This window comes from Fructobacillus sp. ESL1129 (genome assembly GCF_058507945.1).
Window position 1 is genome coordinate 867,672 of record NZ_CP196668.1, and the last position, 57,671, is coordinate 925,342.

General features: G+C 46.4%; 59 protein-coding genes (2 of these 59 cut by a window edge). 2 read left to right on the plus strand and 57 right to left on the minus strand.

Annotated elements, in window-relative coordinates:
* The 7 genes from ACSYSL_RS04225 to rplM all read right to left on the minus strand — a co-directional run.
* Positions 1–485, minus strand: partial view of a hypothetical protein gene (locus ACSYSL_RS04225; RefSeq protein WP_491708441.1) — the 5' end (the start) only. It extends 970 nt beyond the left edge of the window; 485 of the gene's 1,455 nt are visible here — the first part of the coding sequence; it begins with the start codon at positions 483–485; its stop codon lies off the left edge, out of view.
* Between the two features lie 605 nt (positions 486–1,090).
* Positions 1,091–1,246, minus strand: a complete 156-nt coding sequence (locus ACSYSL_RS04230; RefSeq protein ID WP_491708442.1) for a hypothetical protein — start codon at positions 1,244–1,246, stop codon at positions 1,091–1,093.
* Positions 1,239–1,916, minus strand: coding sequence for a zeta toxin family protein (locus tag ACSYSL_RS04235; protein ID WP_491708443.1), 678 nt, complete (start codon positions 1,914–1,916; stop codon positions 1,239–1,241). Before ACSYSL_RS04235 ends, ACSYSL_RS04230 begins: the two co-directional genes overlap by 8 nt.
* A 274-nt stretch (positions 1,917–2,190) precedes the next feature.
* The gene (locus ACSYSL_RS04240; RefSeq protein ID WP_491708444.1) at positions 2,191–3,552 is read right to left on the minus strand and encodes a zinc ribbon domain-containing protein; all 1,362 of its coding nucleotides are present in this window, start codon (positions 3,550–3,552) and stop codon (positions 2,191–2,193) included.
* A gap of 18 nt (positions 3,553–3,570) precedes the next feature.
* Complete coding sequence (locus ACSYSL_RS04245; RefSeq protein WP_010017474.1) at positions 3,571–4,524, minus strand: hypothetical protein; 954 nt, start codon at positions 4,522–4,524, stop codon at positions 3,571–3,573.
* A gap of 396 nt (positions 4,525–4,920) precedes the next feature.
* Positions 4,921–5,316 carry a 30S ribosomal protein S9 gene (gene rpsI / locus ACSYSL_RS04250; protein ID WP_010017477.1) on the minus strand — a complete coding sequence of 132 codons (396 nt, stop codon included), beginning with the start codon at positions 5,314–5,316 and terminating at the stop codon, positions 4,921–4,923.
* A gap of 17 nt (positions 5,317–5,333) precedes the next feature.
* Positions 5,334–5,777: a 50S ribosomal protein L13 gene (gene rplM / locus ACSYSL_RS04255; protein WP_010017478.1), complete on the minus strand. Its 444-nt coding sequence runs from the start codon at positions 5,775–5,777 to the stop codon at positions 5,334–5,336.
* Between the two features lie 313 nt (positions 5,778–6,090).
* Here rplM and ACSYSL_RS04260 point away from each other — a divergent pair, with 313 nt between their 5' ends.
* On the plus strand, positions 6,091–7,419 hold the full coding sequence (locus ACSYSL_RS04260) for a collagen binding domain-containing protein (protein WP_491708445.1): 1,329 nt from the start codon (positions 6,091–6,093) through the stop codon (positions 7,417–7,419).
* A 705-nt stretch (positions 7,420–8,124) separates the two neighbouring features.
* Here the strand turns inward: ACSYSL_RS04260 and ACSYSL_RS04265 are convergent.
* The 49 genes from ACSYSL_RS04265 to rpsL form a co-directional block, all read right to left on the minus strand.
* Positions 8,125–8,277: a hypothetical protein gene (locus ACSYSL_RS04265; RefSeq protein WP_491708446.1), complete on the minus strand. Its 153-nt coding sequence runs from the start codon at positions 8,275–8,277 to the stop codon at positions 8,125–8,127.
* 27 nt (positions 8,278–8,304) lie between these two features.
* A complete protein-coding gene (locus tag ACSYSL_RS04270; RefSeq protein ID WP_010017484.1) occupies positions 8,305–8,433 on the minus strand; it encodes a hypothetical protein in 129 nt (42 codons plus the stop codon).
* Between the two features lie 346 nt (positions 8,434–8,779).
* The gene (locus tag ACSYSL_RS04275; RefSeq protein ID WP_491708447.1) at positions 8,780–9,190 is read right to left on the minus strand and encodes a pyridoxamine 5'-phosphate oxidase family protein; all 411 of its coding nucleotides are present in this window, start codon (positions 9,188–9,190) and stop codon (positions 8,780–8,782) included.
* Positions 9,191–9,202: 12 nt separating this feature from the next.
* On the minus strand, positions 9,203–9,985 hold the full coding sequence (truA, locus tag ACSYSL_RS04280) for a tRNA pseudouridine(38-40) synthase TruA (RefSeq protein ID WP_491708448.1): 783 nt from the start codon (positions 9,983–9,985) through the stop codon (positions 9,203–9,205).
* A 23-nt stretch (positions 9,986–10,008) separates the two neighbouring features.
* The gene (locus tag ACSYSL_RS04285; RefSeq protein ID WP_491708449.1) at positions 10,009–10,809 is read right to left on the minus strand and encodes an energy-coupling factor transporter transmembrane component T family protein; all 801 of its coding nucleotides are present in this window, start codon (positions 10,807–10,809) and stop codon (positions 10,009–10,011) included.
* A complete protein-coding gene (locus ACSYSL_RS04290; RefSeq protein WP_491708450.1) occupies positions 10,802–11,710 on the minus strand; it encodes an energy-coupling factor transporter ATPase in 909 nt (302 codons plus the stop codon). Before ACSYSL_RS04290 ends, ACSYSL_RS04285 begins: the two co-directional genes overlap by 8 nt.
* On the minus strand, positions 11,686–12,507 hold the full coding sequence (locus ACSYSL_RS04295) for an energy-coupling factor transporter ATPase (RefSeq protein WP_491708451.1): 822 nt from the start codon (positions 12,505–12,507) through the stop codon (positions 11,686–11,688). The genes ACSYSL_RS04290 and ACSYSL_RS04295 overlap by 25 nt, the downstream gene beginning before the upstream one ends.
* A gap of 112 nt (positions 12,508–12,619) precedes the next feature.
* The gene (locus tag ACSYSL_RS04300; protein WP_491708452.1) at positions 12,620–27,847 is read right to left on the minus strand and encodes a DUF1542 domain-containing protein; all 15,228 of its coding nucleotides are present in this window, start codon (positions 27,845–27,847) and stop codon (positions 12,620–12,622) included.
* 455 nt (positions 27,848–28,302) lie between these two features.
* Positions 28,303–28,719 carry a DUF3021 domain-containing protein gene (locus tag ACSYSL_RS04305; protein WP_248657267.1) on the minus strand — a complete coding sequence of 139 codons (417 nt, stop codon included), beginning with the start codon at positions 28,717–28,719 and terminating at the stop codon, positions 28,303–28,305.
* Between the two features lie 9 nt (positions 28,720–28,728).
* Positions 28,729–29,187 carry a LytTR family DNA-binding domain-containing protein gene (locus ACSYSL_RS04310; protein WP_248657266.1) on the minus strand — a complete coding sequence of 153 codons (459 nt, stop codon included), beginning with the start codon at positions 29,185–29,187 and terminating at the stop codon, positions 28,729–28,731.
* A 10-nt stretch (positions 29,188–29,197) separates the two neighbouring features.
* The gene (locus ACSYSL_RS04315) at positions 29,198–30,058 is read right to left on the minus strand and encodes an ABC transporter permease (RefSeq protein ID WP_248657265.1); all 861 of its coding nucleotides are present in this window, start codon (positions 30,056–30,058) and stop codon (positions 29,198–29,200) included.
* The gene (locus tag ACSYSL_RS04320; RefSeq protein WP_491708453.1) at positions 30,058–30,933 is read right to left on the minus strand and encodes an ABC transporter ATP-binding protein; all 876 of its coding nucleotides are present in this window, start codon (positions 30,931–30,933) and stop codon (positions 30,058–30,060) included. The genes ACSYSL_RS04315 and ACSYSL_RS04320 overlap by 1 nt, the downstream gene beginning before the upstream one ends.
* Before the next feature lie 150 nt (positions 30,934–31,083).
* Entirely contained in the window at positions 31,084–31,467 is a 384-nt protein-coding gene (gene rplQ / locus ACSYSL_RS04325) for a 50S ribosomal protein L17 (protein WP_010691214.1), read from the minus strand.
* Between the two features lie 35 nt (positions 31,468–31,502).
* Positions 31,503–32,447, minus strand: a complete 945-nt coding sequence (locus ACSYSL_RS04330) for a DNA-directed RNA polymerase subunit alpha (protein ID WP_010691213.1) — start codon at positions 32,445–32,447, stop codon at positions 31,503–31,505.
* Positions 32,448–32,497: 50 nt separating this feature from the next.
* The gene (gene rpsK / locus ACSYSL_RS04335; protein ID WP_010691211.1) at positions 32,498–32,884 is read right to left on the minus strand and encodes a 30S ribosomal protein S11; all 387 of its coding nucleotides are present in this window, start codon (positions 32,882–32,884) and stop codon (positions 32,498–32,500) included.
* A 152-nt stretch (positions 32,885–33,036) separates the two neighbouring features.
* Positions 33,037–33,408: a 30S ribosomal protein S13 gene (rpsM, locus tag ACSYSL_RS04340; protein ID WP_010691210.1), complete on the minus strand. Its 372-nt coding sequence runs from the start codon at positions 33,406–33,408 to the stop codon at positions 33,037–33,039.
* A gap of 72 nt (positions 33,409–33,480) precedes the next feature.
* Positions 33,481–33,600, minus strand: coding sequence for a 50S ribosomal protein L36 (gene rpmJ, locus ACSYSL_RS04345; protein WP_010691209.1), 120 nt, complete (start codon positions 33,598–33,600; stop codon positions 33,481–33,483).
* A 42-nt stretch (positions 33,601–33,642) separates the two neighbouring features.
* Positions 33,643–33,858, minus strand: coding sequence for a translation initiation factor IF-1 (infA, locus tag ACSYSL_RS04350; RefSeq protein WP_010691205.1), 216 nt, complete (start codon positions 33,856–33,858; stop codon positions 33,643–33,645).
* A 96-nt stretch (positions 33,859–33,954) separates the two neighbouring features.
* On the minus strand, positions 33,955–34,521 hold the full coding sequence (locus tag ACSYSL_RS04355) for an adenylate kinase (protein WP_010691203.1): 567 nt from the start codon (positions 34,519–34,521) through the stop codon (positions 33,955–33,957).
* A gap of 19 nt (positions 34,522–34,540) precedes the next feature.
* Entirely contained in the window at positions 34,541–35,839 is a 1,299-nt protein-coding gene (secY, locus tag ACSYSL_RS04360; RefSeq protein WP_010691202.1) for a preprotein translocase subunit SecY, read from the minus strand.
* The gene (gene rplO, locus ACSYSL_RS04365; protein ID WP_010691201.1) at positions 35,839–36,273 is read right to left on the minus strand and encodes a 50S ribosomal protein L15; all 435 of its coding nucleotides are present in this window, start codon (positions 36,271–36,273) and stop codon (positions 35,839–35,841) included. Before rplO ends, secY begins: the two co-directional genes overlap by 1 nt.
* Positions 36,274–36,302: 29 nt before the next feature.
* Positions 36,303–36,485: a 50S ribosomal protein L30 gene (rpmD, locus tag ACSYSL_RS04370; protein ID WP_010691200.1), complete on the minus strand. Its 183-nt coding sequence runs from the start codon at positions 36,483–36,485 to the stop codon at positions 36,303–36,305.
* An 11-nt stretch (positions 36,486–36,496) separates the two neighbouring features.
* Positions 36,497–37,003, minus strand: coding sequence for a 30S ribosomal protein S5 (rpsE, locus tag ACSYSL_RS04375; protein WP_010691199.1), 507 nt, complete (start codon positions 37,001–37,003; stop codon positions 36,497–36,499).
* Between the two features lie 19 nt (positions 37,004–37,022).
* Complete coding sequence (rplR, locus tag ACSYSL_RS04380) at positions 37,023–37,376, minus strand: 50S ribosomal protein L18 (RefSeq protein WP_010691198.1); 354 nt, start codon at positions 37,374–37,376, stop codon at positions 37,023–37,025.
* Positions 37,377–37,463: 87 nt separating this feature from the next.
* Positions 37,464–38,000, minus strand: a complete 537-nt coding sequence (gene rplF / locus ACSYSL_RS04385; protein ID WP_187753998.1) for a 50S ribosomal protein L6 — start codon at positions 37,998–38,000, stop codon at positions 37,464–37,466.
* A 24-nt stretch (positions 38,001–38,024) separates the two neighbouring features.
* Complete coding sequence (gene rpsH / locus ACSYSL_RS04390) at positions 38,025–38,423, minus strand: 30S ribosomal protein S8 (protein WP_010691196.1); 399 nt, start codon at positions 38,421–38,423, stop codon at positions 38,025–38,027.
* A 125-nt stretch (positions 38,424–38,548) separates the two neighbouring features.
* Positions 38,549–39,091, minus strand: a complete 543-nt coding sequence (rplE, locus tag ACSYSL_RS04395; protein WP_010691195.1) for a 50S ribosomal protein L5 — start codon at positions 39,089–39,091, stop codon at positions 38,549–38,551.
* Between the two features lie 35 nt (positions 39,092–39,126).
* Positions 39,127–39,435, minus strand: a complete 309-nt coding sequence (gene rplX / locus ACSYSL_RS04400; RefSeq protein WP_010691193.1) for a 50S ribosomal protein L24 — start codon at positions 39,433–39,435, stop codon at positions 39,127–39,129.
* 22 nt (positions 39,436–39,457) lie between these two features.
* The gene (gene rplN, locus ACSYSL_RS04405; RefSeq protein WP_010691192.1) at positions 39,458–39,826 is read right to left on the minus strand and encodes a 50S ribosomal protein L14; all 369 of its coding nucleotides are present in this window, start codon (positions 39,824–39,826) and stop codon (positions 39,458–39,460) included.
* A gap of 49 nt (positions 39,827–39,875) precedes the next feature.
* Entirely contained in the window at positions 39,876–40,142 is a 267-nt protein-coding gene (gene rpsQ, locus ACSYSL_RS04410) for a 30S ribosomal protein S17 (RefSeq protein WP_010691191.1), read from the minus strand.
* A 22-nt stretch (positions 40,143–40,164) separates the two neighbouring features.
* On the minus strand, positions 40,165–40,371 hold the full coding sequence (rpmC, locus tag ACSYSL_RS04415) for a 50S ribosomal protein L29 (protein WP_010691189.1): 207 nt from the start codon (positions 40,369–40,371) through the stop codon (positions 40,165–40,167).
* Positions 40,371–40,784, minus strand: coding sequence for a 50S ribosomal protein L16 (gene rplP / locus ACSYSL_RS04420; protein WP_010691188.1), 414 nt, complete (start codon positions 40,782–40,784; stop codon positions 40,371–40,373). Before rplP ends, rpmC begins: the two co-directional genes overlap by 1 nt.
* Positions 40,785–40,798: 14 nt before the next feature.
* Complete coding sequence (rpsC, locus tag ACSYSL_RS04425) at positions 40,799–41,467, minus strand: 30S ribosomal protein S3 (RefSeq protein WP_010691187.1); 669 nt, start codon at positions 41,465–41,467, stop codon at positions 40,799–40,801.
* Positions 41,467–41,823, minus strand: a complete 357-nt coding sequence (rplV, locus tag ACSYSL_RS04430; RefSeq protein ID WP_010691186.1) for a 50S ribosomal protein L22 — start codon at positions 41,821–41,823, stop codon at positions 41,467–41,469. Before rplV ends, rpsC begins: the two co-directional genes overlap by 1 nt.
* A 14-nt stretch (positions 41,824–41,837) precedes the next feature.
* A complete protein-coding gene (gene rpsS, locus ACSYSL_RS04435; protein WP_010691185.1) occupies positions 41,838–42,113 on the minus strand; it encodes a 30S ribosomal protein S19 in 276 nt (91 codons plus the stop codon).
* Between the two features lie 17 nt (positions 42,114–42,130).
* Positions 42,131–42,967 (minus strand): 50S ribosomal protein L2, encoded by an 837-nt coding sequence (gene rplB / locus ACSYSL_RS04440; RefSeq protein ID WP_010691184.1) that lies wholly within the window; start codon positions 42,965–42,967, stop codon positions 42,131–42,133.
* A gap of 22 nt (positions 42,968–42,989) precedes the next feature.
* Positions 42,990–43,277 (minus strand): 50S ribosomal protein L23, encoded by a 288-nt coding sequence (gene rplW / locus ACSYSL_RS04445; protein WP_010691182.1) that lies wholly within the window; start codon positions 43,275–43,277, stop codon positions 42,990–42,992.
* On the minus strand, positions 43,277–43,900 hold the full coding sequence (gene rplD / locus ACSYSL_RS04450) for a 50S ribosomal protein L4 (RefSeq protein WP_010691180.1): 624 nt from the start codon (positions 43,898–43,900) through the stop codon (positions 43,277–43,279). The genes rplW and rplD overlap by 1 nt, the downstream gene beginning before the upstream one ends.
* Positions 43,901–43,926: 26 nt before the next feature.
* On the minus strand, positions 43,927–44,610 hold the full coding sequence (gene rplC, locus ACSYSL_RS04455; RefSeq protein ID WP_010691178.1) for a 50S ribosomal protein L3: 684 nt from the start codon (positions 44,608–44,610) through the stop codon (positions 43,927–43,929).
* Positions 44,611–44,666: 56 nt separating this feature from the next.
* Complete coding sequence (gene rpsJ / locus ACSYSL_RS04460; RefSeq protein ID WP_010691177.1) at positions 44,667–44,975, minus strand: 30S ribosomal protein S10; 309 nt, start codon at positions 44,973–44,975, stop codon at positions 44,667–44,669.
* 302 nt (positions 44,976–45,277) lie between these two features.
* Positions 45,278–46,753: an MFS transporter gene (locus ACSYSL_RS04465; RefSeq protein ID WP_491708454.1), complete on the minus strand. Its 1,476-nt coding sequence runs from the start codon at positions 46,751–46,753 to the stop codon at positions 45,278–45,280.
* 70 nt (positions 46,754–46,823) lie between these two features.
* Positions 46,824–47,108, minus strand: coding sequence for an ArsR/SmtB family transcription factor (locus ACSYSL_RS04470; RefSeq protein ID WP_010691173.1), 285 nt, complete (start codon positions 47,106–47,108; stop codon positions 46,824–46,826).
* A 95-nt stretch (positions 47,109–47,203) separates the two neighbouring features.
* Positions 47,204–48,283, minus strand: a complete 1,080-nt coding sequence (locus ACSYSL_RS04475; RefSeq protein WP_491708455.1) for an ABC transporter substrate-binding protein — start codon at positions 48,281–48,283, stop codon at positions 47,204–47,206.
* A complete protein-coding gene (locus tag ACSYSL_RS04480) occupies positions 48,280–49,083 on the minus strand; it encodes an ABC transporter permease (protein WP_491708456.1) in 804 nt (267 codons plus the stop codon). The genes ACSYSL_RS04475 and ACSYSL_RS04480 overlap by 4 nt, the downstream gene beginning before the upstream one ends.
* Entirely contained in the window at positions 49,080–49,907 is an 828-nt protein-coding gene (locus ACSYSL_RS04485) for an ABC transporter permease (RefSeq protein ID WP_187753993.1), read from the minus strand. Before ACSYSL_RS04485 ends, ACSYSL_RS04480 begins: the two co-directional genes overlap by 4 nt.
* Positions 49,900–51,054, minus strand: a complete 1,155-nt coding sequence (locus tag ACSYSL_RS04490) for an ABC transporter ATP-binding protein (RefSeq protein WP_491708457.1) — start codon at positions 51,052–51,054, stop codon at positions 49,900–49,902. The genes ACSYSL_RS04485 and ACSYSL_RS04490 overlap by 8 nt, the downstream gene beginning before the upstream one ends.
* A 161-nt stretch (positions 51,055–51,215) precedes the next feature.
* Positions 51,216–53,327, minus strand: coding sequence for an elongation factor G (gene fusA / locus ACSYSL_RS04495; RefSeq protein WP_010691166.1), 2,112 nt, complete (start codon positions 53,325–53,327; stop codon positions 51,216–51,218).
* Between the two features lie 117 nt (positions 53,328–53,444).
* Positions 53,445–53,915, minus strand: a complete 471-nt coding sequence (rpsG, locus tag ACSYSL_RS04500; protein WP_010691165.1) for a 30S ribosomal protein S7 — start codon at positions 53,913–53,915, stop codon at positions 53,445–53,447.
* A gap of 17 nt (positions 53,916–53,932) precedes the next feature.
* On the minus strand, positions 53,933–54,346 hold the full coding sequence (gene rpsL, locus ACSYSL_RS04505) for a 30S ribosomal protein S12 (protein WP_010691164.1): 414 nt from the start codon (positions 54,344–54,346) through the stop codon (positions 53,933–53,935).
* 262 nt (positions 54,347–54,608) lie between these two features.
* Between rpsL and ACSYSL_RS04510 the strand changes: the two genes are divergently transcribed.
* The gene (locus ACSYSL_RS04510; RefSeq protein WP_491708458.1) at positions 54,609–55,286 is read left to right on the plus strand and encodes a prepilin peptidase; all 678 of its coding nucleotides are present in this window, start codon (positions 54,609–54,611) and stop codon (positions 55,284–55,286) included.
* A gap of 91 nt (positions 55,287–55,377) precedes the next feature.
* On the opposite strand, the gene ACSYSL_RS04515 is transcribed toward ACSYSL_RS04510, so the two are convergent.
* Positions 55,378–57,671, minus strand: the 3' portion of a protein-coding gene (locus ACSYSL_RS04515) for an ATP-dependent Clp protease ATP-binding subunit (protein WP_491708459.1). It continues 190 nt past the right edge of the window; only the last 2,294 of its 2,484 coding nucleotides appear in the window; the start codon falls outside the window, past its right edge; its stop codon occupies positions 55,378–55,380.

Sequence of the window (57,671 nt, forward strand, 5' to 3'; positions counted from 1 at the left end):
TGCTTCTTTAAGTACCAAACATCAAATAGCGCAATGTAGACCGGTAAGATTGTTAATAATTGCGGCATCATTGACGTGTTTTTCAATCCTTCAGCCGTTGTATTGGTTACGAAGTTACCAGAAGTAATTCCTGAAACACTCGAAATGACCAGTAGGACAACCTCTAGAAGAACCATCCACAGCAAAAGTCGGCGACCGACTTTTTTAGATTCTGAATCGTCAACCGTTGCCGTGTAGCCCGTTGTGTCCAAGGCAATTTGCTTCTTGCTGATATTGCCGAATTGGCCACGGTCAATCTTAGCCACAACATCATTGATTTGCCCTTTTAAAATCTCCTTATCAAGCGACAGTTGGTCGGCCTGACGTTCAAGCATTGCATTTTCTTTTGACAGTTTTCTGCATTGCTTCACAGCCTTTTGATAGGCATCAACGTACTGCATCTCCTCCTTCACCTGATTAATTAGCTTGTTTTGATTCTCGTCCATCACATTCCCTCCAAAAACACAAAATCACTTTATTTTATCACTATTGTGATGAGTCTTGCGAATTGAAGAAAAAGGGAAGAAAATCCTCATTTTAATCTGTGATTTACAAATTGTCAGCAACTTTTTTATTAAAATCTTGTTGATTTTTCGATAATTCGGCAGACACATCGTCTGTTTATTGAAATTTCGCCGTTTTTTCAATAAATAAGCGATATGAGGATCTGTTTATTGAAATTTCGCCGTTTTTTCGATAAATAAGCGATATGAGGGACTGTTTATCGAAATTTCGTCGTTTTTTCAATAAATAAGCGATATGAGGGTCTGTTTATTGAAATTTCACCGCTTTTTCAATAAATAAACGATATGATAGCCTGTTTATTGAAATTTCGCCGTTTTTTCAATAAATAACTTACTATCTCCTATTCTTGTAAGACATCACAAATTCTAAAATCTGAAAGAAAATGTCCAACCATACACTGAGCATATTAAAAAGCACAACCCACCATGATTGTGCTTCTTTGTCTAGATAATAAGACATTATTCCATAAATATACCATTCTCAGTATTTTAGTTATTAAAAACAGCACTGCCTGATACGTACCTGATCAATGTAAACCAACATTTTGGCGCATTTTTTTATTGGCTAGTTCAGCTAAATAATTATGCACAATATGAATTTCATTTTTCGAGGCTTTTCGCTGTAATTCCCCGTAGTTATGATGGTATTTTTCAATAATTGTATTTGCTTTTTCCTTATTCATCACTTAACATTTCCTCTAATTCTTGCTCAAAATACCTGCTTGGTAAAATTTTATTAATATCATCTACGTTAGATATCGTCCGATAAACCTGATTATTAAAATTCTGAAAAGTAACGTGTACTTTAACTAAGTCTCCGAATTCTTTTTGAATTTTAGAGACATTTTCCCGAGAACGAATAATCGTCTGAATAAATACTCTTTTTGGTACTACACGTCCGCAACGCTTCTCTCGTTTTTGAACATATTGCCATGCAATTTTGGGGTGTTGATAAACTAAATGTATGGTTACATCATATTCTCTCTTTAGCACTCGTTCAATATTTTGTTGTGCTCTCACATGCGAAAAAGTCCCATCCAAAATAAAAGAGTAACCATGATGTATGACATAAGTGAATACAGTATCTACCAAAAATGAAGCACCCCGTTGAAACTCACTTGAATTACGTCCATTATAACCAGGAAACCGTTCCCGAAAATAATCAGCGTCAATCATGACCAAGTTCTGGTTAAATAGTTCATTTAAAACAACGGAAAACTCCGTCTTACCTGCTCCCGGAGTACCAGCCATAAATATCGCAACTTTATCTTGATAGACTAACTTAGCTTGTAAAACAAGCTGTAAGAACTCCTTCTTCTTTTCCTTTGCATAACTTAATGAATCGAATGGCATCGTTTATCCTTTCAAGAAACGATGCTTTGATTTCCTATCATTATTAAAACGAATTCCACCAAAAATAGCGAGGAATTTGTCCAAATTGAACCAGTTATGCCAATATGGCAATACTTGAAAAGATTCTCAAAAGAAATCAAACTCCAGCGAGTACACGTTGCTTATCCTGCCCGGCTACGCATTGGAGTTGTTCGTAAATAAAGTCGCTGGTCGAAGCCAACTCGATACCAACAAAAAAAGAACGCCCATGTAGGCGTTCCCTTTAAAAATTCAATTACTTGACGTTGTCTGAGTCAGACAGCTTCTTTTGGTCGGAATCGATGCTATCAACCAACCACTTTGACTCGTCCTTGTCGTACTTGACGTGGGCCTTCAAGAGGAAGGTCTGCGTCAACGTACCGGACGTGTGCTTGTCAGGATCAGTATCAGAAGAGTAGTTAAAGTCTTCCTTGATCTTGAACGTCACATCAGCGGTCTTCTTACCCGTTGACTTGACGTCTTGGACGTCAATTGGGCCAAAGTTGATGGATTCGGCCGTTCGCTTTGACTTGGTCTTGTTGTTGCTAATCATTTCCGTAAAGTCGGTGTAGGCCTTGTTGCTGCTACCGTCGACGAAGACGTCGGAAGCCGTCACATCGCTACTGTATGAACTGCTGTCCTTGGCCCCGACTTTCGAAAGCAAGGAAGACATGTTGGTCAACAAAGCATCAGCATCTGACTTGGTCAACTTGGACTTGGAACTTGAAGAAGATGATGAGCTCGTCTTGTAAGCGTACAGGTTAATTTCGGCGTTGCTCTTGTTGGCAACCACTTCCGTATCCGTTCCCTTATAGGTGTCGCCATCGACATCGCCCTTGGCCTCAAATTCGTAGTAACCAGGTGCTTGGTGCTTCACAATTGCCGCTTCATCATCGTCTGAGTCCTTGATGATGGTCTCATCGTTGGCCGTCACCTTCAGACCTGAATGGTTCGTGTAAACCTTCAAGTTAATTGGCGTGACCACGATTTGGTACTTTGGGAAGACAAGGAAACGATTACCCGTCTTCTTAACCTGAACGTTGTAAGCAGAAGACTTCAACATTCGTTCGATATCGCTCTTAGTGGCACCCGTCTTGATGTACTTCACCAAAGGGGTCACTTCAGACTTAGTCAACTTCTTATCCGTGTCAGACCAAGTCAGGTTTTGACTGTACTTATCGGCGCTACGACTATCCAAAACCTTAATGGCCCGATCCATTGATGAATCGTATGAATAGTAGTTTTGTCCGTACAAGTAACCAGCGACCAAGGCCACAACGATGACAATCAACGTTGGCAACTTCCAGCCACGCTTCTTCTTATTCGTTTGACTTTGACGATGTGGGGCAACCGTGGTATCGTCGTCAGCCTCTGTCGGCGTTTCAACAGCGGCTGCCGGTGCGATGTACTGGCGCTGCTTCACTTCATCGATGGATGGCTTGCGTCCGTACTTCTTTTCAAAGTCGGCAACCCAAGCCTGCAGAATTTCCTTCTCGGATGGTTCCGCTGCTTGTTGCTTCATTGCAAAGCCGTTGGCCTTGGCAGCCTTGAATTCATCAAGGGAAGGTTCGCGACCGTTTTCTTTCTTAAAGGCATCACGCCATTCTTGCTGTGTCATGAATTGACTCCCTTTAGATTAGTAGTTAAAGCTTGAAATCGTGTCGATCAATGACTTAAACATTGGGGTGACGATGACCGCGTAACCAATGTAAATCACAACGGACGTGATGATGGTTTGGGCAATTTGCCACCAGATCAAGTCAATCTTCTGATCGTTTTCGCGGTACTTTTGAACAAAGTAGATGGAAGCGAGGTTCGTCACGGCCACAGCTAACATTGGGAGAGCAATCAAGATTCCAATGTTAATCATGATGCCTTGAATCGTGCTGTTCAAATTACTGATGCTGTTTTCCGTTGGCACTTGAGCGATGAATGAGTAAATAAAGCCCACAGCGGCAAAGATGGCAGCGGCTGGTTGGAAGACCAAGAACTTGTTAACCAAGTTCTTGAACTTTTCCTTCCCCTTTGACACCAATGCCAAACCTGGCAAAGCAGCTAAGAACAAGATGACAAAGACGACAACGAAGTTAAAGAAGACCGATGGCAAAACGCGCCCAGCGAGGTCAGCAATCCCACGAGTATAAGAACTTGAATAGCTGCTACCATAACTGCTTCGAACGGCATCCCCCATAACCGCAAAGATACGACGAATCACGTTCCAGAAGATTCCAGCAGACAAAACCGTCGTCAAAGCGAAAGTCAGCCAAAGGTACAATTGGTTTGGCTTGTCTTCGTTGACATACTTCATTGGGTGCAAGGCCCGGTTCTTCAACCAACCAAAGTAGTTACCAGCATGTTGCTTGGCCTTGTTAAAGGCTTCGCCGGCTTGTTCCTTGGTTTCTTCCATCCCCTTGCTGATTTCCTTGCCGTCCTTCTTCAGTTCGGCCTCAACCTTTGCTTCAGCCTTAGCAGCTTCGGCGTGGGCATCCGTGAACTCACCCTTTTCCAATGCGGCAGCGATTTCATCTGCGTTTGGCTTACGGTTGTTGATGAGTTCGAAATACTCTTCCCATTCTTTGCGACTTGTCATACTTTCTCCTTTATTATGTCTAGATTAAATGAACATATAAAAGTGTACCACAAAATGGGTACACTTATTGTAAAAAGGTGCATTTATGAGGGTATTTAGACTTTTTTTAAATAAAAAAGACCTTCTAAAATCAGAAGGTCGACAACCTAACCAAGCATCATGATCCAATCGCATACGGCGCAAGCGCCACAATCAAAATCAACAGAACGGCAACAATAATCCAAGTACGCAACCGGATTTGCTTAAAGGCTGCAATACATCTAGCAATCAAATTCATAAATTGACTCTTTCTTTTCAAATTTTTCCTGCTTTTATTTTAGCACAGCAACCACCTGAATTTTGCCAAACAAAAAAAGCCCGCGATTGCGGACTTTTTGTAAAACGGTAATCCAACGATTAACGCTTTGAGAACTGTGATGCCTTACGGGCCTTCTTAAGACCTGGCTTCTTACGTTCCTTCATACGAGCGTCACGAGTCAAAAGACCAGCTTGCTTCAATGCAGTACGGAAGTCAGGGTCAACCGTCAACAAGGCACGGGCGATACCGTGACGAGTTGCACCAGCTTGACCTGAGAATCCACCACCGTTAACGTTAACAAGTACGTCGTAGTTACCCAACGTATCAGTTGCGTTAAATGGTTGCAAAACAACTTCACGCAAGTTAGGGAAAGGAATGTAGTCTTCAATGGACTTACCATTCATCGTAATTGCACCAGTACCTGGTACCAAACGGACACGGGCAACTGAGTTCTTACGACGACCGGTTCCGGCATATTGTGCTGCTTCAGTCATATTCTTGGTCTCCTTTCTTAAACTAACTTGTTGATGTCAAGCACTTCAGGCTTTTGTGCAGCGTGGTTGTGATCGGCTCCAGCGTATACGTGGAGGTTCAAACCTTGCTTGCGACCCAAAGAAGTCTTAGGCAACATACCCTTGATTGACAATTCCAACAACTTTTCTGGATCGTATTGGCGGTAGTTACCAGCCGTACGTTCCTTCAAGCCACCTGGGTGGTTTGAATGGTGGTAGTAAATCTTGTCAGTTGCTTTCTTACCAGTCAACTTTACTTCACCGGCGTTGATGATGATGACGTTGTCACCCATGTCAACGTTAGGCGTGAAAGTTGGCTTGTTCTTACCACGCAAAATGGCGGCAACAACCGTTGACAAACGACCCATTACGACGTCCTTTGCATCAATGATGTACCACTTCTTTTCGATTTCGCCTGGCTTTGCTAAAAATGTTGTACGCATGGCGCGCTCCTTTAATTAGTTGTTTACAATGTCTGAGCGTTCCTTCTCAGACGGTTACAATAAGTTTCCGGGGCTTATCGTGAGGTAAACAATACCGATTTACAGTATATAAAATATCGGGCAGAGTGTCAACGATAAATGGCGGATTCGCGGGCTTTTTTACAAGATTCCCACCGACTTTTAAAAAAGGCATTTTGAAAACACCCCTAAAAAATCTTTTCGCAAGTCATCCCCGCTAATTTTCTAAATTAAAGAACAAAATTCAAGGAAATATCCTATTAATAGGTTACAATGTTTGAGAAAGGAGAGAAGTATGAGAAGAAGACACAGTATTCAACAGCTTTGTTTGTTGATTCTTGCGGCGTTAACCCTTGGGTTATGGACAGTTAGTCACGCCAGCAAAGTTTCAGCAACTGAAGCGAATCAATACGTTACTAGCGCCTCCCTGAAGGATCTAACGAACCCGACGGCTGACCCATACGGTCCCATCGACAATATGCAGGTTAACTATGGTTATAAGATTCCCAGTGGGGCGCTGAGCGACCAAAGTCGTGATAGCTCGATTACCGTGCCCGAACAGTTCACCATCCTATCGATCATTAACTTTGACATCAAGGATGCCTTAGGCCAAGTTGTGGGGGTTGGGACAACCGATCCAGCAACTAATCGGATTAACATTCACTACACCGACCTGGCGTTAAAGGAAAACAAGACGGACGCCATTAGCGGCTCCCTGTCCATTACCATGCACTGGAACCTGGACAAAGTCAACACTGGCAAGGCCACGGTGATCAATTGGAATCTGCCCGATCGTGATGGCACCACGCCAAACGCGAACACGGTCAACATCAATCCCGCTACTGGTCCAGCCAGTGACGAAAAGTTGGCCAAGTGGTCATGGTACGATCCCGACGACCCCTCCATATTGCACTGGTGCATTCGCGTGAACTACGCCCGTGACCACGTGGAAAACGCCGTGATTCATGACCAATTGACTGGTAACCAAGTGTTAACGGGTGACTTTAACATCCGCCAGGTTCGCTACAATGCCGATGGCACGACTTTTACCACCATTAGTCTGGCGGATAATCCCGCTGGCTTTGTCAAAGATAGCGCGACGAGCTTTCACGGTGACCTCGGAACCATTGACGACACCTATCTGATTTACTACGAAAGTAAAATCACCGATGGTGGTGTTCAAAAGAAATACGGGAACTCGGTTGACTTAACAGGTAAGAATACAACGCCCGAAACGCAGGACGTTTATTCCCCAACGTACGCCGGTTCCGGATCCGCTACTTTCCATGGCGATAACACGCCAAAGAAGCCGGATACTCCAAAAGTGCCGGATACACCTAAGCAACCGGACACACCAAAAGTACCGGATTCGCCGAAGGTCCCTGATACGCCAAAAGTACCGGACACCCCTAAGGTTCCTGTTGAGCCAGCACAAGCAGCTGTCGCAACAAAGAATGAAACACCCACAAAGCAACAACCCGCTTCAACAAGCACCAACAGTGTTCCTACTCCGCTAATGCCAAAAACAAATAAGGAAGCAAACCCTCAATTCATTAAGGGCTTGTTGACTGCCTTAAGTGCTTCAGTTACACTTTTTCTTATCGTAAACACAAAGAAAAAATAAGTAACTTATCATAGTATTGATAAAAGGACCAGCCGATTTCAAGTGAAATTGGCTGGTCCTTTTTTTAATAATCGGTCGTCATGAAAAGACCGGCGGTTACCAAGGCAACCACCGATCAATTCAGACAGAGGGAATTACTCACTGTCAACATCCCGCAGCATTGTGAGCAAACATGAGAGAAGAAACAAGCTGATTAAAAGAGGATAGCAGCGCAAATTTCTATCGTAACCAAAACACCCAGGCAAAGAAACGAAATCAGTGAAGGTCAGCAGCGCGCGAACGGTAAACGCCGGAGAAGCGCTTACCATGGATCATCACGCCAATCTTATGACACCAGACTAGTATAGGAAGAGAAAGTGTCAGTCGACAGCTCGAACACTGCTTCCATTGATTCGCTGACAAAAGTGGGTTCGTATTTTGGTCCCTCTGTCTGCTTTATTTATACCACGATTCGTGGTAACTGGCAATCATTTTATTTATATTTTTAAATTATGTTGCTTTATTATACAATAATTTGAAATATGTATTGCTGAATCTCGCGACTTTTTTAACAGTGTCTAATGGAAACGTATGGGAAGAACTGAAAAAGTTCAGGCGATAAACCGAAAGGGAAAAAGCAGTCCAAGTGTTCCTCCACGGGGTTGCTGGCAATTAAAAACGACTGCTCGTACAGCAGCCGTTTTTAATCAAATCATTAATCAGTCATTATTTGCCTAAGATCCCATCACAAAATCCATGGGCAAATTGGCTCACCGCCCGTCCTAGGACAAGCCCACGGTTGCCCATGCCACCATGCACTTTGGCTAACTGATTAACAGCTAAATCAACATAACGTTCACTCACCATAATATCCTGCATTCTTTTCTCCCTTCTCTTTCTTCAAAATCAGCGGCCCATCACAATGGAACGAACTAACCGACCACACGTATATCCCACTTGATAGGCGATGGAACGTCCGCCCAAAACTTCGTTTAGCTGTTCGTCATCAAGTGTTTGCATCGTTGTTTCGTACATATCGTGTCCTTTCTTACAAAAAACAAATTCTCCAAACAAGCAATAAGAACTGGCCAGCTCTCACCTGAAATATAGCACGGCCAAATGGGGCGAACAAGAAGAATGATTGCAAAAAATAAATAATGAACCTTTTGATTTAGGATGTATAAAATACTTGAAAAGAGTGATTATCTGATTTTTAATTACTGGGTTTAAAATACTGATTTTTACATATCGTTGAGAACGGCCACTCGTCAATTAACTAAATCAGCCCCCTCCTTTCGCTCTTTTCAAAAAAACAAAAATCACCGCCCTAACTAAACTAACCAAGAAAAAACAGCCGGACTTTCGTCTGACTGTTTTCTTTTTAATCTTCAAATGTAAAGACTTCGTTACCAGCATAGGCTGCCAGACGGGCCGAGTGAATGATTAGCTCTAGGAGCACTTCTTCCTCTGGGTGGGGATGATTCCGGTGAAAGACGGGATTTGTGAAGTAATCCTTGACGTCCGCCCAGTTTTTTGTCGAGGGACGCAACGTCGCTTGATTGGATTCAATCCGAGCGCCGTTTTCGTTCATGACCGTCATCACGGCCACCCGGTCATTGACTTTTAAGTCCGCCATCTTGCCAGTATCTGGTTGGCTAACCAAATACCAGTGATTGTGCTGATTGGGGTCCATTGCAAAGCCCATGATGCGTAGGCTGGGCTGCCCATCTTTTTCGGTGGCAACGTAGAGCAATCCCTTTGCTGCCAGTGCGTATTCTTCAAATAGCGTCATGTTGCCTCTCCTTTACTTATCCAACTGACCATCGTAATCAATATGGTCCAAATACAATCCTGCTGCAGGTGCCGTATAGCGCGCCTGTTCGCGATCTTTTGCCGCAATCAACTTTGGAATGGCATCGACGGGGCGACGCCCCGTTCCAATTTCGAGTAGAACACCGACCATAATTCGAATTTGATTATACAAGAAAGCATTGCCTTCGAAAGTAAAGACCAATTCCTGTTCGTTTTCTTTCACCTGCACCTCGGCGCGCGTAATCGTCCGGATGGTTGTCGCTGTCTGATTGCCAGAAGCAGCGAAGGTAGCAAAGTCTTGTTCACCAATCAAATCCGGCAAGGCTTTTTCAATCCGCTTTGGATCAAGTTTCCAGTGAAAATGGCCCGTATACCGCCGCTTGAAGGGGTCCACGTAATCCTGAGTGGACACCCGGTAATAATAGCGCTTGTTGTGGGATGAAAACCGGGCGTGAAAGTCGTCTTGTACCTGGCGGACTTCCTTAATCAGGATATCGCGGGGCAAAATGGTGTTCAATCCCTTTCGCACGCCTTCGCCGGGGATGTCAAAGGGCAAGTCAAAGTGGATGACCTGCCCGTTGGCATGAACGCCGGTGTCGGTGCGGGAAGCACCGACGACTTTAATGCGCTCGGCCGGATTCTTTCCCATTTGATTAACTGCTTTAATGAGCTCCCCTTGTACGGTTCGATGCCGTTCGACACCGTTTTTAGACTGCACTTGAAAGCCTAAAAAGTCTGACCCGTCGTAGGCAACCACTGCTCGATAGCGTGGCATAAGAAGCTCCTTTCCATTCTTATTTATGAAACAAAATTTAAGGCAATGAACCCAAAGGCAAAAACCAGTATGGCCCCGAATGCCCAGGCATCTGCTTTACTGTAAGACAATTCGCGATAACGAGTCCGTCCCTCGGCTGACTCGAAGCCACGGACTTCCATGGCGTTGGCGAGGTCCAGTGCGCGTTGCAAGGCCCCGACAAAGAGGGGAACCAGTAGTGGCACGACCGCCTTTGCGCGCTTAATCAGCGAGCCGGTTGATAGCGACATTCCTCGCGACTTTTGCGCCTTCATGATCTTATCGGTTTCGCCCATTAACAACGGAACAAAGCGCAGCGCAATGGATAGCATTAGCGCCAATTCGGCCACGGGCACCTTCACGACTTTGAGCGTTTTCAGGAGCGATTCAATGGCCGATGCAATGGCCGTCGGTGGTGTGGTAATCGTCAAGATGGTTGACATCAACACGATTAACACGAAGCGCACGACCACGTAAAAGGCATTAATCAAGCCCGGCAGTGTGACTTTAACGGGTCCGAAAGCGAAGAGAACCGGTGTTCCACCTGAAAACAGCAATTGGAGCACCACGGTGAAGAGAATCAACCAAAGAATTGGTTTAATCCCACGCCAATAAAGACCAAGTCCCTGCTTTGTCAGTACGAGGGCCATTAACAAAAAGGCCGCTGACCAGAGATAGGTAGGCCAACTGTTGGCAAAAACCAGTAAGAACACGTAGGCAATCGTCATCAAGATTTTGGTACGGGGATCGAGTTTATAGAGAATCCCAGAACCCGGAACGAATTGACCAATCACTAAGTTATTCATGATTTGCCTCCCCGTTTTCGCTAATGGTCGAGCCAATCGAGCGGATTTTTGTCGGGTCAAGTTGTTTCTTAATCGCCTTGGCTAGATCCGGAACCGTCTTGCAGAGACCATCAAAAACAAAGCCCTTCTCTTCCAATTGCTTTTGGAAGGCAATGGTTTCCGGCAGATCTAAGTGCTGCTCAGCAAACCAGGATTGAGGCCGTGAAAAAAGTTGGTCAACGGGTTCATCCGCCGCAATTTCACCATCTTTTAAAACCAGTACCCGATCTGCTAGGGCCAGCACCTGATCCATTTGGTGAGAAATTAAGACCACGGTCTTCCCCTCGTCACGCAATGATTTAAGCAGATTCAAGAGTTCCTCTTGTCCCTGTGGGTCTAATCCCGCCGCTGGTTCATCGAAAACCATGGTCTGTGGATTCATCGCCAATACACCGGCAAGTGCGACTCGTCGCATCTGACCACCAGATAAATTAAAAGGCGATTGCTCATAGAGCGTTGCATCAAAGCCGACTCGCTGTAAGGCTGTTTTTGCGGCTTTCTTCGCCTCTTCATCCGTTGCCCCAAAGTTTTTGGGGCCGTACATGACATCTTCTAACACCGTTGGTGCGAAGAGTTGTGATTCAGGAAACTGAAAGACCATTCCCACTTCCGCGCGGATGGGCGCCAGTTCCTTTTCCTTGGTCTTGTTCGTGACAACGTGGTCACCAATTTGTACCGTTCCCTTTGTTGGTTTGAGTAACGCGTTCAGTTGCTGGACCAGCGTGGACTTTCCAGAACCCGTTTGGCCGATAATAGCCGTAATCATGCCTTTTTGTATTGTAACGTTAATATTTTTGAGGACTGGTACGCTTTGCTTACCAGCACCATACGCAAAGTCTAAGCCTTCAATTTTGATAACCATGTGGCCAACTCCTGCTTCGTTCGGTAAACCGGCTGATCAATCGCGAGGTCTTTTTGTAAGGCCATCGCAAATGGCAGTGCCAGTCCTAGCGCTGCTAGTTCTTGCCCCTTCAAGAAAAGAGCCCGTGGCGCCTCGTTTTCAACCAAGCGACCATCATCAATTACGGCCACACGGTCAGCTAGGGCTGCTTCTTCCATATCATGGGTAATCATAATCAGCGTAAGCTTACTTTGATAACGCTCCTTGAGTTGCTTCAGCGTCTGCAACACCGCCTGTTTTCCCTCGGGATCGAGCATCGCCGTCGCTTCGTCCAAAATAATTACCTTTGGTTGAAGGGCCAGAATTGACGCCAGCGCTACCCGTTGTTTTTGTCCTCCCGAAAGAGTGTGGGGTTCCCGATCAGCATAAGCCGCCATCCCCACTTGTTTAAGGGCAGCCTCAATCATGGCCGGCATCTCTTCGGAGGGTACCCGCCGATTCTCTAAACCAAAGGCCACATCGTCGGCCACCGTGGCGCCAACGAACTGATTGTCTGGATTTTGAAAAACCATGCCAACTTGCGAACGAATAGCGGCTAAAGTCTCTAGCTGTAACTTTTGACCAAAGACCCTAATTTCACCTTCATCAAAGTCAAGCAAACCCAAGATGAGCTTAGCAAGCGTTGATTTACCGGAACCATTGTGCCCAACAATTGACAGCCATTCCCCCTCTTGAATTGAGAGCGCAAAGTTGTCGAAAAGATGCCCTTGTTCGGGGTAAGAATAGGTTAGATTTTTGATTGTGATTGCATCTGTCATTATCTGCTATTTTACCATATCAGAAGCCCCCCGGAAGACTTTCAAAAAGTGAATCAAAAAAGCAGCTGAAAGTTTTCTTTCAACTGCTTTTTCCGGATGTTCATCCGATTTTTTACTTGTCATGGCGCTTCTTCGCTAAGAAGAAGGTCGTGAGACTAGCTGCAAGGGCTAGGCCAACGGTTTGCTGTGTGGCATTCCGTTTTACCCGGCTAGCGGTCTTTGGCAGACCACCGTCCTTCACAACCGGACGTTCCTCCACCTTTGGAGCAACAGCTGTTGCCCTTGGCTTCTGAACACCCTTTTGGTAACAAGCCTCAATGGCTTCTTTACCAGTAGTCAACGCCTTTTCAAGTGAATCAGAATCGCTAGCGTTTTCGATTGCCTGCTTCATTTGTTGAAGCACGGCGTTCAAATGAGCGAGCTGTTCCTGCTTTTCAGCGTTCGTCAGGTTTGAATCTTGTTCAATTTCAGCCTTAACACGGTCAGCATCTTGATTCAATGCGTTTTCAGCATCATGTTTCTGCTGACTCAGTGGTGTTGCTGATTGATGAACCTGCTCGATGGCCTTAACACCAGCTTGTGTTGCCTGGTTCAAGTCATCCAAATCAGTCGCACCATCGATTGCACTCTTGGCAGCAGCCGCCGCTTCATCGACCTGCGCATCCTGAGCATTCTTCTGCTTCGTCGACAAGGAAGCATCGTTTTTAATATCAGACTTTTCCTGATCAGATGCATGGTTAATCGTTGCATCTGCAGCATTCTTAGCATCATTTAGTCCGGCAATTAATTGTTCACCAGCCTTGGCGCTTTTGTCTGAATCATCAGCATTCTGACCATTATCAACCGCAGCCTTCGCCTTGGCCGCTGCTTGATCGATGGCCGCCTTCCGCTTGTTCTTATCATCTGGCGTTAATGAACCATCGTCATCAACGACCTGCTTAGCCTTGGCCGCCGCATTGTCAATGTTTTTCTTGTTTTGATTCTTAACATCGTCAAGCGAGCCCGGCTGGTAGTCAGTGTCAATCTTTTGGATACCAGCCGCCGTGGCCGCATTGATAGCGTCCGAATCGGCAGCCTTGTCAATGTTGTCATTGGCTGCCTGGCGGTCAGCCTCAACCTTAGCCAATTGGGCGTTCTTTTCGTCCGTCGTTAAGGTCGTATCGGCCTTGATGGCATCCGATACCTTCTTGGCTTCGGCATCCACGTTGCCCTTTTGGGTTGTCTTTTGACCATTGGTCGAAATACCAGGCTTGTGGTCAGCATCAATCTTAGCAACGCCGGTTGAAGTAGCAGAATTAATATCATCGGCATCAGCTGCCTTATCAATATTGTCATCGGCTGCCTTTCGGTCAGCCTCAACCTTAGCCAGCTGAGCATTCTTTTCGTCCGTCGTCAAAGTCGTATCGGCCTTGATAGCAGCAGATACCTTCTTGGCTTCGGCATCGACATTACCCTTTTGAGTTGTCTTCTGATTGTCAGTCGGCGTTCCGGCAACGTGATCAGCGTCAATCTTTTTGATACCAGCCGCCGTGGCCGCATTAATAGCATCCGAATCGGTGGCCTTGTCGATGTTGTCATTGGCTGCCTGGCGATCAGTTTCAACCTTAGCCAACTGGGCGTTCTTTTCGTCCGTTGTCAAAGTCGTATCGGCCTTGATAGCAGCAGATACCTTCTTGGCTTCGGCATCGACATTACCCTTCTGGGTTGTCTTTTGGTTAACCGTTGGCGTTCCTGGAACGTGGTCGGCATCAATCTTTTGGATACCAGCCGCCGTGGCCGCATTGATGGCATCCGAATCAGCAGCCTTGTCGATGTTGTCATTGGCTGCTTGGCGATCAGTTTCAACTTTGGCCAATTGGGCGTTCTTTTCGTCCGTCGTCAAAGTCGTATCGGCCTTGATAGCGTCCGATACCTTCTTGGCTTCGGCATCGACATTACCCTTTTGAGTTGTCTTCTGATTGTCAGTCGGCGTTCCGGCAACATGGTCGGCATCAATCTTTTGGATTCCAGCTGTTGTTGCAGCATTGATGGTATCCGCATCCACCGCCTTATCAATGTTGTCATCGGCACTCTTGCGGTCGTTTTCAACCGCTGCCAACTGGGTGGCCTTTTCGGTCGTTGTCAACGTCGTATCAGCCTTAATGGCAGCGGACACCTTCTTCGCTTCGGCATCGACGTTACCCTTCTGGGTTGTCTTTTGTTCGCCTGTTGGTGTACCTGGGACGTGATCGGCGTCAATCTTTTGAATTCCAGCCTTCGTTGCTGCGTTAATCGAATCAGCATCCGTGGCAGTCTCAATATTGTCATCCGCCGCTTTTCGGTCAGCTTCAACCGCTGCTAGCTGTTGCGACTTTTCATTAGCCGTCAACGTCGTATCAGCCTTGATGGCAGCGGACACCTTCTTGGCTTCGGCATCGACATTGCCCTTCTGGGTCGTCTTTTGCCCGTCCTTTGGTGTGCCTGGGACGTGGTCGGCGTCAATCTTTTGAATTCCAGCCGTCGTGGCCGCATTGATAGCATCCGAATCGACAGCCTTATCAATGTTATCATCGGCACTCTTACGGTCGTTTTCAACCGCTGCCAACTGGGCGTTCTTTTCGTCTGCCGTCAAAGTCGTATCAGCTTTGATAGCAGCGGACACCTTCTTGGCTTCGGCATCAACGTTACCCTTTTGAGTCGTCTTTTGACCGTCCGTCGATGTTCCCGGCTTATGGTCGGCATCAATCTTGGCGATACCAGTTGCCGTGGCTGCATTGATGGCATCCGCATCTGAAGCGTTGTCGATATTTTCATCGGCACTCTTGCGGTCATTTTCAACCGCGGCCAACTGGGCGTTCTTTTCGTCCGTCGTCAAAGTCGTATCGGCCTTAATGGCGTCCGATACCTTCTTGGCTTCGGCATCGACGTTACCCTTTTGAGTCGTCTTTTGACCGTCCGTCGATGTTCCCGGCTTATGGTCGGCATCAATCTTGGCGATACCAGTTGCCGTGGCTACATTAATGCCATCGGCGTCTGAAGCGTTATCGATATTTTCATCGGCACTCTTGCGATCATTTTCAACCGCGGCCAACTGACTATTCTTTTCGTCCGTCGTCAACGTCGTATCGACCTTGATGGCTTCGGAAACCTTCTTGGCTTCGGCATCGACATTACCCTTCTGGGTTGTCTTTTGACCGTCAGTCGAGATACCCGGCTTGTGGTCAGCGTCAATTTTGGCGATGCCAGTTGCCGTGGCTACATTAATGCCATCGGCGTCTGAAGCGTTGTCGATATTGTCATCGGCACTCTTACGGTCGTTTTCAACCGCTGCCAACTGGGCGTTCTTTTCGTCTGCCGTCAACGTCGTATCGGCCTTGATAGCAGCAGACACCTTCTTGGCTTCGGCATCGACCTTACCCTTTTGGGCCGTCTTTTGACCATCGGTCGAAATACCCGGCTTGTGGTCGGCATCAATCGCGCTCTTTCCAGCAGCCACTGCTTGATTAACGGCATCGGCATCCGCCGCATTATCAATGTTTTGATTTGCTTTAACACGATCGGATTCAACCTCCGCTAACTGAGCATTCTTTTCATCAGTCGTTAGCGTATTGTCCGCCTTAATGGCGTCCGACACCCTCTTGGCCTCATCATCGACGTTACTCTTTTGGTCTTTCTTGTAATCATCGGTTGGTGTACCAGGAACGTGGTCGGCATCGATTGCGACCTTTCCGTTTGCTTCTGCTGCATTGATTGCATCAGCATCTGCGGCGTTATCAATGTTTTGGTTCGCCTTAATACGGTCTGCCTCGACTTTTTCCAACTGGGCGTTCTTTTCGTCTGTCGTCAAAGTCGTATCGGACTTAATGGCGTCCGATACCTTCTTGGCTTCGGCATCAACGTTACCCTTTTGAGTCGTCTTCTGACCATCCGTCGAGGTTCCCGGCTTGTGGTCGGCATCAATCTTGGCGATGCCAGTTGCCGTGGCTGCATTGATAGCATCCGCATCTGAAGCGTTGTCGATATTGTCATCGGCACTCTTGCGGTCGTTTTCAACCGCGGCCAACTGGACGTTCTTTTCGTCCGTCGTCAAAGTCGTGTCGGCCTTGATGGCAGCAGACACCTTCTTGGCTTCAGCATCCACGTTACCCTTTTGGGCTGTCTTTTGACTGTCGGTTGGTGTTCCCGGCTTGTGGTCGGCGTCAATCTTAGCGATGCCAGTTGACGTGGCTGCATTGATAGTATCGGCATCAGCTGCCTTATCAATGTTGTCATCAGCCGTCTTGCGGTCGTTTTCAACCGCGGCCAACTGGGCGTTCTTTTCGTCCGTCGTCAAAGTCGTGTCGGCTTTGATGGCAGCAGACACCTTCTTGGCTTCAGCATCAACATTTCCCTTTTGGGTCGTCTTTTGACCGTCGGTTGACGTGCCTGGTTTGTGATCAGCGTCAATCTTTTGGATACCAGTTGATTCAGCGTTGTTGATGATATCGGCATCCGTGGCAGCATCGATTGCCTGATCAGCTGATTCCTTGTCAGAAGTGACTTGGTCAGTCTGTTGCTGCTTTTCAGCCGCTGTCAAAGTCGTATCCGCCTTGATAGCCGCAATGACTCTGTTAGCTTCCGCATCAACGTTGTCCTTTGCCTGTTGCTTTTGAGTAGCGACGGGTGTACCCGGAACATGATCAGCATCCATCTTTTGAATACCGGTTGCTTTGGCACTATTCACACCATCAGCATCTGAAGCATTGTCAATGGCCTCGTTTGCTGATTTTTGATCAGCTTTGACATTCTCAACCTGCTTCGACTTTTGTTCTGCCGTCAAACTGTTGTCGGCGTTAATCGAGGCAATGACCTTTGTTGCTTCGTCATTGACATCGCCCTTGGCCGCCTTCTTTTGGTCAGCCAACGCCTGACCGGGATGGTAGTCCCCATCAATCGTCGTCTTACCAGCCGTCATCGCAGCGGTAACGCCATCCCCATCCGTGGCTTCATCAATCTTTTTGTTAGCAGCTTCGAGGTCTGCATTCACCTGGCTGATTTGGGCGTTTTTGTCATTCGTCGTCAAAGTCGGATCGGACTTGATTTCGTCAATCACACGAGTAGCTTCGGCGGATAAGTTCGCTTTTTGATCCTTCTTTTGATCAGGCAAAGCCTTACCAGACTTATGGTCCGAATCAATGGCGTGAATACCATTAGCATAAGCAGTATTCACCCCGTCCGCATTCGTTGCTTGCGAAATCGCATTATCGGCAGTCGTCTTGTCCTGGTTAACCTGGGCAATTTGAGCGGCCTTTTGCTCAGAAAGCAATGAGTTATCCCCATTAATTTCGTTAATGACCTTTTGGGCTTCCGCATCGACTTTGTCCTTAGCATCTTGCTTTTGGGTAGCCAGTGGTGTGCCAGGTTGGTGCTCACTATCAATCTTTGCTTTGCCAGAATTAAAGTTAGCATTCACTTCATCGGCATCGTTCGATTGTTCAATGGCAGTATCCGCAGCGGTCAAATCAGCATTAACCTTATTAACCTGTGATTGCTGGTTTTCGCCAGTCAATGAATTGTCACTCTTAATGGCCGCAATAACCTTTTGCGCCTCTTGTTCGAGGTTCGTCTTTTGTGTCTGCTTTTGTTGCGCAAGACTCGTACCAGCAACGTGATCAGCATCAATCTTTTGAAGACCCTGGTCGCGGGCAGAGTTAATGTCGTCAGCCTGCGTTGCTGCATCGATGGCATTGTCTGCCGCCGTCTTGTCAGCATTCACCTTGTCAATCTGTGTTTGCTTTTCCTGAGTAGTGAGTGTGTTATCGGCCTTGATGGCGTTAACGACTTTTTCTGCCTCCGCATCAACACGGTCTTTAGCATTCTGCTTTTGTGTCGCAACTGGCGTACCTGTCTGATAGTCCGCATCAATCTTTTGAAGACCCGCCGTTTTGGCACTGACAATTTCATCAGCATTCTTGGCTTGATCAATCTTTTGGTCGGCAGCACTTTGATCCGTTGTCACGGCATCCTTTTGCGCCTTCTTTTCAGCAGCTGTCAGGGAGTTATCGCTATTGATGGCATCAATTTTTCGCTCTGCTTCGGCATCAACAGCACTCTTGGCGCTGCTCTTCTGATTAAGCAGTGAGTCACCCGGAACATGGTCACCATCAATGGCTTGCATGCCGTTATCAAAGGCAGAGTCGATGGCATCTTGGTTGGCCGCACGATCAATGTTGCCTTCACCAGTGGCCAAATCGGCCTTCACCTTATTGACCTGTTGCGTTTTAGCATCAGACGTTAGCGTCGTATCGCTGTTAATGGCGTTGATAACAGTGGTTGCTTCTGTTTCAAGCGACTGCTTTTGCGCAGCCTTTGAATCAGTTAACGGTTGGCCACTTACGTGATCAGCATCAATTTTTTGAATGCCGTTGTCACGAGCAGAGTTAATATCATCCGCATTGGCTGCTTGATCAATGGCGTTGTCCGCAGCCGTTTGATCGGCCGTAACGTTTGCGACCTGTTTCGACTTTACTAAAGTCGTCAAGGTATTGTCAGCATTAATGGCGTCAATGACTTTAGCCGCTTCGGCATCCACATTGTCCTTAGCATCTTGCTTTTGGGTAGCCAGTGGTGTGCCCGGTTGATACTCAGTATCAATAAATTGAACGCCACTATTACGTTGGTTGTTAACACCATCGGCATCAGTCGACTGATCAATGGCATTATCGGCAGCCGTTTGGTCCGATTGAACAGAAGCAATCTGTTGATTCTTTTTACCGGTCGTTAAGGTATTGTCAGCCTTAATCTTGTTGATTTCCTTTGTTGCTTCCGCATCAACCACTTGCTTAGCAGCTACTTTTTGAGCAACTAGGGCGGTACCCGTTTGATAATCAGCCGTCATCTTTGAAAGACCAGAGTCTCGACCGCTATTGATTCCATCCGCATTCGTTGCCTGGGCAATGGCCGTGTCGGCAACTTGCTGGTCAGCTTCGACTTTGGCAACCTGTTCGTTCTTCTGCACACCGGTCAACGTATTATCATTTTTAATACTATTTGTCAGCGATTGTGCTTTATCGTCAACAATTTGCTTTGCTTTTTGGCGTTGAGTCTCAAGGTCCACGCCTGCTTTGTGCTCGGCATCAATGGTCGTCAAACCATTATCACGACTTTGATTGATATCATCCGCATTTGTAGCGCCATCAATCTTGTTATCAGCGTTTTGCTGATCAGCCTTCACCTGGTTAACCTGTGCTTCCTTCTCATCGGAAGTCAGCGTGTTATCAGCATTGATGGTGTTAATGACTTTTTCAGCCTCAGTAGCAACGGTGTCTTTAGCAGCTTGACGCTGGCTATCCAGTGAAGCACCAGGAACGTGATCATTATCAATCGTTGCCTTTCCATCCGTGAAGGCTTCCGAGACGACATCCTGATCAGTTGCTTGATTAATCTTTCCCTGTGCCGTCGTCAAATCAGCATTAACCTGCCCAATTTGCTTCGTCTTCGCATCGGAAGTCAGCGTGTTGTCAGCATTAATAGCATCAATAATTCGTTGCGCTTCAGAAGCCAAATTACTGTTTTGCGTTTTCTTCTGATCAGGTAGGGGTTGTCCAGGTGTGTAATCAGAATCGATAGCGGCTTTTCCATCAGCGTAAGCACTGTTAATGCCGTCAGCATCAGAAGCATTATCGATGTTGTCATCAGCCTTTTGCTTATCAGCATTTACCTTGGCAATCTGACTTTGCTTAGAGTGGCTTGACAGCGTGACATCAGCGTTAATTTTTTGAATCAACGACTGAGCCTCATTATCAAGGTCATTCTTTTTATTCTGTTTTTGCGTCTCAACTGGCGTACCCGGGGTATGGTCGGCATCAATCGTGGCCTTCCCCGAATCAAAGTCACTATTAATGGTGTCTGCCGTACTATCTTGATCAATCTTGTTATCAGCAGATTGCCAATCAGCCTTCACGCGGTTAACTTGATCCGTCTTTTCTGCTCCCGTTAAGGAAGTGTCGGCGTTAATGGCGTTGATCACCGTTTGCGCTTCAATCGCCAAGTCTTGCTTAGCCTTGCTCTGCTGGTCTGAAATACTTCTGCCAGAAACATGGTCAGCATCAATTGTTTCAATGCCTATCTTTTCAGCGCTGTTAATGCCATCGGCGTCTTGGGCTGCATCAATGTTGTGATCCGCAGTCGTTTGATGAGCCTTTACATTATCAACCTGTGCCGACTTGGCTGAACTAGTCAGCGTGTTATCAGCATTAATGGCATTGATTACCTTCTGCGCCTCAGCATCAACATTGCCCTTCGCCGTGTTCTGTTGCTCATTCACGGCTGTGCCCGGCTTGTGGTCGGCGTCAATTTTGGCGATGCCAGCTGAAGTGGCGGCGTTAATACCGTCGGCGTCTGATGCGTTGTCGATGTTCTCATCGGCTGACTTGCGGTCTGCTTCGACCGCTGCGGTTTGCGTTGCCTTTTCATTCGTCGTTAACGTCGTGTCGGCGTTGATGGCAGCGGAAACCTTCTTGGCTTCCGCATCAACGTTACCCTTCTGGGTGGTCTTTTGATCATCCGTCGGGGTTCCCGGCTTGTGGTCGGCGTCAATCTTAGCGATACCAGTTGAAGTGGCGGCGTTGATAGCGTCGGCGTCTGCAGCATTGTCGATGTTTTCATCGGCTGCCTTGCGGTCAGCTTCGACCGCTGCGGTCTGCGTTGACTTTTCGTCCGTCGTTAACGTCGTGTCAGCATTAATTGCGTTGGTTACCTTCTTGGCTTCCGCATCGACGTTGGCCTTTTGTGCCGTCTTCTGGTCGTCGGTTGACGTTCCCGGCTTGTGGTCGGCGTCAATCTTTTGGATACCAGCCGTTGTCGCTGCGTTGATAGCGTCGGCGTCTACAGCGTTATCGATGTTTCCATCAGCTGCCTTGCGGTCGCTTTCAACGGCCGCCGTCTGCGTTGCCTTCTCATCAGTCGTCAACGTGGTGTCAGCATTAATTGCGTTGGTTACCTTCTTCGCTTCGGCATCGACGTTGGCCTTTTGTGCCGTCTTCTGATCGTCGGTTGACTTACCCGACTTGTGGTCAGCGTCAATTTTAGCGATGCCAGCTGAAGCGGTGGCGTTAATACCATCGGCGTCTGCAGCGTTATCGATGTTCTCATCGGCTGCCTTGCGGTCGTTTTCAACGGCCGCCGTCTGCGTTGCCTTCTCATCAGTCGTCAACGTGGTGTCAGCATTAATTGCATTGGTTACCTTCTTGGCTTCCGCATCAACATTAGCCTTCTGATTTGTCTTTTGGTCATCAGTTGACTTGCCCGGCTTGTGGTCGGCGTCAATCTTTGTGATACCAGCTGAAGCGGCTACGTTGATACCATCAGCGTCTGCAGCGTTATCGATGTTCTCGTCTGCTGCCTTGCGGTCTGCTTCGACCGCTGCGGTTTGCGTTGCCTTTTCACCTGATGTCAACGTGGTGTCAGCATTGATAGCGTTGGTTACCTTCTTGGCTTCCGCATCAACGTTAGCCTTTTGAGCTATCTTCTGATCATCGGTTGACGTACCTGGCTTGTGGTCGGCGTCAATCTTTGTGATACCAGTCGTTGTGGCCGCATTGATTCCATCAGCGTCTGCAGCGTTATCGATGTTCTCGTCTGCTGCCTTGCGGTCTGCTTCGACCGCTGCGGTTTGCGTTGCCTTTTCACCTGATGTCAACGTGGTGTCAGCATTGATAGCGTTGGTTACCTTCTTGGCTTCCGCATCAACGTTAGCCTTTTGAGCTATCTTCTGATCATCGGTTGACGTACCTGGCTTGTGGTCGGCGTCAATCTTTGTGATACCAGTCGTTGTGGCCGCATTGATTCCATCGGCGTCTGAAGCGTTGTCGATGTTTTCATCGGCTGCCTTGCGGTCTGCTTCGACCGCTGCGGTTTGCGTTGACTTTTCTTCCGTCGTCAACGTGGCGTCAGCATTGATAGCGTTGGTTACCTTCTTGGCTTCCGCATCAACGTTAGCCTTTTGAGCTATCTTCTGATCATCGGTTGACGTACCTGGCTTGTGGTCGGCGTCAATCTTTGTGATACCAGTCGTTGTGGCCGCATTGATTCCATCGGCATCTGAAGCGTTGTCGATGTTTTCATCGGCTGCCTTGCGGTCCGCTTCAACCGCTTCTGACTGCGCATTCTTTTCGTCAGTTGTCAGTGTGTTGTCAGCCTTGATGGCTGCGTCAACCTTCTTGGCTTCTGCGTCAACGTTGGCCTTTTGTGCCGTCTTCTGGTCGTCCGTTGACTTGCCCGGCTTGTGGTCGGCGTCAATCTTTTGGATGCCAGCTGAAGCGGCTGCGTTAATACCATCAGCGTCTGAAGAGTGGTCGATGTTCTGGTCAGCTTGTGTCTGATCAGCTTGAACCTGACCAACTTGGCTGTTTTTCTCCTCGTTTGTCAGAGTCGTATCAGCCTTAATCGCTTTAATGACTTTTTCAGCTTCCGCATCAACGTTAGCCTTTTGAGCTGTCTTCTGATCATCCGTTGATGTACCTGGTTTGTGATCGGCGTCAATCTTTTGGATGCCAGCTGAAGCGGCTGCGTTGATAGCGTCAGCATCTGCAGCATTGTCGATGTTCTCATCGGCTGCCTTGCGGTCTGCTTCGACCGCTGCGGTTTGCGTTGCCTTTTCGCCAGTCGTTAACGTGTTATCGGATGTGATAGCAGCGGATACTTTCTTGGCTTCCGCATCGACGTTAGCCTTCTGATCCGTCTTCTGGTCGTCCGTTGACTTACCCGGTTTGTGGTCGGCGTCAATCTTTTGGATGCCAGCCGAAGCGGCTGCGTTGATACCATCGGCATCTGTAGCGTTATCGATATTTTCATCGGCCGCCTTGTGGTCTGCTTCGACGGCTGCTGTCTGCGTTTTCTTTTCGTCCGTCGTCAACGTGGTGTCAGCATTGATGGCAGCTGATACCTTCTTGGCTTCGGCATCAACGTTGGACTTATGGGCTGTCTTCTGATCGTCGGTTGACTTACCAGATTGGTGGTCGGCGTCAATCTTTTGGATACCAGCTGAAGCAGCAGCGTTAATTCCATCAGCATCCGCAGCGTTATCGATGTTCTCATCGGCCGCTTTGCGATCAGCTTCAACTGTCTCCGACTGCGCCTTCTTTTCATCGGTCGTCAACGTGTTGTCAGCATTGATGGCAGCGTCCACCTTCTTGGCTTCCGCATCAACGTTGGCCTTTTGAGCTTTCTTCTGGTCATCGGTTGACGTACCTGGCTTGTGATCGGCGTCAATCTTTTGAATACCGTCTGAAGCAGCGGAGTTAATCCCGTCGGCGTCTGAAGCGTTGTCGATGTTCTCATCGGCTGCCTTGCGGTCTGCTTCAACCGCTGCCGACTGCACATTCTTTTCGTTAGTCGTCAATGTGTTGTCAGCCTGAATGGCAGCATCCACCTTCTTGGCTTCGGCATCGACATTGGCCTTCTGGGTCGTCTTTTGATCATCCGTCGCCTTACCCGAAACGTGGTCGGCATCAATTTTTTGGATACCAGCTAAAGCGGCTGCGTTAATCCCATCGGCATCTGAGGCGTCATCAATCTTTTGATCAGCCTGTGTTTGATCTGTTTGAACACGTCCAACCTGACTGTTCTTTTCATCAGTTGTTAAAGTCGTATCAGCTTTAATCGCCTTAATGACTTTTTCAGCTTCCGCATCAACATTAGCCTTTTGGGTCGTCTTTTGAACATCGGTTGACGTTCCCGGCTTGTGGTCAGCATCGATTTTGGTGATGCCAGCTGAAGCGGCTGAGTTAATGCCGTCGGCATTTGAAGCGTTATCAATGTTGTTATCAGCTGTCTGGCGGTCAGTTTCAACTGCTGCCAACTGGGCATTCTTCTCATCCGTCGTCAACGTGTTGTCGGCCTTGATAGCAGTGGATACTTTTTGGGCCTCAGCATCAACGTTGCCCTTCTGGGTCGTTTTCTGATCGTCGGTTGACGTTCCAGGTTTGTGGTCGGCATCGATTTTGGTGATGCCAGCTGAAGCCGCCGAATTAATCGCGTCGGCATTGGAAGCATTGTCGATATTTTTATCCGCTGTCTGACGGTCGGTTTCAACTGCTGCCAACTGCACATTCTTCTCATCAGTCGTCAACGTGTTATCGGCCTTGATAGCAGTGGATACCTTTTGGGCCTCAGCATCAACGTTGGCCTTTTGAGTCGTCTTCTGGTCATCGGTTGACTTGCCAGGCTTGTGATCGGCATCGATTTTGGTGATACCAGCTGAGGCAGCGGAGTTAATCCCGTCAGCATTTGAAGCATTATCAATGTTTTGATTAGCTGATTTGCGATCAGCTTCAACTGCTGCCAACTGGGCATTCTTCTCATCAGTCGTCAACGTGTTGTCGGCATTGATAGCAGTGGAGATCTTCTTGGCCTCTGCATCGACGTTGGCCTTTTGAGCCGTCTTCTGATCATCGGTTGACTTACCAGGCTTGTGGTCAGCGTCAATCTTTTGAATACCGTCTGAAGTGGCGGAGTTAATACCATCGGCATTTGAAGCATTGTCAATGTTTGCATCGGCTGTCTTACGGTCAGCTTCGACCGCTGCCAACTGCACATTCTTCTCATCAGTCGTCAACGTGTTATCGGCATTGATAGCAGTGGAGACCTTTTGGGCCTCAGCATCAACATTGGCCTTTTGAGTCGTCTTCTGGTCATCGGTTGACTTGCCAGGCTTGTGATCAGCATCGATTTTGGTGATGCCAGCTGAGGCGGCAGAGTTAATCCCGTCGGCATTTGAAGCATTATCAATGTTTTGGTCAGCTGATTTGCGATCAGCTTCAACTGCTGCCAACTGGGCGTTCTTCTCATCAGTCGTCAACGTGTTGTCAGCATTGATAGCAGTGGAGACCTTCTTGGCCTCAGCATCAACGTTGCCCTTTTGGGTCGTCTTCTGATCGTCCGTTGACTTGCCAGGTTGCTGATCGGCATCGATTTTGGTGATGCCAGCTGAGGCGGCGGCGTTAATACCATCGGCGTCTGAAGCGTTGTCGATGTTTTCATCGGCTGCCTTACGGTCAGCTTCGACCGCTGCCGTTTGAGCATTCTTTTCATCGGTCGTCAGTGTGTTGTCGGCATTAATAGCATTGGAAACCTTCTGGGCTTCCGCATCAACATTGGCCTTTTGGGTCGTCTTCTGAACATCGGTTGACTTGCCAGGCTTGTGGTCAGCATCAATTGTGGCGATACCAGCTGAGGCGGCAGAGTTAATCCCATCGGCGTCTGAAGCGTTATCAATATTTGCATCAGCTGATTTGCGATCAGCTTCAACTGCTGCCAACTGGGCATTCTTCTCATCAATCGTCAACGTGTTGTCGGCATTGACAGCAGTGGATACCTTCTTGGCTTCCGCATCAACGTTGGCCTTTTGAGCCGTCTTCTGCTCATCCGTTGACTTGCCAGACTGATGGTCGGCATCAATGGCCGCAATCCCGTTATCACGGGCAGTGTTCACACCATCAGCATTCGTTGCGTTATCAATGTTTTGATCAGCCTTTTGCCGGTCCGACTCAACTGCTGCCGTTTGAGCATCCTTTTCGTCAGTCGTTAACGTGCTGTCGGCCTTGATAGCAGCTTTAACCGTTGTTGCTTCCGCATCGACTTTGCCCTTTGCATTGGTCTTTTGATCGGAAAGTGCGGTACCAGGCTGGTACATTTCCTTAATGGCGTTCTTACCATCATCACGATACTTATTAACCATATCAGCGTTGGCTGCATCCGCAATTTGTTTCTGTATGTTCACAACCGCTTGGTCAACGTTTCTGGTTTGCTGGTTCTTTTCAGCAGTTGTTAATGTATTATCAGCGGCAATTTGCTGCTTGATTTGGTCAGCATAGTCTGAGACGGACTGCTTAGCCGTCGTCTTTTGTACGTCTAAATCAGTCCCGTGCACCTGTTCGTTGGTGATTGTCGTCTCAGCAGCGTTTAACGCGTCCACAACCTGTTGTGCTTTGGTAGCGGAGGCAATCGTTGCTTCAGCTGAACTAACCGCTGATTCGATGGCAGCTTTGCGCTGTGTCTTTTCGCTGGACGTGAGTGTGACATCCCCATCAATTTCATTTTCAGCATTTGTTTTATCGGTTTCGAGCTGAGACTTTGCTGCGGCTTGACGAGCTGCCAAAGTCATCGCTGCTTGATTGGCATTTTCGATAATGGCGTTTTGCGTACTATCATCGCGTGAGCTGTTCACGTGGTCGGCATCCGTAGCATTATCGATGTTATTATCCATCGTTGTCTGCGCATCCGTTACCTTTTTGATGGCAGCAGTTTGCTCGGCATCAGTCATGTCGTTATTCGCTTTAATGGCGGTAACTTGAGCATTGGCCTTGTTATCGACAACTTTCTTAGCGGCGGTTTTTTGGTCTGCTAAGGGTGTTCCCTGAGTATGGGCCGCGTCAATCTTTGGAATATAAGACTGTTCGATGGAATCAATCGTTGCTGTGTCGACTTCGTAATCCATCTTTGCCTTTGCTTCAGTAAGCATTGGCGGAATTAAGGCCTTTTGGTTCGTTTTTTCTGTACTTGTTAAAGTCGGATCAGCATCAATGGCGTTATCAATCTTGGTCTGTTCCGCCTTCAAGAGGTCCATCATCTTGTCGGTTTCGGTCTCAGCAGCTTTAACCTTTGCGGTCGCAGTGGCAATATCGCCGTTCAAAGAATCATTTGTTTGCGTTTGGACCTTGGCAGCCATTAAAGCGTTGTGCTTATCCCCATCACTGCCGCCAACCCCGTTGTTAGCTGTAAATTGCAGTCCAATCTGGTTATAGCTGGAATCCAAATCTGTCGTCTTAATGTACGCCCACACACCTTCTTTAGGGTATTGGTACTGGAAAGTCTTAGCCGAACCGTTACTTGCATAACCATAAAACGAATTTCGCGTCCCAATCGACTGACCGGCCAACTGTGTTGTTCCAATGGCAATGGTGATGTAGGGATTCCCATTTGCATCAGCACGTGCATAGGCACCCACAATAGCAAAGTTAACGTGCTGATCATTTCCCTTTGAATTTTTAACGAATGAATCAATCGGACCGATGTTCACCCATTTACCCACAGTGGCTTCACGCTTATTGGTAAAGGTAATTTGACTTGGATCAGAATATACAGGATAGCCGTTGTTCGTAAAAGCCTGGGGCTTTGTGACATCCGTATCATCAGCCGAAACAGAATGCCAACCAATCGTATCCATTACAGAATTTAACGGAAATAAATGGCCAAAATCAGAATTTGACGCAACTGAAGCCCCGACTCCGGTCAATGAAAAAGCAGCAACCGCCGCGTAAATCCAACGCTTGCCCGCCTTATACATCTTGTAATGTTCTTTTTTAATATATTCTTTATTCATAAAAAGTTCCCTCCGGAAATTTCCTAATAATCGAGACTTTTTCTCACCTTTCATTATACGCCTTTTTAGAGAAAACAAAAAGACGGCCACCCCGTCAAACACCTGTTATAAAGGCAAATCAACCGACTTTCTTAAGAAAAATATAAAGAAGAATTTCAGCTTATTTAGAAAAAAAGTGCAGAAGATTGTTTAAAAAATAGCGATACTTTTTAACCTTAAATAGACACATTCTAAACAAAGTATTTATAAGAAAAACAAGGCCCTTCAATCCTACTTCTAGAGCCTTTTCTACGTTTTATTTCCAGTCGCCGGCTCGGTTTCAATCTGTCACAATTTGTGAGTGCAAATACATTTGATAGCGATACTTTTTACTCTTTTTTGTTCTTTAAGACGGAAAGATAAAAGTTAAATTTTTAATAAATTTATCGAAAGCAATAAAAAAACCGAGCTTACGCTCAGTTTTTTTCGTTCTGATGTGCAGCATCACGCTGATTAATAATCGAATTAATGGCCGCCACCTGTCGCCTTTGGTTAAATAAAATAATTAACCAGATGACGACATAAGTGGTGACAAAGTAGACCCATACAACCGGGTTATCCACACTTAAATAAAAACAACGAACCAAATGCCCCGTTACCCAGACAATGGCACCGGTTCCGAGGAAATGCAAAATAAAAACTGTTAAAAAACTCGGCCCCTCCCACTCGAAAATCATGCTCCAAAGACCAATAGCGGCGGACATGGTCAAAACAGCGATAATGTTTTCACGGGGCATATAGGCTTCGCTGCTTGAAGTTAGGGCTAAAATAATCACATAAGACGATGATCCGAAGGCAATCCCCTTCAAAACATGTTGGATGATATTACGCATGATTCTCTCCTATAAACCGAGTGCTTGCTTCAACGCCTTCACATAACGGCGGCTGACCATCGTCTGCTGGTTACCAGCTAGTTTCGCCAACATGGAACCAGAAAACGAGTTTTCCAGCGCTTTTAAATGGTTAATGTTCACAGCGGCGTGCTTAGATACTTGAACAAAATCCGGATTGGCTATCTTCTTTAAAAACGTAGCCAAGGTCTGTGAAGTCATTACGGCCGTCCCCTGTTGCAAGTAGATAATCAGTTCCTTATCAAGTACATCCAGGTAAACAATGTCTGCCACTTTAACAACCACTAAGCCGTCACTGGTCTTAATCGTCAAGCGATCAGTAACTGTTTTTGACCATGATGATAGTTGGTGCAAGAGTTGTTGCACCCGGGCACCATCTTCTTTTGAGCGAATGACGACCTCAATCTGCCCGTTATCAAGCGTTAATTTCTTTTCGAAGGATTCAACCACGTCATTTTCCTTATTGGTTTGTCACCTTAGCAGACTTCCGTGCCTGGCGGCGGACAATTAGTAAGAAGATTAGGATGAGTACCGCTACCATTTTCCAAGTATCTTCTAGGGACATTAAACTAGTTAGTTTTATTCTAACCCCCATTTTTTGTTCAAAGTCGAGTAATTGGCTCGTTCCTTTTCCAAAAGCATCCGCAAGGGACCCATCCATCATAACCTGTCGATAAAGTGAGGCAATGTAGGTTCCAGGAGTCAACTTCATGACTGTTTGTGCTGAATCAGGTAACGTTCCCAAAGGAATGTAAGTCCCTACCAAAAAACCAGAAGCCGTTCCGACCAGTGTAGAAATTTTAGACAATGAGTCAACGGATTTAACAAAGCGCAACAGTAACTGATTGACCAAAGTCGCTAAAATTGACGACACGGCCATCACACAAAACGTGGTGGGCAAGACTTTCCAATCCATTGATAGACCATCGGTCCATGCGAAGTAGGCGACCATTATCCAAAAAAGAACAAACTGCATGATAAAAGCCACAATCGCAGCTGACAAAACGTAGGCATAAGCCATCCCTTTTTTGTTCACATCAGTCAGGGAAAGGTCCCAATCAACGTGGCTTTCTTTGTCTTTAATCATTTGCGAGAGTGAAGTGAGACTCGTCGAAATACCGGCAATAGTTAACGTACCAGCAATCAACCATGTATCCAATAACTGGTTTGTATTTGGCACGTTCGACCAGCCCGCTTTGATATTACTTTTCAAAAAGACAATGTAGAGAACAAAGGAAATCAACGCACCCATGAGCGAAAAGAACACTCCGGATCGGTTCCGAAAATACAACGTTAGGTTTCGTTTTACAATGGCAGACATTAGCGCATCTCCTTTCCAGTTAATGCAACAAAAGCATCATCCATGGTTCCAAGTCGGTATTCAAAGTCGCGAATAATTGCCGAAACTTTTGACAACAGTTCAATGGTGGCCTGGCTACCGAGCCCAAGAATTACCAGGTGTTCGTTCCCTTCCGCTTGGTAAGCATATCCAGCGGAATCAAGCGTTCCAATCAAATGTTCTCGCTGTTCAGGAGCTACGCTGATAAGCAGACGACTTTTGGCGTGTTCCTTTTTAATCTGTTCGGCAGAACCTTTGGCAATCAGTTGCCCGTGATCCACGATATAGACTTTATCTGCGTGATCAGCTTCATCAAGATAATGTGTGGTTAGCACAATGGTTAACCCCTCTTGTTCTTGCAGCTGATGCAGCAAGTGCCAGATGGCCATGCGTGTTTCAATATCTAAGGCCGTTGTTGGTTCGTCGAGGAAGAGAATGTCTGGTTGATTCAATAGGGCACGTGCAATATCAACCCGCCTCTTTTGACCTCCAGACAACGTCCCATAACGTTGGTTCGCAAAGCCACTCAAACCTAAATTAGTGATTAAAAGGGCAATTCGTGCCTTATTAACACCCTTATAGAGATTTGCTCTCGATTCAAGGTTTTCTCTTACAGTTAATTCATTGTCCAAAACACTATTCTGAAAGACAACGCCGATTTTAGTTCCCTGTTCATACTGAACGGTTCCACTCGTCGGCTTCGTTAGACCAATCAGCATCTTCATGGTGGTCGACTTTCCAGCACCATTGGGTCCTAAAAGAGCCGTTAGCGAACCCTTTTGTACTGAAAGAGAAAGCTGATTAACCGCCACCTTATCACCATATTTTTGACTAATGCCCTTTGCTTCAAGTAACATATATTTCTCCTTTACCACTTTTAAGTATACGGATAGGAGAAAGTTGCTGGCAGAAAAGTCGCTAAGCGGTTCTTTTCGATAGTTAAGCGGTCAAAAAGACAAAAGAAAAACCCCTGACCAAGTGGTCAGAGGTTTCAGGCATCCAAGAAATTAGTCAACTAACTCCAAGATAACCATTTGTGCAGCGTCTCCACGACGTTGAACAGTCTTCATGATACGCGTGTATCCACCATTGCGTTCTGCAAAGCGTGGTGCGATATCTTCAAACAACTTTTGCAAAGCAGTTTGGATGCGGATGTTGTCGCCGTCTTCCTTGACGTCAGCAACTTCGTTACGAACGTAGGCAGCTGCCTTACGACGTGCAGACAAGTCACCCTTCTTACCAAGCGTGATCATTTGATCAGCCGTCTTGCGGATTTCCTTAGCGCGGGCTTCAGTGGTCTGAATCCGGCCGTTAATCAACAAGTCAGTAGTCAAATCACGCATCATTGCCTTACGTTGTGATGAAGTACGGCCTAACTTACGGTATGACATCGGTTAATCCTCCTTTTTTCTAAACTTTTGATGAATTAATCTTCTTGACGGAAGCCCAAGCCCATCTCAGTCAACTTTTCTTGAATTTCGTCTAATGACTTACGGCCCAAGTTGCGAACCTTCATCATGTCGGCTTCGGAACGGTCAGTCAACTCTTCAATCGTGTTGATACCGGCCCGCTTCAAGCAGTTGTAAGAGCGAACTGACAAGTCCAAGTCTTCGATAGGAGCGGCATCAGCGGCTGCGTTAACAGGCGTTTCTGCTTCAACCATCACCTTGGTTTCTTGTGCGACTGGGGAAATATCCGTGAACAAGTTCAGGTGTTCTGTTAGAATCTTTGAACCAAGACTCAAAGCGTCAGATGGCTTAATCGAACCGTTCGTCCAAACTTCCATCGTCAACTTATCAAAGTCATCACGAGCACCAACACGCTTTTGTTCCACGTGGTAGTTTACTCGCTCAATTGGCGTGTAAATTGAATCAACCGTTAAAACACCGATTGGCATTTCATCACGTAATTGCTTGTTTTCTTCAGCTGAAGCATAACCACGTCCCTTAACAACCGTTACGGTCATGTGTAATGACTTTCCGGCTGCCAAAGTAGCGATATGCAAATCAGGGTTTAACACTTCGACGTCTGCTGAACCAACCAAGTCGGCAGCAGTGACATCTCTTGGTCCCGTCACATCGAGTTCCAAGCTGTGTTCTTCAGCTGAATCCGTAGCAAAAACAACTTTCTTCAAGTTCAAGATTAGCTGTGTGACGTCTTCTACAACACCGTCAACGGTGGAGAATTCGTGCACAACACCGTCAATTTGAACAGTGTTGATTGCTACGCCAGGAAGCGATGACAGCAAGACGCGACGAAGGGAGTTACCCAAAGTCGTTCCATAGCCACGCTCAAGAGGTTCTACGATAAACTTACCGTAGTTGGCATCCTCTTCGATGTTATGAATATCTGGCTTTTCAAATTCAATCATCTGTTAACTCTAACCCCCCTCTTTTCAAAGCAAAGCGCAATGAAAATCAATTAAACACGACGACGCTTTGGTGGGCGTGATCCGTTATGGGGAACTGGGGTAACATCCTTGATTGACGTTACTTCAAGACCAGCTGCGGCCAATGCACGAATGGCTGATTCACGACCGGAACCAGGGCCCTTAACCGTAACAGCAACGGTACGCATGTTAACGTCCAATGCTGACTTAGCGGCTGCTTCCGCTGCCATTTGAGCAGCGAAAGGCGTAGACTTACGGGATCCCTTGAATCCAAGGGCACCGGCTGATGACCAGGCAACAGCGTTACCTTGTGCATCGGTAATCATGACGATCGTGTTGTTAAAAGTAGCGTGGATGTGTGCCACACCAGATTCAATGTTCTTTTTGACGCGACGCTTACGCGTTGTGCGAACTGCCATAATATGCCTCCTTCTTTTTCTTATAATTTCTCGGATGAGCAATACTCATCAACATTACACAACTATGGTTGTGATAATCATTTCTCACGAAAGTGAGGCTCTTTTAAAAATTGGCTTAAGCCGCTTTTTCATTAAAGAGATGGTAAGAAAGATTACTTCTTCTTACCTGCAATTGCCGTAGCTGGGCCTTTGCGAGTACGGGCGTTGTTCTTCGTGTGTTGTCCACGAACGGGCAATCCCTTACGGTGACGAATACCACGGTACGAAGCGATTTCTTGGAGTCCCTTGATATCAAGTGATACCTTACGACGCAAATCACCTTCCAACTGCAAGTTCAATGAAGCGATTGCTTCACGGATCTTGTCTTCGTCATCAACTGACAAATCACGAACACGGATGTCTTCTGACACACCGGCCGTCTTCAAGATCTTTTGTGCAGTCTGTGCACCGATTCCGTAGATGTATGTTAAGCCGATGACAATACGCTTGTCACGTGGCAAATCAATACCTTCAATACGAGCCATAACAATTTACCTCCTTTTGTTATTTTGAAAGAACCTTAACGTTCATTTTCAAGTGTTATTAAATGGTAAGTTTTACTTACCTGCGCGTTGCTTGTGCTTAGCGTTAGCTGGGCAAATCACCATTGTCCGGCCGTTACGCTTGATTACGCGACAAGATTCACACATCTTTTTTACTGATGGACGTACCTTCATAATCTATTCCTCCTATTCGGTTAACTGATTATCGACCGTTCCTTAACGGAAACGGTAAGTAATACGACCCTTTGTCAAGTCGTAGGGTGACATCTCAACTGTGACGCGGTCACCTGGCAAGATACGGATGTAATTCTTACGAATCTTACCGGAAACATGCGCCAGGATTACCGCCCCATTTTCAAGTTCGACTTGAAACATTGCGTTTGGCATTGTCTCTTTGACTTTGCCTTCAATTTCAATGACATCGTTGGCCACGCAGATTACCTCCTATGTAACCATGCTTCAACATAATTGATAAGTGCTTAACCTATCAAATTATACCAGAATTTTCAATAGTTGACAAGAAAAGCCTTAGTTCAAGCCATTCAAGACGGTTTTAACGGCTGAATAGATTGAATCCAAATCGCCTTCACCATCAATGGTATGGAGAACATGGTGCTTTTCATAATAGTCAACCAATGGCAAATTCGCCTTCTTGTTGACTTCCAAGCGGTGTGCAATCACATCTTTCGTGTCATCGGCACGTCCACGACCCAAAAGTCGTTGAACCAAAACATCATCAGAAACCTTAAAGTATAGCGTCGCAGAAACAGCTTCACCGTGCTCTGATAAGAATTGGTCTAGGAACTTCGCTTGGTCTTCGTTTCGTGGGTAACCATCAAGCATGAAACCATTTTCAACCACATCTTTTTGTGTCAACCGATCGGCGACCATCGCATTTGTGATTTCATCAGGTACCAAGTTACCGGCGTCCATGTAGGCACGGGCTTTTTCACCCAATGCCGTCTTGTCGCGTAAGTTTGCTCGGAAAATGTCACCGGTCGAGATGTGAACCATCGGATAATCGGCAACAATCTTCTCTGCTTGTGTTCCCTTACCTGCACCAGGCAGGCCCAAAAGAATTAAGTTTTTTGTCATAACGAGACTCCTTTATGAACTAGTGGAGAAAGCCCACGTAGTTCTTCTTTTGCAGCAAACCATCGATTTGACGAAGCAAATCAAGGGTAACCCCGATTGTGATTAGGAGGGATGTTCCACCCAATCCAATCTTTTCATTCAATCCCCAAACATCAGAAGCAATCAGTGGCACCAGGGCAACAAAGCCAAGGTAAAGCGCCCCAACAAAGGAGAGACGCAACAAAAGCTTCGTGATAAACTTCTGCGTTTCGACACCAGGTCGAACCGACACGATGTAGGCACCTTGCTTTTGCAAGTTTTCCGAAAGCTTTTCCGGATTAACTTGAACAAAGGCATAGAAGTAAGTAAAGAGGATAATCATGGCTGTATAGAAGACCGCTCCGGTAATCGTCTGCATTGAGAAGATTTCCTTCAAGACCTTAAACCATTGGTCACTCGAGTACTTACTCTGAAAGGCGAAAAGAATTGTTTGTGGTGTTGAAATCAAAGACGAAGCAAAGATAACAGGAATAACACCGGAAACGTTCAACTTCAGTGGCAAATAGGCTTCAGAACCGTAAGATGCAGCTGAACGTGTGTATTGAATCTGTAGCTTACGAGCTGCTTCGTAGAACCAAGTCGTAATGCCAATAATCAAAATAATGGCCAAAACCAATACAGCGACGAAAATCCAACCGTTAACCACTTGAGACTTTGAAGCCTGCAAGACGTTTTCAGTAAAGATTTCCTTGAACGCACTTGGGGTTTGCGAAATAATTCCAGAAAAGATGATCATGGAAACGCCGTTCCCGAGACCCTTTTCCGTAATCATCTCACCAAGCCACATGGCAAAGAAAGTACCCATTGTCATGACCGAACCAATCAACAAGAAAGAGGTCACGTTGTTGGTCTGCTTGACCAAGCCATAGGCGGCTAAGGAGTTGAAACCAGCCGTAATTCCGACTGATTGCAAAAAGGCAAAGATAATGGTCAAATAACGGGTTGCTTGATTCAGCTTCCGTCGACCAACTTCACCTTGCTTACTCCATTCGACAAAACGTGGCACGATATCTAATTGCAGCAACTGCACAACAATTTGCGCCGTCACATAGGGTGACACTCCCATCGCAAAGAGGGAGAAGTTCAGCAGTCCCCCACCCGAGAAGATATTTAAGATGTTTAGCAAACCTGAGTTCGCCACAGACTGCAAGGCAGCAGGGTTCACACCAGGAACGGTAATATGTGTTCCAATTCGATAAACGAAAATCAAAAACACAGTCCAAAGCATCTTTTTGCGAATATCTTTTTGTCGGATGGCATTAAATAACGTGCGGAACATTAAATCACCTCGGTGTTACCACCAGCTTGTTCAATTGCCTTTACGGCTGATGCAGAGAACTTGTTGGCCTTAACCGTCAACTTCTTGTCAAGTTGACCGTTACCCAAAATCTTCACACCATCTTTTTGGTTCTTAACGAGACCAGATTCAATCAACAAAGCTGGTGTCACTTCAGTACCGTTATCGAAGTTGTTCAACTTGTCCAAGTTAACAACAGCGAATTCCTTGCGTGAAATGTTTGTAAATCCACGCTTTGGGATACGACGGTACAAAGGCATCTGTCCACCTTCGAAGCCAAGACGCGTCTTACCACGAGCCTTTTGACCCTTTTGACCACGACCAGCAGTCTTACCATTTCCAGATGATGTACCACGACCAACACGGTTGCGTACAAAGCGTGAGCCTGCAGCAGGTTGTAATTCGTTCAAATCCATGGTTTGGTCCCTCCTTTTCTAGATTATTTTTACTTTACTTCTTCAACAGAGATCAAGTGTGCAATATGGAAGATTGCGCCACGAGTCGCTGCGTTATCTGGCTTCACCACTGAGCTTGACACACGGTTAAGTCCAAGTGACTTAACGATGGCACGTTGCTTAGGCAAGCGATGAGCCGCACTCTTAATCAAAGTGATCTTCAAATCAGCCATGTTATCGCTCCTTATTCAGCCAAGTGTTCCAATGAAACACCACGTAAGTTTGCAACGTCGTTTGCATCCTTCAACTTTGACAAACCATCAAAAGTTGCGCGGACAACGTTAACTGGAGTTGATGAACCAAGTGACTTTGCAGTCACATCAGCGATTCCAGCTAATTCCATAACGGAACGAGTAGAACCACCAGCGGCAACCCCGGCACCTTCTTCAGCTGGCTTGATCAAAATCTTACCACCTGCATGTTCTCCAAGAACATCGTGAGGAATAGTCGTACCAACCATTGGGACAGTGATCAAGTTGCGCTTTGCATCTTCGACGGCCTTACGGATAGCTTCAGGCACTTCTTGCGCCTTACCAGTTCCGAAACCAACGTGTCCTTGCTTGTCACCAACGACAACCAAAGCACCGAAACGCAAACGACGTCCACCCTTAACAACCTTGGTAACACGGTTAATTGCGACAACGTTTTCTTCTAATTCACCTAATTCTTTAGGGTTTACGAATTCAACCATTTGTTTATTCCTCCTTTCCTTAGAACTTCAAGCCGTTTTCACGAGCTGAATCAGCCAAAGCCTTCACACGTCCGTGATAGACATAACCACCACGATCGAAGACAACTTCTTCGATGTTAGCAGCCTTGGCGTTCTTGGCGATTAACTCACCAACCTTAACGGCTTGTTCAACCTTCGTGCCGGTAACATCGGCAGATTGTGATGAGGCACTTGCTAGCGTTACACCCGCTACGTCATCAATCAATTGAGCGTAGATGTTTACATTAGAACGGAAAACGTTCAAACGTGGGCGAGCAGCAGTACCAGAGACCTTTCCGCGGACGCGCTTGTGGCGGCGTGCACGGAGCTTGTTCTTATCTGGTTTTGAAATCATAGCTGTGCTTTCCTTTTCTAGGCAATCGTAATTGCCTGTTCAAAATAATTAATTAATCTGGTGAAAACTGATCGTAAAGCGTTAAGCTTACTTACCAGTCTTACCTTCCTTGCGCTTAACAACTTCGCCTTCGTAACGAATTCCCTTACCCTTATATGGTTCTGGGGGGCGAACGGCGCGAACTTCAGCGGCAAAGTCACCAACGGCTTGCTTTGAGATTCCAGAAATCTTGATTGTCAAAGCATCAGGTACTTCAACCGTCAATCCTTCGCGATCGTCAAAGTCAACTGGGTGTGACATTCCAACTGACAGGTTCAATACTGAACCCTTCTTTGCGGCACGGTAACCAACACCAACCATCTTCAATGTCTTAGTGAAACCTTGGGTAACACCTTCGATCATGTTGATGAAGTTTGCTGTGGTCGTTCCGTGCAAGGCACGGTGCTTCTTGTCTTCGGCTGCACGAGTGAAACGAACTTCCGTTCCATCCATGTGCATCGTGATTTCAGGGTTGATTGTGTATGACAATTCACCCTTAGGTCCCTTAACCGTGACGTGTTGTCCGTCCTGCTTAACTTCAACGCCAGCAGGAATCGTAACTACTTTATTACCAATACGGCTCATGGTAAGTCTCCTTTCTTAGATATATTACCAAACGTAAGCCAGCACTTCGCCACCAACTTGGTTAGCGCGTGCGACTTTATCAGTGACAACACCCATTGATGTTGACACAATCGCGATACCAAGGCCATTCAAAACCTTTGGCATGTCTTCTGCCTTAGCGTACTTACGCAAACCAGGCTTTGACACACGCTTGATACCAGTGATAACACGCTCTTGATCTTCTCCGTACTTCAAGAATACGTTGATAACACCTTGCTTGTTGTCTTCAACGAATTCAAAGTCGCGGATGAAACCTTCTTGCTTCAAGATCTCAGCCATGCTCTTCTTCATTTTTGATGCTGGAATTGAAACGGAAGCGTGACGCGCCAAGTTGGCGTTACGAATACGAGTCAAAAAATCAGCAATTGGATCAGTCATAGACATCTATCGATATCCTCCTTTATATTTTGAACGTAACAACAATTGATACGCTCTTAAGTCAAGCAGACCAAAGTCTACCGGACTTAAGAACGTGTCACTCAAGTGAGTGACCGTCCTTAATTGTCGTCTTACTTAGCAAATGGCATGCCAAGTTGTGCCAACAATTCGTGACCTTCTTCATCGTTTTGGGCAGTCGTTACGATAACGATGTCCAAACCGCGAACCTTGTTCACCTTGTCAAAGTCGATTTCAGGGAAAATCAACTGTTCACGGATACCCAATGTGTAGTTTCCACGACCGTCAAAAGCCTTACCAGAAACACCATGGAAATCACGAACACGTGGCAAGGAGATGTTGATCAACTTGTCCAAGAATTCGTACATGCGTTCGCCACGCAAAGTAACCTTGGTTCCGATTGCCATTCCTTCACGCAAACGGAAACCGGCGATTGACTTCTTAGCACGCGTGATTACTGGTTGTTGACCAGCAATCAGCTTCAATTCTTCAACCGCTTCATCGAGGTTCTTTGAGTTTGACACGGCATCACCAACACCCATGTTCAATACGATCTTTTCGATCTTAGGTGCTTGCATGATTGACGTGAAGTTAAACTTCTTGATTAAAGCAGGTTGAACTTCATTAACATATTTTTCTTTTAATTCATTTGCCATGATAATGATTTCTACCTTTCAAATGGTTAGCTTAATTAGCCCAGCTTGTTGCCAGACTTCTTGGCAAAACGTACCTTCTTGCCGTCTTCAAACTTGAATCCAACCTTCGTTGGTTCGTTCGTTGAAGGGTCAAGTAGTTGCACGTTTGATGCATGGATAGGTGCTTCTGTATCGATAACACCACCCTGTGGATATTCGTTAGAAGGCTTTTGATGCTTCTTAACGAGGTTTACGCCTTCGACAACGACACGGTTCTTTGAAGCAACAGTCTTAGTGATTGTTCCTTCCTTACCCTTGTCCTTACCTGCAATGACGCGAACCTTATCACCTGTTTTTACAAACATGATTGGCTCCTCCTTGTCAGTATTAGAGCACTTCTGGTGCCAATGAAACGATACGCGTATAGTTGTTGTCACGCAATTCACGAGCAACAGGGCCAAAGATACGCGTTCCGACTGGTGACTTGTCATCCTTTACGATAACAGCAGCGTTTTCATCAAAGTTGATGTATGAACCGTCCGTACGACGTACGTCAGAAACAGTTCGCACGATGACAGCCTTAACGACGTCACCCTTCTTCACTGTACCACCAGGGATAGCTTGCTTAACAGTAGCAACAATCATGTCACCGATGCCAGCAACCTTACGGCCAGAACCACCGAGCACTTTAATCGTCAAGATCTCACGTGCGCCAGAGTTATCAGCCACTTTCAAACGACTCTCTTGTTGAATCATGGTTCATCCTCCTTGTTAGCAATTATTACAGACGAATGGTTAACCTAAATTAAAGGATAACGGCCTCTTCAATGACCTTAACCAAACGGAAGTGCTTCGTTGCAGACAAAGGACGAGTTTCCATGATTTGGACGATGTCGCCTTGCTTGGCAACATTCTTTTCATCATGGGCCTTGAACTTCTTCGTATAGCGAACTCGCTTACCATAGACTGGGTGGTTGACGTAAGTGTCAACGGCAACAGTAATTGTCTTTTCCATCTTGTCGGAAACGACACGGCCACGGTAGACCTTACGAGCGTTACGTTCTTCACTCATTATTCAGCTTCTTCCTTTCGTCTTATTTGTTGGCTTCTGCCAACTGTTGTGCACGAATGACAGTCTTCACACGTGCAATGTCCTTACGAACTTTTGAAATACGGGCCGTGTTTTCCAATTGACCAGTAGCCAATTGGAAACGAAGGTTGAACAATTCTTCCTTGAATTCGGCTTCGCGCTTTTGCAAATCCGCAAGTGACAAAGCTTTTAATTCATTTGCTTTCGCCATTATTCAGCCTCCCGAGCAATAATCTTCGTCTTAACAGGCAACTTGTGTGAGGCAAGACGCAATGCTTCCAAGGCAACAGGCTTAGCCACGCCACCAACTTCGAACATTACCTTACCACGCTTAACTGGGGCAACCCATCCTTCAGGTGCACCCTTACCGTTACCCATTCGAACACCAACACCCTTCGATGTATATGACTTGTGTGGGAAAATCTTAATCCAGACCTTACCACCACGCTTCATATAACGGGTCATTGCAATACGGGCAGCTTCAATTTGCCGGTTAGTAATCCAGCTTGAAGTCGTTGCTTGCAAGCCGTAGTCACCGAAGGCAACCGTCTTTCCACCCTTTGCTTCACCACGCATGTGGCCACGGTGTACACGACGGAACTTAACACGCTTTGGTACTAACATGTTTGCTTCCCTCCTTACTTGTTCTTCTTCTTTGGCAACACATCACCGCGGTAGATCCAAGTCTTGATACCCAAGTTTCCGTAAGCAGTAACTGCTTCGTCCCATGAGTAATCGATGTCGGCACGGAGTGTGTGGAGTGGAACAGTTCCTTCAGTATACTGTTCGATACGTGACATATCTGCCCCGTTCAAACGACCTGAAACAACAATCTTGATTCCCTTAGCACCGGCACGGCGGGCACGTTGGATCGCACCACGCATTGCACGACGGAAGGCAACACGACGTTCCAAATCACCAGCAACTTGCATTCCCACCAAGTGAGCAGACAAGTCTGGCTTTTTGATTTCAACAATGTTGATGAACACGCGCTTGTGACGGCCACGTGAGTCAACATCAGTCAACTTAGCTAATTGCGTACGCAACTTTTCAACTTCGGAACCACCCTTACCAATAACCATTCCTGGCTTGGCAGTGTGCAAAGTCAAATCGATACGTGACTTCGTTGAGCGTTCGATTTCGACACGGTCAACTGACGCATCCGTTAAGTGCTCTTCGATGTACTTGCGAATACGCAAGTCTTCAAGAAGTTGGTTAGAAAAGTCTGCCTTGTTAGCAAACCACTTCGCATCCCAGTCACGGATGACACCGACACGGAAGCCAGTTGGGTTAATCTTTTGACCCATTACTTTTCCTCCTTCTCAGCAACCACAATCGTAATGTGGCTTGTGCGCTTGTTAATAGCGGAAGCTGATCCCTTCGCACGTGGACGGAAACGCTTAAGCGTTGGTCCTTCGTTTGCGAATGCTTCCTTAACGATCAAATCTTCACGGTCAAGTGAAAAGTTGTTTTCAGCGTTTGCAACTGCTGAGTTCAATACCTTGTAAATATCTTCAGTTGAAGTATTTGGCAAGAACTTTAGGATTGCAAAGGCTTCGTTGACATTCTTCCGACGAATCGTATCAAGAACTAAGCGCGCCTTACGAGGGGCAACGCGAACGATCTTGGCAGTCGCCCGAGCTGATGTTACTTGTTCAGCCATTTTGCATTTCCTCCTTACTTAGTCTTCTTATCGTCTACTTTGTGTCCGCGGAAAGTACGAGTTGGAACGAATTCACCCAACTTGTGACCAACCATGTCGTCTTGGACATAAACAGGAACGTGCTTCCGACCGTCGTAAACTGCGATCGTGAAGCCGATGAAACTTGGGAAAATCGTTGAACGACGTGACCATGTCTTGATCACTGACTTCTTTTCTTGGTCCGCTTGGGCCTCGATCTTCTTAAGCAAGTGCGGGTCCGCAAATGGTCCCTTTTTTAAACTACGAGCCATTAGTTATCTCCTTTCCCTTACTTACTCTTCTTACGACCACGAATAATGAACTTCGTTGAGTTCTTCTTCTTGTCGCGAGTCTTCTTACCAGCAGTCTTCTTACCCCATGGGGAAAGTGGACTAGGCATACCAACTGGTGCCTTACCTTCACCACCACCGTGTGGGTGATCATTAGGGTTCATTACTGATCCACGAACGTGTGGACGAATACCACGCCAACGGTTACGACCAGCCTTACCCCAGTTGATCAATGAATGTTCGGCGTTACCAACTTCACCGATGGTTGCACGAGAAGTCTCCAAGACCAAACGTACTTCACCTGAAGTCAAACGAACAATGACATACTTACCGTCACGTCCCAAAACCTGTGCAGATGCACCGGCTGAACGAGCCAATTGGCCACCCTTACCAGGCTTCAATTCGATGTTGTGAATCAAAGTACCTTCAGGAATAGCACTCAATGGCAAGGCATTACCGATCTTAATATCGGCATCAGGACCAGATTGAACTTTATCGCCAACCTTCAATCCCTTAGGCGCCAAGATATAGCTCTTGATTCCGTCTTCATAGACGATCAAAGCAATGTTAGCCGTACGGTTTGGATCGTATTCGATAGCCTTAACAGTCGCGAACTTGCCGTCCTTGACACGCTTGAAATCGATAATACGGTAGGCTTGCTTGTGTCCACCAGCCTTGTGGCGAACAGTCATGCGACCTTGTGCGTTACGCGCACCGGTCTTTGACTTCTTTTCCAACAAACTCTTTTCGGGCGTTGACTTCGTGATTTCAGAGAAATCAGAAGAAGTCATGTTACGACGTCCGTTAGAGGTTGGCTTGTACTTCTTGATAGCCAATGTCTTATCCTCCTATTTAAAATTAACCTTCGTTAAAGATTTGAATATCTTTTGAGTCAGCCTTCAAAGTCACAGTAGCCTTCTTCATCTTACGAGTGAATCCAACATAACGACCTTGACGCTTCTTCTTACCGCTTACATTTGCGGTGTTCAAACGAGCAACTTGTACATCGAAGATTGATTCGATAGCTCGCTTGATTTCTGGCTTAGTTGCCCGTACGTCTACTTCAAAGACATAGCGCTTGTTTTCAGTTTGCGCCATTGAAGCTTCGGTAATGATTGGGCGACGGATAATATCGCGTGCATCCATTAGGCGAGACCTCCTTGGATTTCTTCGATCGCTGATTGAACAACCACCAGCTTGTCCGCGTTAACCACGTCCAAGACGTTAACGCCCGCAGCAGTCATCACTTGAACGTTTGCCAAGTTACGAGCAGCACGGATAGCGTTTTCGTTGTTTCCGTCAACGATTACCAAGGCCTTTGAATCAACAGCCAAGTTTGCAAGAACTTGCTTGAAGTCCTTTGTCTTAGCTTCTGAAAAGGCCAAAGCGTCAACTACAACCAACTTGTTGTCAGCAACCTTTTGTGACAAGGCTGACTTCAAGGCCAAGTTATAAGCCTTCTTGTTAATACGGTATGCGTATGAACGAGGAGTTGGTCCGAAGACGATTCCTCCGCCACGCCATTGTGGTGAACGGATTGAACCTTGACGTGCGCGACCAGTACCCTTTTGCTTCCAAGGCTTACGTCCACCACCAGAAACCGCAGAACGGTTCTTGACAGCGTGCGTACCTTGACGCATTGATGCGCGTTGCATCAAGACGGCTTCGGTAATCACAGCGTTGTTCGCTTCAACGGCAAATACTTCTTCGTTCAAATCCAAGTCAGAAGCCTTTGAACCGTCTTGCTTTAATACAGCAACTTTAGTCATGATTGATTGTTCTCCTTTCTATTAGTTTAGTTTTCTTCTGAATCAGCAGCAGGCTTTGAACCGGCCATCTTGATTTCAGGGTGCTTTGCGTTTGTCTTAACCGTTGACTTGATTGTCAACAATGACTTGTTGGCGCCAGGAACGTTTCCCTTCAACAACAAGAGGTTGTTTTCAACGTCAACGTGCACGATGGCAATGTTTTGCATCGTACGCTTGTTGTTACCCATGCGTCCAGGCAAAAGCTTGCCAGGGAAAACACGGTTAATGATGGCACCCATTGAACCTGGGCGACGGTGGTAACGGGAACCGTGGCTCATAGGTCCACGTGATTGTCCAAGTTTCTTGATTGCACCTTGGAAACCGTGTCCCTTAGTAACACCGGTAACATCAACATATTCACCGGCTTGGAAAGTGTCAACAGCAATTGCATCCCCAACGCTGTATTCGCCTTCCGCATCACGGACTTCACGAATGTAGCGCTTAGGGGCTGTGTTGGCTTTTGCAACGTGGCCTTGTTCAGGTTTGTTTGACAAAATCTCGCGCTTGTCTTGGTAACCCAACTGCAAAGCGTTGTAACCATCAGTTGCTTGCGTCTTTACTTGCAAGACAACGTTTGGTGTTGCTTCAACAGCAGTCACGGCGATCAATTCACCAGATTCAGTGAAAACCTGAGTCATACCGACTTTACGGCCTAAGATACCTTTAGTCATGACTAATCTCCTTCATTTCGTCGCTGAACTCATGTTCAGCGGGTGGTACTCATTAATTAGAGCTTGATTTCAATTGCAACACCTGCTGGCAATTCAAGCTTACGCAATGCGTCAACTGTCTTGTCAGTAGGGTTCACAATGTCGACCAAACGCTTGTGCGTCCGCATTTCGAATTGTTCGCGGGCGTCCTTGTACTTGTGTGGTGAGCTAAGCACCGTGTACAAAGAACGTTCAGTTGGCAACGGAATTGGGCCAGCGATTTCTGCGCCAGTCCGCTTTGCCGTTTCAACAATCTTGTCCGCTGATTGGTCCAAGATGCGGTGTTCGTATGCCTTCAAGCGGATACGGATCTTCTTTTGTGCCATTTTCTGCCTCCTCGTTGATTTTGTAAATCAGCTAACTCCGATCAAAAACCGACAACACATGTTGTGTTTGCGCGCCCATGGCAACGCGGCCGCGCGTGTCGCAACCTTAATCATCATCGCTAAACGTTGATACACCAGTCTTTTTAGCGGGTTTGCATCGGCATCCCCAAAAGGCGTACTTGAATATAATACCAGAAAAACCCTTGCCAGGCAAGGGCTTTTAGCGTTTTTCTATGAAATTTTTGACAGTTTTGTTGTCCATGTTCTTTCACTTATTTTAACCAAAAAAGAAAATTAATGCATTAAATTTTTGACGACTGGTTAATTGAATGAACGTGGGACTTAATATTAATGATAAGCGCCATTAGCAAAAATAAGAGTACTAATAGAAAAATATGCTCCATGCAAAGGATAAATAGTCGATCCATTTCATTTTTTAAGAGTCCATTTGGTAGCAAATGACTGACTAGTTGGTTCATCATGGAATTTTTAAGCTGTTGATTAGCTGCTGGTATAACCTGCATTTGTACCGTTAAATTAAACACCATCCCAAAAACGCCCGTTGCAAAAGTCTGTCCAAGTGAACGCCCTAATGTAATCATGGAGGTTGCTGAGCCAAGCTCACTGCCTTTTGACACTTTCTGAGCAACCAAGATGTTCATGGTGATAACGATTCCCAAAATAGAGCCAGTGATTGCTGACACGATATAAAAGACAAAGATTGGCGTTGCGCTTCCAATGAAAACAATTGGCAGGTAACTGATGAAAAGAATAATAGTTAAAGCAACGGCAATGGATTTTGGGGCATAATGCCTGAGAAGATATCCGACTGAAAAGGAAGCCAGCAACCAAAAGATTGGACTTGGCGTCACGACTAGTCCCGCAGTTGCGGGCGATAAGCCATACACCACTTGTAGCCACATTGGGAAGTAAGTTTGAAAAGCAATTTGCACCGCACTCAACAATAGAGCGGTGATGATTTGAGTGACAAATACGCGACTTTTGAATAAATCAACTGGAATAATCGCTTCTGGATTCCTTTTTTCATTCCTGAAAAACTGCCAGAGACCAATCAGAAATCCAACAACTAAAATTAATAGCATCCTCAGGTTGACCGAATTGGTTGATATCAACTGAAGAAAAAGAAGGAGCGTAACCAAAACAGTACTCAAACTGACCAAGCCGACTACATCAACGTTCAAACTCGACTTTACCGGTCGTTCTTCCTTATAGGTAGTTAAAATAATGATGAAGACTAAAATCCCAAAGGGTAAATTAATAAAAAAGACCCAGTGCCAACTAAGATACTCCACAATATAACCACCTAACAGCGGACCGAGTAAAGCCGAGATCCCCCAGACCGTATTATTTAAAGCAAGGGCCTTTGGTCGCTCATCAAAGTCGTATAAATCGGCAATTATCGTAAACGTTAGCGGAATGATTGCCCCTGCGCCAATCCCCTGTACTGCTCTCGACCCAATCAATTCAAGCATGTTGATAGATAAGCCTGAGCCGAGTGACCCAAAACAAAAGAGCAGAATGCCACTAATGAAAATCGGTTTTCGTCCGACTTGATCGGCCAACTTTCCAAAAAGTGGCGTACTAACCGCCATCGTTAACAAATAAACGGCAAAAACCCAGCTTTGATAACGGAGTCCATTCAGCTGACTGACAATGGTTGTTAAGGCCGTCGTGATAATCGTGGTTTCAATCGAAGTCATTAAAGTCGCAAACAAGATGGCTACGAGTAATAGCCGCCTCTTCAAACTGACATCCATTTTCTTGCACTCACTTTCTTTATTTCAGTATTTCGACAACAATAGAACAACAAACTTAAAAGAAAAGGATTCATAATGAATCCAAAAAACCAGGAAGGTACTTCGCAAACGTTTCCAGGTTTAACGATAAAAACTTGCTCTGTGCTTCCCGTCTTGTGTTCGTTAACTGGACAGAACGAAGTGCCTTAAAGTGATAAGAGACCGTTGACTTACTAATCGAAAGCTCATTCCCCACCTCCCCGCAAGTCATTTCTCGCTGACTCTTGTACAAAATTCGAATCATTTTTAAGCGATTTTCGTCTGATAGTGTTTTGAATATTTCGGCACGTTTTTGATCTTCTTGTTCTATTGTCATGAAACTATCGTAGTCCTATTCCAACAGTTTTTCAAGGTCAAAAAAAAGGAATTGATTCAATCAATTCCTTTTCGTATAACAATCAACGATTTTTCTCACGACTTTCCCAACTTAAATTCCAGGAAGGCATCGTTATAGAGTTGTGTCCAGTGTTGATCAAAATTCTGATAAACCTGTAAACGGTCGAGCACGGACTGCTTGGGATAAAAGGCCTTGTCGTTTTGAACAGACTTTGGCAGTCGCTCATAAGCCGCCTTGTTCGCCGTGGCGTAACCAATGTACTGTGCATTCTTAGCAGCAACATCAGGTCGGTTTAGGTAGTTCACCAAGGCATAGGCCGCCTGTTTATGTTCGGCAGACTTTGGGATAACCAGGTTATCAAGCCAGAGATTGGAACCATCTTCCGGTACCGTGTAGGCCAAATCAGGGTTTTTTTCCATAGCGTTTTTTGCTTCACCAGAATAGGTAACAGCCAGGCTACCTTCCCCCTGAGCCATATAAAGCTTTAATTCATCCCCCACGATTGCCTTCACGTTTGGCATCAGCGAAGAAAGCTTTCCCTGGGCAGCAGCAAGATCCGCCACGTTTTGATCGTTGACGGACTTACCTTGGGAGATGAGCGTCATTCCAAGAATGTCCCGAGCAGAATCAACCAGTAGCACTTGGTTTCGATACTTAGCTGACCAAAGAGCAGACCAATTTGTCAGTTCTGAACCATTGACATCTTTTTTATTATACAAAATGCCAAGAGTGCCCCAGAAGTACGGGATAGAATACTGGTTGCCACGGTCAAAAGATTGGTTTAAGAACTGCGGATTTAAATTATTCATACCCGTCAATTGCTTTTTGTCCAACTTTGCCAACAAACCCGCGTCCTTTAACTTCGCCACCATGTAATCAGAAGGAACGGCCAAATCAAAGTTCGTCCCACCCTGCTGAATTTTGGTGTACATCGCTTCGTTCGAGTCAAAAGTCTGGTAGTTGACCTTGTAGCCAGTTTCTTTCGTAAAGTCCGTCAGGATACTGGGATCGATGTAATCGCCCCAATTGTAGAAAGTCAGAGTATCTTTCCCAGATGATTGCTGATTTCTAGAGGCCGTCAAGCCCCATTGCAAGCCAAGTAACGCCACAATCACGAGGCAAATGCCGCCGAAAGTCATCATTAATTTCTTCATTTGACTTTCTCCTTTAGCTTGGTCGCCTTCCGACTGGCCGTCTTTTGGCTATAGGCGTAATAGCCCAACACCAGCACGAAGGCCAGCGCCAGCATAATCGTCGACAGTGCGTTAATTTCCAGCGAGACGCCTTGACGGGCACGGGAGTATACTTCCACCGCCAAAGTTGAAAAGCCGTTTCCCGTCACGAAGAAAGTCACAGCAAAGTCGTCCAGTGAGTAGGTCAAGGCCATGAAAAAACCGGCAAAAATTCCCGGTGCTATCACGGGCAACGTGACTTTAGTCAGGACTTCCGTGGGCTTCGCTCCCAAATCAGAAGCGGCTAATACCAAGTCCCGGTTCATCTCCTGCAACTTTGGTAAGACCATCAACACCACAATTGGAATCGAAAAAGCGACATGGGCCAAAAGCACCGTCAAAAAACCGAGTTTTAACCCAAGAGCCGTCATTAAAATTAAAAAGGCAGCCCCGATAATGACATCAGGCGAAACTAACAAAACGTTATTCAGTCCAAGTAGGGTCTGCTTTAATAACCTTCGTTCCGTACGGTAGATTGCCAAGGCACCAATGGTCCCAATTGCCGTTGCAATTAAGGAAGACGTCAAAGCCAGAATCAGAGTGTTTAAAACAATTTGCAAAAGACGCGTATCCTGCCACAGTTCCTGATAATGGACCCAGGAAAAGCCGGCAAAGCCCTGCATTGCATCACCTGAATTAAACGAGTATACCGCAAGAAAGAGAATGGGCGCATAGAGCAAGAAAAAGCAAAAGGCTAACCAAAAACGTTCAATTATTTTCATTTACGTTGCCTCCTTTTCTTTTTCTTTCGATCCGTAGTAAGCGCCATTGTCAGTGCCATGGCGATAATTAGGACGACACCAATCGTTGAACCAAAGGACCAGTTTTGCGTCACCAAAAAATGCTCCTCAATGGCTGTCCCCAGAGTGATCACTTTGTTTCCTCCAATCAAGCGGGTAATCATGAAGAGGGAGAGGCTGGGGATAAAGACAGTTTGCACCCCGGTTTTTACCCCGGGCATGGATAATGGCCAAATAACCTTTTTAAGCGTTTGAAACGATGAGGCGCCAAGGTCGCGAGATGCAGCCGGTAGCAAAGGATCAATATCCAGCAACGCATTATAGATGGGTAATACCATGAAGGGGAGCTCGATATAGGCTGCCACCAACAAAAAAGCACCGTTAGTAAAGAGCAGCTGTTGACTACCAAAGCCCATGGCTTCAATACTCTGATTAAGTAGCCCGTCCTTGCCCAGCAAGCCGATGAAGGCGTAAGTCTTCAACAATAGGTTGATCCAGGTTGGCAAGATAACCAACAGTAACCAAAATTGCCGGTGCTTTAGCTTTGTTAAACAAAGTGCCAAGGGGTAGGAAATCCCCAGAGTAATCACCGTGATCAAAAAGGCGTACCAGATTGAATTAACCGTCATGGCTAAGTAGGGACCGGATGTGAAAAAGTCACGGTAGTTCGCTAACGACAAGCCCTGCCCCGGCACGTTCAATGATTGAATCAGCAGGAGCAGTAATGGCGCCACCACGAACGCCAGCAACCAGAGTCCATAAACACCTAGGTAAGCCTCTGTAAAACGTTTCTTGGTGCTATTCATGGTCAAACACCTCAGGGACTTTATCAGCGGAATCAGAGGGATCCGTTGGCGTTTCATCATCTTCGTAAGCCTCTAAACGAGCGTCAAACTCAGCTTCCGACTCGTTATAGCGCATGATGTGGATGTCCTCCGGGTCAAAAGTCAACCCAACCCGCGAACCGATAACGGCTGGGTTCGTTGCTTGAACTTGCCAGAGATTCAAATCGTCGTCTTGCGCCATGATTTCATAATAGTCACCCCGGAAAGATTGGTTCTTAATTGTGACAACCAGCTTTCCCTTTTCGGGTGTCGTTAAATCCAAATCTTCCGGACGCAAAACCACTTCAACCGCTTCGTTTGGCCGCATACCGGCATCCACGTTTTCAAAGTCTTTCCCAACAAAGTGCACCACGTAGTCAGACTTCATCACACCGGGAACGATGTTGGATTCCCCAATAAAGTTAGCCACAAAATGATTAACCGGTTCATCATAGATGTCTTCTGGTGTTCCCTGTTGCTGAATGACACCATCGTTCATGACAAAAATCCAATCCGACATAGCCAGGGCTTCTTCTTGATCGTGGGTCACGAAAACAAAGGTGATTCCTAGACGGCGTTGAATGGTCCGCAGTTCGGTCTGCAAAACCTTCCGCAGTTTGTAATCCAAAGCTGATAGGGGTTCATCCAACAAAAGCAACTCAGGGTCATTAGCCAAAGCGCGGGCAATGGCCACTCGCTGTTGCTGTCCACCAGATAATTCATTAATTTCTCGGTTTTCATAGCCAGCCAACTTGACTAAAGCAAGCATCTCCTTCACTTTTTCCTCGATGGCTTCTTCCGGCATTTTCTTTAAGCGAGGTCCAAAAGCCACGTTGTCAAAAACATTCATGTTTGGAAAAAGGGAGTAGTTTTGGAAAACCGTGTTCACCCGACGCTTTTCAGCAGGAAGATCGTTGATGACTTTTCCATCAAAAATCACCTTGCCAGAAGAGGGCTGTAACTGACCGGAAATCAGCTTCAAAATGGTTGACTTTCCCGAACCCGAGGGGCCGAGCAAGGTATAAAACTGACCGGAATCCAGCTCCAAGTCAATGTTTTTGAGCACCTCTGTCTCACCAAAAGATAAGGCAACCTGCTTAAATTCCAGGATGTTTTCATTTACTTGCATGCAATCTCTCCAATCGTTCAGTGTTTCTATTTTACAACGGCAACGGCAACTCGTATAGTCTGCAAATGGCCGTTTTTGAAGCGGTCCAGACCGACTTTTCTAGACAAAGAAAAAAGCAGAAGAGCAAAAGCTCATCTGCTTTAAGGAAAATGGGGGAAAGCTTATGCTTCGCCGCCGTGTTCCTTGATAATTTCTTCTTGAACGTTCTTTGGAACGGCCTGGTAGTGGTCGAAGACCATCTGGAACGTTCCACGTCCCTGCGTAGCTGAACGCAAAGTCGTTGCATAACCGAACATTTCTGACAATGGTACCTGAGCCTTAACGGCCAAAACAGGTCCACGGTTTTCTTGTCCTTCAATCAAACCACGACGTGCGGAAACGTGTCCCATCACATCACCAAGGTTTTCTTCAGGAACAACGATGTCAACCGCCATGATTGGTTCCAAAATAACGGCACCGGCAGTCTTAGCAGCTTCCTTCAATGCCAATGAAGCGGCAATCTTAAAGGCAGCTTCAGAAGAATCGACATCGTGGTAAGAACCATCGTACAACTTGGCCTTCAAGTCAACCAATGGGAAGCCAGCCAAAGGACCAGCGTTCAAAGCGTCCTTCAAACCTGCTTCAACTGAAGGGATGTATTCACGAGGAACAACACCACCGACGATGGCGTCTTCGAATTCGAAGCCTGCCCCTTCTTCGTTTGGTGAGAATTCAATCCAAACATCACCATACTGTCCCTTACCACCAGACTGGCGCTTGAAGAATCCACGCGCCTTAACGTCCTTCGTGAAGGCTTCACGGTAGGCAACTTGAGGAGCACCAACTTGGGCTTCAACGTTGAATTCACGCTTCATACGATCAACCATGATGTCCAACTGCAATTCACCCATTCCGGCGATCAACGTGTCACCAGTTTCCTGGTTCGTTGTGGCACGGAATGAAGGATCTTCTTCAGCAAGCTTCTGCAAAGCAGTTGCCAACTTGTCTTGGTCGGCCTTCGTCTTTGGTTCGATGGCCAATTCGATAACTGGTTCTGGGAATTCCATTGATTCCAAGATCAATGGATGGTCAACGGCCGTCAAAGAATCACCAGTCGTGGTGTTCTTCAAACCAATGGCAGCGGCGATATCACCAGAGAAGACTTCTTCGATTTCAGTACGTGAAGTGGCGTGCATTTGAAGCAAACGACCAACACGTTCACGTGAGTCAGAAGAAGTGTTTTGTACGTATGAACCGGCCTTCAATGAACCAGTATAAACACGCATAAACGTCAAACGACCAACGAATGGGTCCGTCATGATCTTAAATGCCAAGGCAGCGAATGGCTTTGAGTCATCGGCAACCAAGTCAACTTCTTCATCCGTCTTAGGGTCGGTAGCGACATAAGGACGAACTTCCAAAGGTGATGGCAAGTAATCAACAACGGCATCCAACATCATTTGAACACCCTTATCCTTGTAGGCAGAACCGGCAAGAACTGGGTAGAATTCCAAAGCCAACGTTGCACGACGGATAGCCGCCTTCAATTCGTCAACTGAAATTTCTTCCCCTTCAAGGTACTTGTTCATCAATTCTTCATCAACATCAGCAACCGCTTCAATCAACTTTTCGCGACGTTCTGCAACGATGTCCTTGTAGTCAGCAGGGATTTCCTTAGGTTCCCAAGTTGATCCAAGATCATCCGTTGGGTAGTAAGCTTCCTGCGTAATCAAATCAATGACACCAGCAAAGTCGTCTTCGGCACCGATTGGCCATTGGATAGCTTCGGCGTTAACACGAAGACGTTCGTGCATTGATTCAACAGACATTGCAAAGTCTGCACCCAACTTATCCATCTTGTTAACGAAGACGATACGTGGGACGTTATAAGTTGTCGCTTGGTGCCAAACAGTTTCAGTCTGTGGTTCAACACCAGCAGCACCATCCAACACGGCTACGGCACCATCCAACACACGGAGGGCACGTTCAACTTCGATTGTGAAGTCCACGTGACCTGGGGTATCGATGATGTTAACACGGAATGGATCTTTTTCGTATTGGTCAAAGAATCCACGCCAAACGGCCGTCGTAGCGGCAGACTGGATCGTAATTCCACGTTCCTTTTCCTGGTCCATGAAATCCATTTGTGAAGCACCATCGTGCGTTTCACCAATCTTGTGGATCTTACCAGTATAGTACAAGATACGCTCAGTCGTCGTCGTCTTACCAGCATCGATGTGGGCCATGATACCAATGTTACGAGTACGGTTAAGCGGATATTCACGCTTTGCCATTGTGTTCTCCTAAAATTTTTCGTTATTTGCAAGAAAAAGCGACCTAGTTTCAGTTCGCTTTTTAAAAAGAATATTCATTGCTAAGAAGCAACCGGTTAGCAAGCTAACCGATTCATCCTACCAACGGTAGTGAGCAAAGGCACGGTTGGCTTCAGCCATCTTGTGCGTGTCTTCGCGCTTCTTAACTGATGCACCGTTTTCGTTTGCTGCATCGATGATTTCCTTGGCCAAACGTTCGTCCATTGTGTGTTCGTTACGCAAACGAGCGTAGTTAACCAACCAACGGAGACCCAAAGTCGTACGACGGTCTGGGCGAACTTCGATAGGCACCTGGTAGTTTGATCCACCAACACGGCGGGCCTTAACTTCCAATACTGGCATGATGTTTTCCATGGCTTGTTCGAAAACTTCCAATGGATCGTTACCAGTTGTTTCCTTGATACGGTCGAAGGCATCATACAAGATCGTTGATGCCGTTCCACGCTTACCATCGATCATCAACTTGTTGATCAAACGGGAAACCAGCTTTGAATTGTAAATTGGGTCAGGCAAAACTTCCTGACGCTTCGTATAACCTTTACGTGGCATAAGTTTTCCTCTCCTTTTTACTTCTTAGGAGCTTTTGTTCCATACTTAGAACGTGAGCTCATACGACCTTCAACACCGGCAGTATCCAGTGCACCACGGATAACGTGGTAACGCACACCAGGCAAATCCTTAACACGACCACCACGGATCAAAACAACCGAGTGTTCCTGCAAGTTGTGACCGATACCTGGGATGTAAGCCGTCACTTCATACAGGTTTGACAAACGTACACGAGCGTACTTACGCAAAGCTGAGTTAGGCTTCTTAGGTGTCAAAGTTCCAACACGAGTGGCAACCCCACGCTTTTGTGGCGCAGCATTCTTAGTTGCTTTCTTCTTCATTGAGTTGTAGCCGAAGTTCAAAGCGGGTGAGTTTGACTTAGTCGCTTGAGACTTACGTGACTTACGAACCAATTGGTTAATTGTAGGCATCCTACTATTCTCCTTCGTTTCATTTCACAGTTCCAGGTGTATCATTTTTGTCATTAAACAAAAGTGCTCCCGGAAGTCCTGCTTAGACTTGCCTTTACACCGCCCTTCATCACGATTATCGCGATATTCAGAGCACATGTCTTAAAAGCACGTCCAATATAATAGCATTATCTGGGACAAAGTCAAGGCAATTTACGCCCTTTTCTACGGCTTTTTTATTAAGAAAGAATAAAAGCTTGGATGAGCTTTTGAAGGCTTTTTCGTGCTATTTGGTATGAACTACTTATTAAACTTTCTGCTACAATCCATTTTGGCCTCCCTTATCTGTTGTTTAGCCGACCGCGCCATCGCAAAACGCCCGTTGTTTACGAAGCGCTCATATTGTTTCCATTGCACGACACAACTGAACTGGTACCAGCTCATCCCCATTTTTTCAGCATGCTTTCAATCCTTTCGTTGCTCAAAATGTCATGCCACTTTTACTAGTAAGAAACAGTGGGTATTTTTCGAACTTTTCTTTCCAATCACCATGGCTTTGGTGGCACCTTCTTTCGAACCGCAATATTGGCTAGTCTTCCCACTCCTCTTTCTAGCTCGTGAAGATAGCCAGGCACTGAAGGCTCACAGTGACTGGATCTTCCTCGTCGTTCCGATTGTTTACCTTCAGAGTACGACCAGTTGTTTGACATGGATGAAGTTTTGGATTCTTATCGAGGTACTCATTCTCATTTTTCTGCACAAACTTGGTTTTGGCGATCTCCCTGTTCTGCTAATCGCAATGCTCACTTTCACGGATGCTGATTTTTTGCTCTTCATCGCCATTGCTTCATGCAGCGCCCTACTCGACTATCTTTGTTCTAAAGAAATGAATCAATCCTTGCCTTTTTTACCATTCCTCTTACTTTCCTGGTTGATTCTACTTTTAAAAAATCATTTTTAGAAAAGTAGAAGCAACTTAACGACCTTCAGACAGCGTTTAATCTTCCAAAAAAAGTCCAACCACGGCACGGTGGTTGGACTTTTCATTTGTTTCAAGCATTCGATACTACTGCTTGTTCACTAGCCTTTTTGATTTTTAACGTAATCTGACCCTTTGTGGCACCAATCGTCACCATGTCAGCCGTTGAGATTTCACCAGAAAGAAGCGCTTCCGACAGTTTATCCTCAATAGCCGTTTGAATAAGGCGACGAACTGGCCGAGCACCATATTCACGGTCATAGCCTTCTTCAGCAATGGTTTTAACTGCTGCTTGGGTGATCTTAATCTTAACCCCTTGCTCCGCTACCCGTTCCAGTAATGACTTGGACAACAGGCGAACAATTTGTTCAACTTCTGGTTCTTCCAATGGATCAAAGACCAACACTTCATCAATGCGGTTCACAAATTCTGGCCGGAACGTTTCCTTGACTGTTTCACGAATCTTATTCGCTACTGCCTCTTTATTCTCAGCTTGGTCGACAGAACCGAACCCAACCGTCTTTTCGTCACGCAACCGGGTTGCCCCCAAGTTGGACGTCATGATGATAATCGTGTTACGGAAGTTCACTCGACGACCCTTGGCATCGGTCAAGAACCCATCGTCAAAGACCTGCAACATCAAGTTGTAGATATCCTTGTTCGCCTTTTCCAGCTCATCCAACAAGATAATTGAATAGGGATGCTTCCGAACTTGTTCGGTCAATTGCCCACCCTGGTCGTAACCAACATAACCAGGAGCAGCCCCGATTAGACGGGAGGCCGAGTACTGTTCTTGATACTCAGACATATCGATTCGAATCATGTTGTCTTCCGAACCGAAGACCAACTCAGCCAAAGCCTTGGCCAGTTCAGTCTTTCCAACACCGGTTGGTCCTAAGAAGAGGAAAGTCCCCATTGGGCGCTTGGGGTCAGCCAGCCCTGAGCGGGCACGGCGGATAGCCCGTGAAACAGCTGACACCGCCGCCTTTTGTCCAATCACTCGCTTACCCAACTCTTTTTCCAAATTGACAAGCTGGTCAGACTCGCTTTCCTGCACTTGGTTCAACGGCACACCCGTCTGCTGTGAAATAACCGTGGCAATATCTTCAGGCGTCACCTTCATGCTGTAAGCATGCTGGCTTGCCTCTTTTCGTTCCGCTTTGGTCATCGCCTTATCAATCTTTTGACGTAAGGCAATTTCTTTCAGGCGTAGGTCCGCTGCCAACTCAAAGTCCATGTCAGCAATGGCCGCTTCTTTCTTATTAACAATGGCCGTCAACTTTGTCCGGTCTTTGTGAACAGGCGTGGCTTGATCAACGGCATCAATTTGGACTTTGGCCGCTGCTTCATCCATCAAATCAATGGCTTTATCAGGAAGGAAGCGTCCCGTAATGTAACGGGCAGATAACTTCACGGCTGCCTCGATGGCGCCATCCTCAATGTTGACCCGGTGGTAGCTAGCAAACTTTGGACGGATTCCCTTCAAAATAGCAATGGCTTCCTCAGTCGAAGGCTCATTAACAGTCACCCGAGCGAAGCGTCGTTCCAGTGCGGCGTCTGATTCAATCGACTGTTGGTACTCATCAAAAGTCGTTGCGCCAAGCAACTGCAAGTCGCCACGAGCCAATGCTGGCTTCAGGATATTGGCCGCATCAATAGCGCCTTCGGCACCACCAGCACCCACGAGGGTGTGCAGTTCATCGACAAAGAGAATCACTTGCCCGTCAGCTTCGATTTCGTCGATGATTTGCTTCAAACGAGCTTCGAACTCCCCGCGGTACTTTGTTCCAGCAACCAAAGAACCCATGTCCAAAACCATCAAGCGCTTGTGCTTCAAATTTTCTGGTACTTGTCCCTGCACAATGCGCTGCGCCAATCCTTCAGCAATGGCGGTCTTTCCAACACCAGGTTCGCCAACAAGTACGGGGTTATTCTTAGTCCGTCGTGACAAAATCTGGACAACACGCCGCACTTCCTTATCCCGACCAATGACTGGATCCAAATGTTCTGTCCGAGCGACCTGAGTCAAATCACGGCCAAGTTTATCCAAGGTTGGTGTTCCTTCGATTGATTGCTGCTTGACGCGTCCTTTTTTCAACTGCTTACGCAAATCTGTGACGCCTAGTCGGCGAAGAACCGCCCGTTGCAAGTCAGTGAGGTTGACATCCAGTGAGAGCAACACGCGGGCGGCCAAAATGCTTTGGTCTTGAATCAAGGACAACAAGAGCAACTCCGTGCCAATTTCAGTTTGCCCCAAGGTTTCAGCCTGCTCTTTGGCCCAGTTCAAGATGCTGCCAGCCTTTGGCGAGTATGGTAAGTAGAGGTCAGGGTCAAAGGCCTGTTGGACACCAAAACCAGTGTAGTGTT

Excerpts from the sequence above, each read along its gene's own strand:
- ACSYSL_RS04230 (WP_491708442.1), bottom strand. The coding sequence starts at position 1,246 with ATGAATAAGGAAAAAGCAAATACAATTATTGAAAAATACCATCATAAC.
- ACSYSL_RS04235 (WP_491708443.1), bottom strand. The coding sequence starts at position 1,916 with ATGCCATTCGATTCATTAAGTTATGCAAAGGAAAAGAAGAAGGAGTTC.
- ACSYSL_RS04240 (WP_491708444.1), bottom strand. The coding sequence starts at position 3,552 with ATGACACAGCAAGAATGGCGTGATGCCTTTAAGAAAGAAAACGGTCGC.
- ACSYSL_RS04245 (WP_010017474.1), bottom strand. The coding sequence starts at position 4,524 with ATGACAAGTCGCAAAGAATGGGAAGAGTATTTCGAACTCATCAACAAC.
- rpsI (WP_010017477.1), bottom strand. The coding sequence starts at position 5,316 with ATGACTGAAGCAGCACAATATGCCGGAACCGGTCGTCGTAAGAACTCA.
- rplM (WP_010017478.1), bottom strand. The coding sequence starts at position 5,777 with ATGCGTACAACATTTTTAGCAAAGCCAGGCGAAATCGAAAAGAAGTGG.
- ACSYSL_RS04260 (WP_491708445.1), top strand. The coding sequence starts at position 6,091 with ATGAGAAGAAGACACAGTATTCAACAGCTTTGTTTGTTGATTCTTGCG.
- ACSYSL_RS04265 (WP_491708446.1), bottom strand. The coding sequence starts at position 8,277 with ATGCAGGATATTATGGTGAGTGAACGTTATGTTGATTTAGCTGTTAAT.
- ACSYSL_RS04270 (WP_010017484.1), bottom strand. The coding sequence starts at position 8,433 with ATGTACGAAACAACGATGCAAACACTTGATGACGAACAGCTAAACGAA.
- ACSYSL_RS04275 (WP_491708447.1), bottom strand. The coding sequence starts at position 9,190 with ATGACGCTATTTGAAGAATACGCACTGGCAGCAAAGGGATTGCTCTAC.
- truA (WP_491708448.1), bottom strand. The coding sequence starts at position 9,985 with ATGCCACGCTATCGAGCAGTGGTTGCCTACGACGGGTCAGACTTTTTA.
- ACSYSL_RS04285 (WP_491708449.1), bottom strand. The coding sequence starts at position 10,809 with ATGAATAACTTAGTGATTGGTCAATTCGTTCCGGGTTCTGGGATTCTC.
- ACSYSL_RS04290 (WP_491708450.1), bottom strand. The coding sequence starts at position 11,710 with ATGGTTATCAAAATTGAAGGCTTAGACTTTGCGTATGGTGCTGGTAAG.
- ACSYSL_RS04295 (WP_491708451.1), bottom strand. The coding sequence starts at position 12,507 with ATGACAGATGCAATCACAATCAAAAATCTAACCTATTCTTACCCCGAA.
- ACSYSL_RS04300 (WP_491708452.1), bottom strand. The coding sequence starts at position 27,847 with ATGAATAAAGAATATATTAAAAAAGAACATTACAAGATGTATAAGGCG.
- ACSYSL_RS04305 (WP_248657267.1), bottom strand. The coding sequence starts at position 28,719 with ATGCGTAATATCATCCAACATGTTTTGAAGGGGATTGCCTTCGGATCA.
- ACSYSL_RS04315 (WP_248657265.1), bottom strand. The coding sequence starts at position 30,058 with ATGTCTGCCATTGTAAAACGAAACCTAACGTTGTATTTTCGGAACCGA.
- ACSYSL_RS04320 (WP_491708453.1), bottom strand. The coding sequence starts at position 30,933 with ATGTTACTTGAAGCAAAGGGCATTAGTCAAAAATATGGTGATAAGGTG.
- rplQ (WP_010691214.1), bottom strand. The coding sequence starts at position 31,467 with ATGTCATACCGTAAGTTAGGCCGTACTTCATCACAACGTAAGGCAATG.
- ACSYSL_RS04330 (WP_010691213.1), bottom strand. The coding sequence starts at position 32,447 with ATGATTGAATTTGAAAAGCCAGATATTCATAACATCGAAGAGGATGCC.
- rpsK (WP_010691211.1), bottom strand. The coding sequence starts at position 32,884 with ATGGCAGTTCGCACAACGCGTAAGCGTCGCGTCAAAAAGAACATTGAA.
- rpsM (WP_010691210.1), bottom strand. The coding sequence starts at position 33,408 with ATGGCTCGTATTGAAGGTATTGATTTGCCACGTGACAAGCGTATTGTC.
- rpmJ (WP_010691209.1), bottom strand. The coding sequence starts at position 33,600 with ATGAAGGTACGTCCATCAGTAAAAAAGATGTGTGAATCTTGTCGCGTA.
- ACSYSL_RS04355 (WP_010691203.1), bottom strand. The coding sequence starts at position 34,521 with ATGACAAAAAACTTAATTCTTTTGGGCCTGCCTGGTGCAGGTAAGGGA.
- secY (WP_010691202.1), bottom strand. The coding sequence starts at position 35,839 with ATGTTCCGCACGTTATTTAATGCCATCCGACAAAAAGATATTCGCAAA.
- rplO (WP_010691201.1), bottom strand. The coding sequence starts at position 36,273 with ATGGATTTGAACGAATTACAACCTGCTGCAGGCTCACGCTTTGTACGC.
- rpmD (WP_010691200.1), bottom strand. The coding sequence starts at position 36,485 with ATGGCTGATTTGAAGATCACTTTGATTAAGAGTGCGGCTCATCGCTTG.
- rpsE (WP_010691199.1), bottom strand. The coding sequence starts at position 37,003 with ATGGTTGAATTCGTAAACCCTAAAGAATTAGGTGAATTAGAAGAAAAC.
- rplR (WP_010691198.1), bottom strand. The coding sequence starts at position 37,376 with ATGATTTCAAAACCAGATAAGAACAAGCTCCGTGCACGCCGCCACAAG.
- rplF (WP_187753998.1), bottom strand. The coding sequence starts at position 38,000 with ATGAGCCGTATTGGTAATAAAGTAGTTACGATTCCTGCTGGCGTTGAA.
- rpsH (WP_010691196.1), bottom strand. The coding sequence starts at position 38,423 with ATGTCTATGACTGATCCAATTGCTGATTTTTTGACTCGTATTCGTAAC.
- rplE (WP_010691195.1), bottom strand. The coding sequence starts at position 39,091 with ATGGCAAATGAATTAAAAGAAAAATATGTTAATGAAGTTCAACCTGCT.
- rplX (WP_010691193.1), bottom strand. The coding sequence starts at position 39,435 with ATGTTTGTAAAAACAGGTGATAAGGTTCGCGTCATTGCAGGTAAGGAC.
- rplN (WP_010691192.1), bottom strand. The coding sequence starts at position 39,826 with ATGATTCAACAAGAGAGTCGTTTGAAAGTGGCTGATAACTCTGGCGCA.
- rpsQ (WP_010691191.1), bottom strand. The coding sequence starts at position 40,142 with ATGAGTGAAGAACGTAACGCTCGTAAGGTCTACCGTGGCCGTGTCGTT.
- rpmC (WP_010691189.1), bottom strand. The coding sequence starts at position 40,371 with ATGGCGAAAGCAAATGAATTAAAAGCTTTGTCACTTGCGGATTTGCAA.
- rplP (WP_010691188.1), bottom strand. The coding sequence starts at position 40,784 with ATGTTAGTACCAAAGCGTGTTAAGTTCCGTCGTGTACACCGTGGCCAC.
- rpsC (WP_010691187.1), bottom strand. The coding sequence starts at position 41,467 with ATGGGTCAAAAGATTAACCCAACTGGCTTCCGTGTCGGTGTCATCCGT.
- rplV (WP_010691186.1), bottom strand. The coding sequence starts at position 41,823 with ATGGCTGAACAAGTAACATCAGCTCGGGCGACTGCCAAGATCGTTCGC.
- rpsS (WP_010691185.1), bottom strand. The coding sequence starts at position 42,113 with ATGGCTCGTAGTTTAAAAAAGGGACCATTTGCGGACCCGCACTTGCTT.
- rplW (WP_010691182.1), bottom strand. The coding sequence starts at position 43,277 with ATGGATGCACGCGATATTATCCGTCGCCCAATCATTACCGAAGCTTCA.
- rplD (WP_010691180.1), bottom strand. The coding sequence starts at position 43,900 with ATGACTAAAGTTGCTGTATTAAAGCAAGACGGTTCAAAGGCTTCTGAC.
- rplC (WP_010691178.1), bottom strand. The coding sequence starts at position 44,610 with ATGACTAAAGGTATCTTAGGCCGTAAAGTCGGTATGACTCAGGTTTTC.
- rpsJ (WP_010691177.1), bottom strand. The coding sequence starts at position 44,975 with ATGGCACAAAAGAAGATCCGTATCCGCTTGAAGGCATACGAACACCGC.
- ACSYSL_RS04465 (WP_491708454.1), bottom strand. The coding sequence starts at position 46,753 with ATGGATGTCAGTTTGAAGAGGCGGCTATTACTCGTAGCCATCTTGTTT.
- ACSYSL_RS04470 (WP_010691173.1), bottom strand. The coding sequence starts at position 47,108 with ATGACAATAGAACAAGAAGATCAAAAACGTGCCGAAATATTCAAAACA.
- ACSYSL_RS04475 (WP_491708455.1), bottom strand. The coding sequence starts at position 48,283 with ATGAAGAAATTAATGATGACTTTCGGCGGCATTTGCCTCGTGATTGTG.
- ACSYSL_RS04480 (WP_491708456.1), bottom strand. The coding sequence starts at position 49,083 with ATGAAAATAATTGAACGTTTTTGGTTAGCCTTTTGCTTTTTCTTGCTC.
- ACSYSL_RS04485 (WP_187753993.1), bottom strand. The coding sequence starts at position 49,907 with ATGAATAGCACCAAGAAACGTTTTACAGAGGCTTACCTAGGTGTTTAT.
- ACSYSL_RS04490 (WP_491708457.1), bottom strand. The coding sequence starts at position 51,054 with ATGCAAGTAAATGAAAACATCCTGGAATTTAAGCAGGTTGCCTTATCT.
- fusA (WP_010691166.1), bottom strand. The coding sequence starts at position 53,327 with ATGGCAAAGCGTGAATATCCGCTTAACCGTACTCGTAACATTGGTATC.
- rpsG (WP_010691165.1), bottom strand. The coding sequence starts at position 53,915 with ATGCCACGTAAAGGTTATACGAAGCGTCAGGAAGTTTTGCCTGACCCA.
- rpsL (WP_010691164.1), bottom strand. The coding sequence starts at position 54,346 with ATGCCTACAATTAACCAATTGGTTCGTAAGTCACGTAAGTCTCAAGCG.